The following is a 57,671-nucleotide window of genomic DNA, read 5'->3' as shown; positions in this document are numbered from 1 at the left end:
GCGTTTCCCCAACGCGATGCACTATGTGGTCGAGAAGCTCGACACCCCGATTGGCGCCTTGAGCGCCGAGTTTGGCAGCAACGAAATTCGCGTTTTGTACCTGGCGTTCATTCCGGCGGCCCGCGGCAAGGGCTATGGCCGTACGGTGCTGCAAGGCGTGCAAAAAGCCGCCGAACAGGTGCGCTGCCCGGTGAGCACGGTGGTCTGGGCGAGCAACCCCCATGCGCGCCAGCATTATCTGGCGCTGGGGTTTCAGGTCGAGGAGCAAAGTGTCGCGGCCGAACGCCTGGTCTGGTATCCCGGCCAGCCGCAGATTCTGGTCAGTTGAAGGTGATGTAGAAATACGCCCGGCTTGCGTCGCGCCCCAGGGCCAGGGTGCGCGATACGAATATGCCTTCGATGCGGCCCAGCTCAGGCAAGTCGATCGCACAGAGTCCATCGACGAACGAAGTGAGGTCCGGGCTGCTCAAGGTCACGCCAAAAGGCATTCGGCTGCCCTCTGACAAGCGTGCCCTTGGTACGTCCTCTACCCATTCGATGATCACGGACAGTTCGCTGCCATCCTCCAGGTACAGCTTGGTGGGTGTTTCCAATAGCTGTCGAAAGTGATCGCTGTTGATCTGTTGCTGCATGGCCTGGCTCCAGAAAAGTGAAGAGCCGGGGCCTTGGGCCCCGGCGGCATGTTCAGTTGCGAGACGGGAAAAGACCGTTGAGGCACATGCTGAAGTTCAGCACCAGGAACGGGTTCATCGTGTCCATGGGAACGCCACCGCCGATGGGCGCCACGGAGACGGCGACGTTGACGGTGCCGCCAACGCTGGTACTGACACCTTGCAGCGGCACGGGCGCAGTGCCCTGTGCGGTGGAGTAAATATTGGCCGTACCCGGGCCGCCGCTGGAGGCACCGATAAAGGCATTGGTCGCTGAGGGCACGCTCGCGGGGGTGGCAGCGACACTGGCCAGGTTGACGGTGGTGGTGGCGGTCAGGTTCGGGGTGCCGACGGCGGTTGCGGTAGGTGTGTGGATGGGCAGGTTGCTCACCGTGGCGGCGGTTTTTTCGGCGCCGGAGGCGGTGCCGATCACCCGTGGAGTGAGGTTCAGGCCCAACCCCTGACACAGGGGCAGGCGACCACGCAGGTCCGGCAGCATGAAGTTTGTCGTGCCGTTGCCGCCGTAATTGGTGCCGAGCAAGGCGAACAGCGCCTGGAACTGGCCGACTTGCATGGTCTGCCCGTTGCACAACGCCCAGCCGCTGGGTGGATAGTTGAAAGCGAAGGTCTGGATGGTTCCGGTAAACACTTCCATGGTTGTTATCCCTGTGTTTTTTGGAGGAGGCCGGCGTGTCCACCGACCACCGATCAGCGTAGCCGCAAAGACGAATGCCGCTACATTGCGTGCGTGCAGGGAATGGGGCAGCATCCACACCCAATTCGAGGTCCAAGCCTTATAGGGCCTTATCAATCACCCAGGGGGACAGATGGAATACCGAAGAGAAACAGAGCTTGCCGGCAAGCCTGATGCGTGTGCTGCGCGCACTCGGCTGACGGCCTCGGCGCGTCTGTTTCAATGGCTGACCGATTACGGGATCTGGCCAATTTTGCTGTTGGCGGCGTTCGTGCGGTTTTACGACCTGACAGCCGCAGCGATTTGGGGCGATGAAGGCTCCAGCCTGCTGATGAGCCAGTACGATCTGGCCGGGATCTGGTTTCACGCGGCCCGTGATGTGCATCCACCGCTCTACTTCATGGTGCTGCACGGCTGGATCGAACTGTTTGGCGACAGCATGCTCTCGATTCGCGGCCTCAGCGCGCTGCCGGGGATCGCCACGGTGGCAATGGGCGTCTGGTTGGTACGGTTGATCGCCAACCCGCGGGTGGCGTTGCTGGCCGGGTTGTTGCTGGCGCTATTCCCCTCGGCGGTGCGTTACAGCCAGGAAGTGCGGATGTATTCGCTGCTCGGCGTGTTGCTGATCGGCGCGACGATTGCACTGGTGTATTGGGTCAAACAGCCCCAGCGCACACGGTATCTGGTGATCTATGCAGTGCTGATGGCTGCCGCGTTTTACACCCACTACTTCACGGCCCTGTGCGTGATTGCCCATTGGTTGTACCTGCTGGTGCTGCGGGTACAGCCAGGCGAGCGGTTGCGGCACATCAACCGCCCGGGCTGGTGGCTGACGAATGCGGCGATCGTGCTGCTGTTTCTGCCGTGGGTCCCGCAGTTGCTGAGCCTGGTTCAGCACATGCCGGAACTCAAGGCCAGCGGCGATGTGGGCTGGGAAGATCCGGTCACCCTCAGTTCCCTGCCGTCCATGGTCTGGACCTTCATGATCCAGAGCGATGATGACTTCCTGCCCAGGTCGGTGTTTTTCGCACTGCCGGTGCTGTTGCTGGGTGTGATCGTGCTGACGGTACTGCGTGATCGTAGCGTCTACCGCTGGAGTGCCTTGCTGGCGATTTACGCGGTGGTACCGCTGGTGCTGGTTTTCCTGGTGTCGTTCATTTCGCCGGTGTTTATCGAGCGCTACGTGACGGCCTACGCGCTGGGGCTGCCATTGATCATGGCCCTGAGCGTCGATGGCCTGAAAAAACGGGCTCGGGTGCTGGCCCTGGCATTTCTCGTGCTGTTTATCGGCATTGAAGGGGTGGGTCTGAAAAACAACGCGACGGTCGATCCGAATGACCAGCTCAATGTAACGGTCGAGTTCATCAATCAGCATTATGAGCTGGGTGATCAGGTCGTCATCAGCGATCTGCTCTGGTACATGCCGTACGTCTACTACGATCGCACCGTCGTCCAGCCGCGGCTCTTTACTCCGCCCTTGGCCAACGGCACGTCCAGTCGCCCGAATGCCTACGGTTTCGGTACGCTGGTAGAGGAAGCCGCCGACAAGATTTACCTCGATCGGCTCACCGATCTGCCGCCCGAAACGCACCGTGTGTGGTTGTTCAGCACCGCTGACCAACCTGATGAGTTCGCACCATTGCCCGCCGATTGGCAGAAGATCAGCGAAAAAGTCGCCGGAAATGCGCGGGCGCGGTTGTTTGTCATCAATAACCCAAAAAAATAACGGGTAGTACGGCGAAGAACGTCAGTTTTCCGCAAATCGAAAGATCGCAGCCTTCGGCAGCTCCTACGCCTAAACCGTGTAGGAGCTGCCGTAGGTTGTGATTTTTTGCCGTTCAAGGCATCAGATGAAGGCATCTATCAGCTTAAACGTTTCACTCTGTCCATTTTCGTTACAACCACACCTTCTGCAAGGTTTTAGTTCCAATTTGATATCAAAAGCCCACTAGTCGGATCCAAAATCGTAGGCTACGCTTTGTCCTACAAATGGACTTCCGACTACGGTGAAGGGATGCAGCGGTTCCACTTTATTTCCGGCTTGCCGCGCTCAGGCTCGACCCTGCTTTCTGCAATTCTTTTGCAGAACCCGCGTTTTCATGCCGGTATGACCAGCCCCGTCGGATCGCTGTTCACCAGTGTCCTGGAGCAATGCAGCGCCGGCAGCGAATTTGGCGCGGTGATCGATACCCCGCTGCGCCGTCGTCTATTGCGCGGTCTGTTCGACTCCTTCTATGCCGATCAGGCAGATACCCCCGTTATCTTCGATACCAATCGCCAATGGTGCTCGCGTCAGCCTGCGCTACGGGAACTGTTTCCCAAGGCCAAAACCATTGCCTGCGTGCGCAATGTCGCCTGGGTGATGGACAGCCTCGAACGTCTGTACCGCGCCAATCCGTTCGAGAACACCAAGCTGTTCAATGACGAAATCGAGCGCAATACCGTTTACAGCCGTTGTGAAACCCTGGCCCAGCGCAATCGTCTGGTGGGCTTTGCCTGGACTGCGCTGAAAGAGGCCTATTACGGCGAAAACGCCGACTCGCTGTTGATCGTCGATTACGACCTGTTGAGCCAGGCCCCTGACCGGGTCATGCGGTTGATCTACGACTTCATCGGTGAACCCTGGTTCGAGCACGATTTCAAAAACCTCGCCTACGATGCGCCGGAATTCGACCAGGCACTCGGGGTGTCGGGGCTGCACAAGGTCAAGCGCACGGTCACACTGGAACCCCGGCGCACGATCCTGCCACCGGACCTGTTCGACAAATACGCAGAGTTGTCCTTTTGGCACGATGGCTCAGCCAGTGCTGCCAATGTCATTCGTATGAAAGCCGACGCCGCGATCAGTTGATCGCGGCGTTTTTTATTTGCGCAGTCATAAAAGTTCGAGTCCAGGTGAGCAGCATGTGGTGGAGCAAAGGCAAGTCGCAGGTCACGGAGGGCGCACGCGTCCTGGCATCGCCAATGATCATGTCCCTGGAACCGCGAATGCTGTTCGACGGCGCAGTGGCGGCCACCGTTGCCGATACTGCCGCCCAAGCCGACACCCACGCCACTGCGGACGCTGCCAAGGCACCGGCTGCCGACCACCCGGTGGCCAGCAAGGACACCCACGGCCAGGCGGACAACACGTCAGCGGCTACGCCCGCGCCCGCTGCGACGCCTACCGCCGTGCCCGGTCAGAGCGTGGTGTTCGTCGATTCACGTATCAAGGACGCCGATAGCCTGCTCAAAGGCGTGGCGCCTGGCACCCAGGTGGTCCAGCTCGACCCGACCAAGGATGGCTTGCAGCAGATCGCCGATTATCTGGATACCCACCACGGCGTGAGTACTGTGGAAATCATCGCTCACGGCAATAGCGGCGACTTGTGGCTGGGCGACACTTACCTGTCGGCCGATAACGTGGCGGCTCGCAGCGCGGTGCTGGCCGAGATCGGCAAGGACATGAACGTCGGCGGCGACATTCTGATCTACGCCTGTAACACCGCCGCAGGTGACAAGGGCATCAGCTTTGTCGATTCGCTGGCGCAACTGACCGGGCGCGATATCGCCGCGTCGAACAACCGTACCGGTGTGAGCGGTGACTGGGATCTGGAAATCGCCACCGGCACCATCGAGAGCCATAACGTGCTGTCGGCCCAGTCCATGGCCGCGTATCAGTACAGCCTGGCGACCCTGACGGTCACCAACAACGGCGACAGTGGGGTCGGCTCACTGCGTCAGGCGCTGAGCGATGCCGTGGGGGGGGACACGGTGACGTTCAGCACCACCATGACGGTCAATCTGAACGCGCAGCTGACCATTACCAAGAACGTCACGGTGGAAGGTGACCTGAACCACGACGGCATTGCCGATGTGACCCTCAACGGTCAGTACAAGACCCGGGTGGTTCAGGTCGCTTCCGGGGTCACTGCGACTTTCGACGGGCTGATCATCAAGCAAGGCCTGGTGGCCGGCAATGGTGCTGCCGCCGGTACGGACGGCACGGCGTCCATGGGCGGCGGTATTTTCAACGCCGGCAACCTGACCCTCAAGAACGTCACCGTGACCAGCAACGCCGCTTCGGGCGGCGGTGGCGGTGGCGGGGTTACCTCACCTTACGTCGGTGGCGCGGTCGGTGGCGGTGGCGGCGGTGGTGGTGCCTTGGGCGGGCAAGCCGGCGGTCATGGCGGCACCTCCGGCTTCGGCACGGGTGTGTACGGCGGTACGAGTGGTAGTGCCAACACGGGCGGTAACGGTGGCGGCTACAACCCCAACTACATGGGCGGTCGCGGCGGTAGCAGCAGCGGTGGCGCGGGCGGCGTAGGGGCTGCCAACTACAGCAACGGTGGYGCGGGCGGTACGGCGAACAACGGCACGATTTCCATCGGCGGTGGCGGTGGCGGCTCCGGTTGGGACAAGCCCGGCAGGGCCGGGGCATCGGCTGCCGGTGGTATTTACAACGCCAGTAGCGGCACCCTGACGGTCATTGGCACCTCGGTGATTTCCGGCAACATCGCCGCCGGTGGTGGCGGTGGCGGCGGTGGTGGCCTGGGCGGTTCCGCCGACTCCGGTGGTGCGGCCGGTAAAGGCGTCGGTGCGATCTGGAACAAAGGTACGGTACTGATGACCGCCGCCAACTTCGCGGCGCTGTCCGGTAACGTCGGTGGCAGTGGCTCCGGCGGTCCGGCGCTGGGCGGCGGTAGTACCGGTGCCAGCGTGGCGGCCGTGAACAATATATTCAACGACGGCGGCACCGTGAACACCGCCTATGCACCGGCACCGAGCGCTACCATCGTGGTGGCGAACAGCGCCCTGCACATCGGCCAGACTTCGCTGGTGACCTTTACCTTCACTGAGGCGGTGACCGGTTTCACCAACGCCGACCTGACGATTGCCAACGGCACGTTGAGCGCGGTGAGCAGCAGTGATGGCGGGGTGACCTGGACGGCGACGCTCACCCCGGCCAGCGCCATTACTGACACCACTAACCTGATCACCCTGGATAACACCGGGGTCCAGGGTGTGTCGCTGGGCACAGTCGGGGTTGGCACCAGCACGTCCAACAATTACACCATCGACACCGTACGGCCGACGGCGACCATCGTGTTCACCGATACCGCGCTGAAAATCGGCGACACCTCACTGGTCACCTTCACGTTCTCTGAAGCGGTGAGCGGTTTCACCAACGCCGACCTGACGATTGCCAACGGCACGCTGACGGCGGTCAGCAGCAGTGATGGCGGCACCACCTGGACCGGGACCTTCACCCCGACCGCGAGCATCACCGACACCACCAACCTGATCACCCTGGACAACACCGGAATCGCCGATCTGGCCGGTAATGCGGGCAGCGGCACCACCGATTCGAACAACTATGCCATCGACACCGTGCGCCCGACCGCAACCATCGTGGTGGCTGACACTACCCTCACGGCCGGCGAAACATCGCTGGTAACCATCACCTTCTCCGAAGCAGTGAGCGGCTTCACCAATGCCGACCTGAGCATCGCCAATGGCACCTTGAGCGCGGTGAGCAGCAGCGACGGCGGGATCACCTGGACCGCGACCTTCACCCCGACTGACGGGGTGTCGGATGCCACCAACCTGATCACCCTGACGAACGCTGGTGTCAGTGACCTGGCAGGCAACGCTGGCAGTGGCACCACCGATTCGGGCAATTACGTGATCAACACCGCGCACCCGACCGCGACTATTGTGGTCGCGGACAACGTTTTGGCAATTGGTGAAACCTCGCTGGTGACCATCACCTTCAGCGAGGCGGTGACCGGCTTCACCAACGCCGACCTGGCGATTGCCAACGGTACGCTGACCGCGGTCAGCAGCAGCGATGGCGGCATCACCTGGACGGCGACTTTTACCCCGACCAACGCCATTACCGACGCCACCAACCTGATCACCCTGGACAATACCGGCGTGCAAAACGCGGTGGGCAACGTTGGCCTGGGCACCACCGATTCCAACAACTACGCCATCGACACCGTGCGGCCGACGGCGACTATCGTGGTCGCAGACAACGCCCTGAAAATCGGTGAAACCTCGCTGGTGACCATCACCTTCAGCGAGGCGGTGAGCGGTTTCACCAACGCCGACCTGACGATTGCCAACGGTACGCTGACCGCCGTCAGCAGCAGCGATGGCGGCATCACCTGGACGGCGACGTTCACCCCGAGCGCCAGCATCACCGATACGACCAACCTGATCACCCTGGACAACACCGGGATCGCCGATCTGGCCGGCAACGCCGGTAGCGGGACCACCGACTCGAACAACTATGCGATCGACACCGTGCGCCCGACCGCGACCATCGTGGTCGCGGACAGCGCGTTGAAAATCGGCGACACCTCGCTGGTGACCATCACCTTCAGCGAGGCGGTGACCGGCTTCACCAACGCTGACCTGACCATTACCAACGGCACGCTGAGCGCAGTCAGCAGCAGTGATGGCGGGATCACCTGGACCGCGACCTTTACGCCGAGCGCCAGCACCACCGACGCGACCAACCTGATCACCCTGGCCAATACCGGAATCGCCGATCTGTCGGGTAATGCGGGCACAGGTACGACAGATTCGAACAACTATGCCATCGACACCGCGCGCCCGACCGCGACCATCGTGGTGGCCGACAACGCGCTGAAGATTGGCGACACCTCGCTGGTGACCATCACCTTCAGCGAGGCGGTGACTGGATTCACCAACGCTGACCTGACCATTACCAACGGCACGCTGACCGCCGTGAGCAGCAGTGATGGCGGGATCACCTGGACGGCGACCTTTACCCCGACCGCCAGCACCACCGACGCGACCAACCTGATCACCCTGGACAATACCGGGATCGCCGATCTGGCCGGTAATGCGGGTAGCGGCACCACCGACTCGAACAACTACGCTATCGACACCCAACGTCCGACGGCAACCATCGTGGTGACAGACACCGCGCTGGGAATCGGTCAAACCTCGTTGGTGACCATCACCTTCTCCGAAGCGGTGACCGGTTTTACCAACGCCGACCTGACAATTGACAACGGTACGCTGAGCGCGGTGAGCAGCAGCGATGGCGGCGTGACCTGGACCGCCACGCTGACGCCGGTGAACGGCGTCACTCACAGCGGCAACGTGATCACCCTGGACAACACCGGGATTGCCGATCTGGCCGGTAATGCCGGTACCGCGACCACCGATTCCAATACTTACGCTATCGACAGCCAGCGCCCGACCGCGACCATTGTGCTGGCCGACCCGACGCTGGCCGCTGGTGAAACCTCGCTGGTGACCATCACCTTCTCCGAGGCAGTGACCGGTTTCGACAACAGTGACCTCAGCGTGCCCAACGGCACCCTGACCAGCGTCAGTTCCAGTGATGGCGGGATCACCTGGACCGCGACCTTCACCCCGACCGCGGGCATAAAAGACACCACTAACCTGATTACCCTGGCCAACACTGGTGTGGCTGACCTGGCCGGTAACGCCGGTAGCGGCACCACCGACTCCGGCAACTTCACCATCGACACCGTGCGTCCAACGGCGACTATTGTGGTGGCCGACAACGCCTTGAATATCGGTGAAACGTCACTGGTGACCATCACCTTCTCCGAGGCGGTCACCGGCTTCACCAACGCTGACCTGACCATTACCAACGGCACGCTGACCGCCGTCAGCAGCAGTGATGGCGGGATCACCTGGACGGCGACCTTTACCCCGAATGCCAGCACCACCGACGCCACCAACCTGATCACCCTGGACAATACTGGCGTGCAGAACGGCTCCGGTAACGTCGGCAGCGGCACCACCGATTCGAACAACTACGCCATCGACACCCAGCGTCCGACGGCAACCATCGTGGTGACGGACACCGCGCTGGGAATCGGTCAGACTTCGTTGGTGACCATCACCTTCAGTGAAGCGGTGACCGGTTTCACCAACGCCGACCTGACGATCGACAACGGTACGCTGAGTGCGGTGAGCAGCAGTGATGGCGGTATCACCTGGACCGCCACGCTGACGCCGGTGAACGGCGTCACCCACAGCGGCAACGTGATCACCCTGGACAACACCGGGATTGCCGACCTGGCCGGTAATGCCGGTGCCGCGACCACCGATTCCAATACTTACGCGATCGATAGTCAGCGCCCGACCGCGACCATCGTGGTCGCCTCGCCAACGCTGGCAGCCGGGCAGACGTCGCTGGTGACCATCACCTTCTCCGAGGCAGTGACCGGTTTCGACAACAGTGACCTCAGCGTGCCCAACGGCACCCTGACCAGCGTCAGTTCCAGTGATGGCGGGATCACCTGGACCGCCACCTTCACCCCGACTGCCGGCATAAAAGACACCACCAACCTGATTACCTTGGCCAACACCGGCGTGGCCGACCTGGCCGGTAACGCCGGTAGCGGCACCACCGATTCCGCCAACTTCACCATCGACACCGTGCGTCCGACGGCGACCATCGTGGTCGCGGACAACGCCTTGAATATCGGTGAAACGTCACTGGTGACCATCACCTTCAGCGAGGCGGTGACCGGCTTCACCAACGCCGACCTGACGATTGCCAACGGCACGCTGAGCGCCGTCAGCAGCAGCGATGGCGGCATCACCTGGACCGCGACCTTTACCCCGACCGCGAGCATCACTGACACCACCAATCTGATCACCCTGGACAATACCGGTGTGCAGAATGGCTCTGGTAACGTTGGCAGCGGCACCACCGATTCCAACAACTACGCGATCGATACCCAGCGTCCGACGGCGACCATCGTGGTCGCGGACAATGCCTTGAAAATCGGTGACACCTCGTTGGTGACCATCACCTTCTCCGAGGCGGTGACCGGCTTCACCAACGCCGACCTGACGATTGCCAACGGTACGCTGAGTGCGGTGAGCAGCAGCGATGGCGGGATCACCTGGACCGCGACCTTTACCCCGAGCGCCAGCACCACCGACGCGACCAACCTGATCACCCTGGACAACACCGGGATCGCCGATCTGGCCGGCAACGCCGGTAGCGGGACCACCGACTCGAACAACTACGTGATCGACACCGTGCGCCCGACCGCGACCATCGTTGTAGCTGACGGTACTCTCACGGCTGGTGAAACGTCGTTGGTGACCATCACCTTCAGCGAAGCGGTGACGGGGTTCGACAACAGCGACCTGAGCGTGCCCAACGGCACCCTGACCAACGTCAGCAGCAGCGACGGCGGCATCACCTGGACCGCCACCTTCACCCCGACCACCGGCATAAAAGACACGACCAACCTGATTACCCTGGCCAACACCGGCGTGGCTGACTTGGCCGGTAATGCGGGCAGCGGCACCACCGACTCGGGCAACTTCACCATCGATACCCAGCGGCCGACCGCGACCATCGTGGTGGCTGACAACGCCTTGAATATCGGTGAAACGTCACTGGTGACCATCACCTTCTCCGAGGCGGTCACCGGCTTCACCAACGCCGACCTGACGATTGCCAACGGTACGTTGAGCGCGGTCAGTTCAAGCGATGGCGGTATTACCTGGACGGCCACATTCACCCCGGCCGCGAATATCACCGACACCACCAACCTGATCACCCTGGACAACACGGGGGTGCAGAACGCCTCTGGCAACGTTGGTGTGGGCACCACCGACTCGAACAACTACGCCATCGACACGCAACGTCCAACGGCAAGCATTGTGGTGGCCAATCCGCTGCTGGGCATTGGCCAGACCTCACAGGTGACCATCACCTTCAGTGAGACGGTCACTGGTTTCGATCTGTCCGACCTCAGCGTGGCCAATGGCACATTGTCCAATTTGCTGAGCAGCGACGGCGGCAAGACCTGGACGGCGACCCTGACGCCGACCGCCGCGGTCAACGATGCCACCAACCAGATCGTGCTCGACACCGCCAATGTGCAGGACAGCGCCGGTAACGCGGGCAGCACCGTAAGCCTGTCCAATAACTACGTGCTCGATGCCGACCGGCCTACCGGGACCATCGTCGTTGCCAAACCGCTGCTGGGCATCGGCCAGACCTCGGGGGTGACCATCACCTTCAGCGAAGCGGTGACCGGTTTCGACCTGTCCGATCTGAGCGTGACCAACGGTACGCTGTCCAACCTGGCCAGCAGTGACGGAGGCAAGACCTGGACCGCGACGTTCACGCCGACGGCGAACGTGACCGACGCGACCAACCTGATTGTGCTCGACAACAGTAACGTCAATGACGCTGCGGGCAATGCCGGGACGGGACTGGCCATCTCCAACAACTACGCCCTGGACAGTGATCGCCCCACCGCGACCATCGTCGTCGCCAACCCGAACCTGGGCGTTGGCCAGACCTCGCAAGTGACCTTCAGCTTCAGCGAGGCGGTGAAGCATTTCGATTTGTCCGACCTCAGCGTGGCCAATGGCACCCTCACCAACCTGATCAGCAGCAACGGCGGCAAGACCTGGACCGCCACCCTGACCCCGGCGGCCAACATCAACGATGCGACCAATTTCATCGGGCTGGACACCCGCAACGTGACCGACCGCGCCGGGAACGCGGGCGCCAGTGTCGCGATCTCCAACAATTTCACCATCAACACGGTGCCGGCCGTCGTGGTCTCGGTCAGCGACCCGGCACTGCCGCAAAGTCCTCCGAACGTGCCGTTGCAGCCGATTGTCTTCACACCGCCGACCGGTAATCTCGGCTCGCCGCTGACCTTTGCGCCGCTGTTCGAACAGCGGGTATTGGGCGATGGCATCCGTCCACTGGGGGATATTTTCATCAATCGTGGCGCACTGAGCCCCAGCTATATCGCTCAGGTGTTCACCAGCAGCGACAGCGGCGGGAATGGTTCCGCTCACGGTTTCCTGGGTTTTGGCGGGGGTGATGGCGGGGTGTTTGGCAGCAGCACGCTGTCGAGTCTGTTCAGCCATGAGTCGGGCAATGGCGACAGTTCGTTCAATGCGTTCGGCGACAAGTCGATCCAGCACAGCGGCAATGCCGCTCAAGGCCTGCACGGTGGCTATGGTGCACTGACCTTGGGCGAGCAACTTCAACAACTTGAAAACGCCGAGAAGCAGCAGGTCCAGGCGTTGGCTGCAGCGTTGCAACAGGTCGGCATCAGCGAAATGCAGGCCTGATTAAAAACCTGAAATTGTGCGGTACCTAGGGGCGGTCCAAGGATGAAGAAAAGTCAGAAACTATTCGGCGCCAGCTTGCTGGCGCTGGCAATCAGCGGATGTGCGGTAACCAGTGAGCCGATTGAACGCAGTGTCAGCGAGCAGCGCGCCAGAAGCGATCTGGCGAGCATGTACAAGGATCAGGAGCCCCTTAGCGGCCCACTGACGCTGCATCAAGCCATGGCCCGTGCCGTGAAGTACAACCTTGAAGGCCGGTTGAAGATCATGGAAGAGGCGTTGGCCAAGCGCCAACTCGACCTCGCCAGCTTCGACATGCTGCCGCGCATGGCCCTGGACGCCGGTTACGTCGGGCGCAACAACACCAGCGGCTCCAGCAGCCAGAGCGTGCGCACCGGCACCCAGTCCCTCGAACCCTCGACCTCCCAGGACCGCGATCGCAGGGTCGCCGACCTGACCATGGTCTGGAACGTCCTCGACTTCGGCGTCAGCTACATCAATGCCAAGCAGCAGGGCGATCAACGGCTGATCGTTCAGGAACGCCGGCGCAAGGTCATCAACACCATCGTTCAGGACGTGCGCTCGGCTTATTGGCGAGCGGTGGCTGCTGAACGCCTGCTCAAGCAGATCGACAGCCTGATGGCCCGGGTCGATGCCGCGCGCAACAACAGCCAGAGCATGAGCGAGCAGCGCATCGGCGACCCGGTGCAGGCCTTGGGGTATCAGCGTTCGTTGATCGAAGCCACGCGCCAGCTTGAAGAACAGCGGCGGGCACTGTCGCTGGCGAAAACCGAACTGGCGACCCTGATCAACCTGCCGATGGGCACCGAGTTGACGTTGGCGACACCGGAGGATTATCCGATTCCGGAGCTCAAGGTCGGCATGGCCAGCCTTGAGCAAGAGGCCCTGGCCAGCCGTCCGGAACTGCGCGAGCAGGATTATCAGACGCGCATCAGCACCGCCGAAACCCGTAAAGCCATGCTGCGGCTGCTGCCGGGGCTGGAACTCTCGGCTGGCGGGCATTACGACAGCAACTCGTTTCTGGTCAACGACAAGTGGGCCGACTACGGGGTAAAAATCACCTGGAACCTGTTCAACGTGATTTCCGCCCCGGCGGCCATCGACGTGGCCAAGGCCGGTGAAGAAGTGGCCAAGGCACGCCGTCAGGCAATGTCGATCGCGGTGCTGGCGCAGCTCTACGTGGCCAACGCCAACTACCGCGAAGCGCTACGCCAGTTCGAGACCAACCAGCAGCTGTCGAACATCGACGGGCAGATTCTTGGCCAGTTGCGTAACCGTCATCAGGCCGCGGGCATCGGCGAACTGGAGCTGATCCAGGGCGAACTGAACACCCTGCAAGCCGACCTGCGTCGCGACCTGTCGTACGCCGATTTGCGTAACGCTTACGGGCAGATCTTCGCCAGCGCCGGGCTCGATCCGTTGCCGGATCAGGTGCAATCGACCCAGGTGCAGTCGATCGCCACCGCACTGGCCAGCCGCGAGGATGCGTGGGCCGCCGGCAACATCAGCGTGCCGCCAGCCCATGTCCAGCCCAAGTAATCTGCTGGCGCCCACAGCCAGCATCAGCCGGGCGCAACGCGAAGAGCGCCAGGGCCATCGCGGAGCGGCGATCCTGCTGACCGGTTTACCGGCGGCAGGCAAGTCGACCCTGGCCCAGGCGCTGCACGCCGCGTTGTTCGAACGCGGCGTGCACAGCCTGGTGCTCGATGGCGATGGACTGCGGGTCGGGCTCAATCGCGACCTCGGGTTTGCCGACAAGGATCGTCAGGAAAACATTCGCCGCGCCAGCGAGGTCGCAGCGTTGCTGGTGGAGAATGGGCAGATCGTTATTTTGGCGATGATTGCGCCGTTGGTTGAACTGCGAGAAGTCTTCGCCCAGCGCTTGGGTGAGGACTACCGCGAAGTCTGGTGCAGTGCTTCGCTCAACGTGTGCGAGCAGCGTGATCCGAAAGGTCATTACGCCCGTGCGCGCAGCGGTGAACTGCCGGGCTTCACCGGTATCTCCGCACCTTACGAGCCACCTGCGTCGGCGGCATTGGTGCTCGACACCGGCGTGCTGTCGGTGGACGCCTGCCTCGACCGCTTACTGACCTGGCTCGGCGAATCCGCGGTGCTTGCGAACCGATGACTCGGCCGGCGTTTTCCCGCCTGCCGGTGACGGTGTCTCTGTCGTTGCTGTTGCAGGCATTGGCGCAAATCAAAGACAGCGATTGGCATAGCCATTTCAACAGCCACTATTTCAGCGGCGACTGGAGCGGTGTGGCGCTGATCAGCGCGGTTGACGCGCTGACGGAGTTATCCCCTGGCCATGGAAAACCGGTGTTGCGAGCGCCGTGGCTGCTCGATGGTCGATGGCAGCGTGCATTGCAGGAATTATCGTTGGACATCGTCTCGGCAAGATTGCTGAAGCTGGGGCCCGGTAGTCGGATTCACGAGCACCGCGACTACGATCTTGAGGGGCCAGAGGCCGATCTGCGGTTGCATATTCCGTTGCTCAGCCCACCGAACGTCGACTTTCTGCTCGACGGTTTGCGTATGCCGATGGAGGCCGGCGAATGCTGGTTTCTCGACTTGTCGCGGCCCCACAGCGTCGACAATCGCGACCGCCGCGAGCGGGTGCATCTGGTGATCGATTGCAGGCCCAACCCTTGGTTGGAACAGGCGATTGTCGAGGGCGTTTCAACCACGCCGGCGCCTGGTGTCGGTCATGCAGCGCAAGCGCTGGCACAGTTTCGACGGCTGCTGGAAAGCGATCCGCAGCTTTGCCGGATCTTGCAAGGCGTGACCGACAGCGAAGTCTTTATCGCCACCACCCTGAAGCTGGCTGCCGAGCGCGGCCTGGCGTTTTCCCGTGAAGAGCTGCGTGCGGCGATGCGCAATGGCCGTCGCCAATGGAACGAACAATGGAGCGCCTGAACCTCGACGGCTGGTTGCCGATCCGGGTCTGGCAGCAGGCCGGGGAGTGGTGGGTCGATTGGTGCTGGTTTGGTGATCAGCCGTTGCGACAGCCGTTTTTCCGCGATGCGGTGGAGGAGGCGCTGCGCCTGCCATTCAACCAGGCCTTCCGCCGTCAAACGCCGCTGAGCGTGCTGAGTGATTGGCAGACGATCAGCCCGGGGCTGGCGCCGAGCGCATTCATTTTTCACGCCTCGCGCTGTGGCTCGACGCTGATCAGCCAGATGTTGGCGCAACTCGATAACCACATCGTCATTTCCGAACCACCGCCACTGGATACCCTGCTGCGCAGCGCACTGCCGCCTGCGGAACGCGACGCGGCGATTCGCGGTTTGCTCTCGGCCTATGGCCAGCCGCGCCGAGGTGTGGAACAACGCCTGGTGATCAAACTGGACGCCTGGAACATCGGTGAGCTGAAGCGGTTGCGCGAGTGCTTTCCTGAAACGCCCTGGCTGTTTGTCTACCGCGATCCGCTGGAAATCGCCGTTTCCCACCTGCGCCGCCCGGGCCTGCACATGGTGCCAGGGCTAATCGGCGCCAGCGCATTGGACGATGGGGCCGCATTCGAGGGGCGAGAAGACTTCATCGCTCGACGCTTGGGCAAACTGCTGCAACTGGGCGCTGAACATTGCCACGAATTTGCCGGGCTGGCGGTCAACTATCGTGAGTTGCCGGGCGCCATGGAGGGGCGTTTGGCCAGGTTTTTTGCGCTGAATGCCGAGCAGCGAACCCAAGTGTTCAGCGCCGTGAGTCAGCACGCCAAACAACCGGCCGAAACGTTTGTGGCCGACAGCGAAGGCAAACAACAAGAAGCCTCGGCGCAGCTCATAGCGGGCGTAGAGCGTTGGGCGCGAGGGCCTTACGAGACGCTTGAGAAATCAAGGCTCGCCGCCTATCCCCTGTAGCAGCTGCCGCAGGCTGCGTTCGAGTGCGCAGCGCTCGTAATCCGATTCACTCGGTCTACCTGAAGGAATGTTTACGACCGCTGCACGGCCGAACGCAGCCTGCGGCAGCTGCTACAGGGAGGAGCGTCATTTTCCTTCAGCATCATTCGCTCAGCTCTTCGACGACAAATCCGCCATGCCCTTGAGCAATTCGATCGGTAGCGGGAAGACAATGGTCGAACTCTTGTCGCCGGCAATCAAGCTCAGGGTCTGCATGTAACGCAACTGCATGGCGCCGGGCTGGCGACCGAGCATTTCGGCGGCTTGCATGAGTTTTTCCGAGGCCTGCAACTCACCTTCGGCGTGGATCACTTTCGCCCGCCGTTCACGTTCGGCTTCGGCCTGTTTGGCGATCGCGCGGATCATCGATTCGTTAAGGTCGACGTGCTTGATCTCGACGTTGGCGACCTTGATTCCCCAGGCATCCGTCTGGGCATCCAGCACTTGCTGGACGTCGAAGTTCAAGCGTTCGCGCTCGGCCAGTAATTCGTCCAGTTCATGTTTACCGAGCACTGCCCGCAAAGTGGTTTGCGCCAGTTGGCTGGTGGCCATGAGGAAGTCTTCGACCTGGATGATCGCTTTCTGCGAGTCAAGCACACGGAAGTACAACACGGCATTGACCTTCACCGAGACGTTGTCGCGGGTGATCACGTCTTGCGGCGGTACGTCGAGCACCACGGTCCGCAGATCGACCCGAACCATTTGCTGCACCACCGGAATCAACAGGATCAGCCCCGGGCCCTTGACCTGCCAGAAGCGTCCAAGCTGGAACACCACCCCACGCTCGTATTCGCGCAAGATGCGAAAGGTCGACCCTGCCAGTGCAATCAGCAGCACCAACAGCGCGGCAAAACCCAGTTGCAGACCCATGATCATTCTCCTTGCGGCGCCGCGTCAGCCGCGGCCACTTCCAGCAGCGTTCCCTTGCGTGCCACCACTCGCACCCGTTGCCCGGAATGCAAGGGTGTCTTGCAGTGCACCTGCCAGCGTTCACCTTGCAAATGCACCCAGCCCTTATGCGTATTGTGACCCTGCAACGCAGTCACCTGCGTGACGCTGCCAAGCAGCCCGGCATCGCCACTGACAATATGGCGCGGTCGGGTTTTCAGCGCGTGGAACAGCAGGGCGATCAACAGCAGGGCGCTGATCAGTCCAAGACCGATGATCAGTGGCGCAGGGACATCGGCATTGCTCACCATCACCGCGCCGATCACGAACATGGTGATGCCGCCCAGCCCGACCACACCGTAATTGGGCAGCACCACCTCCGCCACGAGCAGCGCAATACCCACCATCATCAGCCAGACGCCGAGCGGGTTGGGGACGACCACCACAACCGTATCTGTCGCGAAAGCCGATCCGCTCAAACCCAACAACAATGCAACCACATACCACCAGCGAGTGTTCACTTGACCCTCCAGGAGAGTCATCCGTCCGCGAGCCACACGGTGGCCCTGCTTATAGTCTAGTTGAGCCTTTGGCTGGATGATTCTTGATCAATTTTTGCGAGTTTCCAGTGGGCAGATTTATCAACGGGTACCGGCAGCAGGCCTAGACTTTAGAGGAGACGCCAACCTGTTTAATCATCGTCCGCCCGCCTTGCGACGGACACCGAGGTGCATCATGCGTATGGCAAGAACCGTGCAGCGCAGCCTGGAAGAGGCGCACTGCGAATTCGACGTAGTCTCTCACCCGCATTCGGCCAGCAGCCTGGAAACCGCCAGGGTGGCGGGCATTCCCGCTGAGCGCGTGGCGAAATCGGTGATCCTCGACGACCATCACGGCCACTACCTGATGGCCGTGTTGCCCGCCAGCCGACATCTGGACCTGACCAAAGTGCGTGGCAGCGGTGAATGGCAAGTCACCCGCGAAAGCACCCTGGCCCACCTGTTCAACGACTGTGAACGCGGCGCTGTTCCGGCCCTGGGCGAATCCTATGGCCTGGACATGGTCATCGACCCGATGCTGACCCGTCAGAAAGAGATCTACGTCGAAGCCGGCAACCACAACAACCTCGTGCACTTGAGCATGGACCAGTACCTGAAAATGGTGCCTCATGCCGAGGTGTGCGAACTGAGTCAGTAGCCATTATTGGCGGTGAATGCACCGCCGCCATCGCGGGCACCAGGCTCCCACAGGAACCGCCGTGTGTGGGAGCGTGGCTTGCCCGCGATGGACTGCGCAGCACTCCCCCGACCCTCTAAAAACCCAGGAGCCAATTCCCATGGAATCACCTACCCACAGCCTCCCCAACCTGTTCAAACAACTCGGCCTGCCCGACGACGCCGAAAGCATCGACAAATTCATCGCCACCCACTCACCGCTCAAACCCGAGTTGCACCTGGCCGATGCGTTTTTCTGGACCAAGAGCCAGGCGGATTTCCTGCGCGAGGACATCCTCGACGATGCCGACTGGGCGGAAGTGGTGGATCAGCTGGATGTGTTGTTGAGGAAGGGGCGGGGGGTGTAAAAAAATCTGACAGTTCGCAGAATGCCTGAATCCTTTGCACTCAAGGCTATCCAGGCTTTCGGCGTACGAATGGGCTAATAGGCCTGAAGAAAATTCCGAAGCTCGTCCGCTCGGTTGCGAACACCGAAACGCCCCCCCTATAGTTCGACCTGTCGCCGCGCATCGGCACCGATCTGCTGGAAACCCTCACCTCGATCACCCTTCGCGATCTCAATGACAAAGACTTCTACCGCTTGATCAACGCCGCGTACGTGTCATTGCGCGATGGGCTGGAAAGGTGGTCCTGAGGGCAAGTGCAAAACCTGTGGTTGCCCGCAATCCATGTGGGAGCGAGCCTGCTCGCGATGACGACACTCCATTCAACATCAACGTTGACTGACACACCGCTATCGCGAGCAGGCTCGCTCCCACAGGTGTCATGTGCGGCACCAATTTGTTTCAAAACTTGACTGAATTTCCCCTCCAATGCGATATTGATAGTTAGCAAACTAACAGTGTGCGAATTCTCCTGTGTCCCAGACCCTCGACGCCCTTCAGATGAACATCAGCAGTGCCATGGTGGTGGCCGCGCGGCATTGGCGGAAAATCTGCCAGACCACGCTGGTCAACTACGGCATTTCCGAAGCCTGCGCGGTCCCGTTGTTGATGATCGGGCGGCTGGGCGAGGGTGTGCGGCAGGTGACGGTGGCGCAGGCGGCGGGGATGGAGAGCCCGTCGCTGGTGCGTTTGCTCGATCAGTTGTGCCAGTCCGGGTATGTCTGCCGCACTGAAGATCCTCTTGATCGTCGCGCCAAGTGCCTGAGTCTGACCGAGACCGGCCGTGAGTTGGTGCAAGCGGTGGAAGCCGAGTTGGTGCGCTTGCGCCGTGTGGTGCTTGAAGGCATCGATCCAGCGGATCTTGAAGCCGCGCTGCGGGTGATTCGCGCATTCGAGACGGCAGAGCAGCAGTTACCGGTGACCCCCTCTTGAACGGATTTTTTAGCGGTATACCGCCGGCCCGCGACTGGTTTTACGGCGTGCGCACCTTCGCCGCGTCGATGATCGCGCTGTACATCGCCATGCTCATGCAAATGCCGCGTCCGTATTGGGCGATGGCCACGGTGTACATCGTTTCCAGCCCGTTCGTCGGGCCGACCAGTTCCAAGGCCCTGTACCGCGCCATCGGCACCTTGACCGGGGCAGCAGCGGCGTTGCTGTTTGTGCCGATGTTCGTCCAGAGCCCGTATGTGCTGGTGCTGGTCATCGCGCTGTGGACCGGCACCCTGCTGTTTCTGTCGATGCATTTGCGCACCGCCAATAACTACGCGCTGATGCTCGCCGGCTACACCTTGCCGCTGATCGCCCTGCCGGTGGTGGATAACCCGTTGGCGATATGGGATGTGGCGGAAGCGCGGACCGAAGAGATCTTCCTCGGCATCGTCTGCGCAGCGGTGGTTGGCAGTATGTTCTGGCCCCGGCGACTGGCGCCGGTGTTCGATGATGCGGTGAGCAAGTGGTTCAGCGAGGCGGTGACCTACAGCCAGCGCTTCCTGACCCGCAATGTGCAGCCCGAAGAAGTCAGCACCCTGCGCGCCTCGATGGTCGCCACGTTCAACTCCCTGGAGTTGATGATCGGCCAGTTACCCCACGAAGGTGCGCGGCCGCAAACCGTGCGCAACATCAAAGAACTGCGCGGACGGATGATTCACCTGCTGCCGGTGGTGGATGCGCTGGACGATGCGCTGTACGCCTTGCAGCGGCGCACACCTGAACTTGTGGACAAGTTCGCGCCGCTGCTGGCCGCGACTGTTGAGTGGCTCGACCGCACAGACGCTTCGGTCGAGCACTGGCAAGCCCTGCGCGCTCAACTTGAAGCCCTGCAACCGAGTGCCGAAGCGCTGGATGATCGCAAGCAATTGCTGTTTTCCAACGCGCTGTATCGCCTCGGCGAATGGATCGATTTGTGGCAAGACCTGCGCAGCCTGCAAGAAGCGATTCGCTGCGACAGCCAGGACAACTGGCGTGCGGTCTACCGTCATTGGCGGCTGGGCCGGCTGACACCTTTTCTCGACCGTGGGCTGATGCTCTATTCGGCGGCATCGACCGTGCTGGCGATCATCGTCGCCTCGGTGCTGTGGATTCTGCTTGGCTGGACCGACGGTGGCAGCGCGGTGATTCTGGCGGCAGTGGCGTGCAGCTTTTTTGCGGCGATGGACGACCCGGCACCGCAGATTTACCGATTCTTTTTCTGGACCGCGATGTCGGTGCTGTTCGCCAGCCTCTACCTGTTTTTGATCCTGCCAAACCTGCATGACTTTCCGATGCTGGTGCTGGCGTTCGCCGTGCCGTTTATCTGCGTCGGCACCCTGACCGTACAGCCGCGCTTCTACCTCGGCATGCTGCTGACCATCGTCAACACCTCGTCGTTTATCAGCATTCAGGGCGCCTACGACGCGGACTTTTTGAGCTTCGCCAACTCCAACCTCGCCGGGCCCATGGGCTTGTTGTTTGCCTTTATCTGGACCCTGGTGGCGCGGCCCTTCGGTTCGGAGCTGGCGGCCAAGCGTCTGACCCGTTTCAGCTGGCGCGACATTGTCGGCATGACCGAGCCGGCGAACCTCGCTGAACACCGGCACTTGGGTGTGCAGATGCTCGATCGGCTGATGCAGCATTTGCCGCGCCTGGCGATGACCGGTCAGGACACCGGCGTGGCGCTGCGCGAAGTGCGCGTGGCGCTGAACCTGCTGGACTTGCTGGCGTACGCGCCACGGGTGCAAGGGGGACCGAACGTCTTGCTGCGGCAGGTGGTGGCCGAGGTCGGTGAGTACTTCAAGGCCTGTCTCAAGGCTGGTGAACGCTTGCCGGCGCCAGCGCCGTTGCTGATGACGCTGGATCGCACCCGGCGCGCCCTCAATGGCCAAGGCCTGGAAGGTGACGGCGAAACCCGCCTGCACCTGCTGCACGCCCTCGCTGGTCTGCGTCTGGCGCTGTTGCCGGGCGTGGAGTTCATCGGTAACGAGACCGATGAACCGTTTCCCCAAGGTATCGATGGAGCGCCTTTATGATCGGTGATCTGGACATCAGCGGGGTGTTCCTGCCCACGTTGCTGGTGCTGATGGGTATTACGTACGTGCTGTACCTGGTGGTGCACGGGTTGCTGACGCGCCTGCACTTTTATCGTCTGGTCTGGCACCGGGCATTGTTCAACGTTGGTCTTTACGCCTTGCTGCTCGGCGCCGTGGACTCACTCAGTCGATACCTGATGACATGAAAAAACCTATTTTGACCCTTGGCCGTGTGGTGTTGACCCTGTTGGTGGTGACCTTTGCGGTCGTCGTGGTCTGGCGCATGGTGATGTATTACATGTTCGCTCCGTGGACCCGCGACGGGCACATTCGTGCGGATATCGTGCAGATCGCCCCGGACGTTTCCGGGCTGATCCAGCAAGTGGAAGTGCGTGACAACCAACCGGTGAAGCGCGGCCAGGTGCTGTTCAGCATCGACCAGGACCGTTTCAAACTGGCGCTGCGCCAGGCTAAGGCCGCGGTCGCCGACCGTCAGGAAACCCTGGCTCAGGCGCAACGTGAAGCCAAGCGCAACCGTGGCCTGGGCAATCTGGTGCCGGGCGAGCAACTGGAAGAAAGCCAGTCCCGCGTGGCCCGCGCCGAGGTGGCGTTGTCCGAGGCCCAGGTGTCGGTGGACAGCGCCCAGCTCAACCTCGACCGCTCGGTAATCCGCAGCCCGGTGGACGGTTACGTCAACGACCGCGCACCGCGTACTCAGGAGTTCGTTACCGCCGGGCGTCCGGTGTTGTCGGTGGTGGACAGCAATTCCTTCCACATCGACGGCTATTTCGAAGAAACCAAACTCGACGGCATTCACGTCGGCCAAGGTGTCGATATCCGCGTGATTGGCGACCGTGCACGGCTGCGCGGGCACGTCGAAAGTATCGTCGCCGGCATTGAAGACCGTGACCGCAGCAGCGGTTCGAACCTGCTGCCCAACGTTAATCCGGCGTTCAGCTGGGTGCGGTTGGCACAGCGGATTCCAGTGCGGATTGCCTTCGATGATGTGCCGGCAGATTTCCGCATGATTGCCGGGCGTACTGCGACCGTATCGATCATCGGCGACAAGCCTGAGCAGGAGCCGGAGCAATGAAAGCGGCCACCTGTTTAGCGACGGCCGGTCTCGGCTTGCTGCTGTCGGCCTGTCAGGTGGTGGGCCCGGATTACCATTTGCCTGAAGAGGCAGCGGTGCACCGCGCGGACTTTCAGGGCGATCTGACTGCGCATGGAAAAAATGTGGTCTCGGCGCCGGTGCCGGGCGACTGGTGGCGGTTGTACCAGGACCCGCGTCTGGATGAGCTGGTGCGCCAGGCCATGGCCACCAACACCGATTTGCGGGTGGCGGCAGCCAACCTGTCACGCGCCCGTGCCCGGGTCGAACAAGCCGAGTCGGCGGGCGGCTGGAGCGGTGGCGTGAAGGTGGGTGCCCAGCGCTTGCAGGAGTCTGGCGAGGCGTTTCTGATACCGGAAAAGGTTCCAGTGGCCAATGTCGGTGACATCGGCCTCACCACGTCTTATCAATTCGATCTGTTTGGCACGTTGCAGCGCGGCATCGAAGCGGCGAAGGCCAATGCCGATGCGACGCAAGCCGCAGCGGACACCGCACGCATCACCCTGGTCGCCGACGTCGTGCGCGCGTATACCCAAGTCTGCGCGGCCAACGAAGAGCGTGATATCGCCGAGCACTCACTGGACCTGCAAGGCCAGAGCACCGCGCTGACTCAGCGGCTGCGCGATGCCGGGCGCGGCGACGAAACCCAGGTCACCCGTTCGCAAACCCAGTTCAAATCCCTGCGCGCCGACATGCCGCGCTATGAAGCCGCCCGTCAGGCCGGGCTGTTCCGTTTGTCGATGCTGTTGGCCAAACCGGTGGATCAATTACCCGCGGGGACCAGCAGTTGTCACGAGCTGCCAAAGATTGCGCAATTGTTGCCGGTCGGTGACGGTGCCACCTTGCTCAAACGGCGACCGGATGTGCGCCAGGCCGAACGTCAGCTGGCGGCCGCGACGGCGGACATCGGCGTTGCGACCGGTGCGCTTTACCCGGATATCAGCATCGGCGCGACCGTCGGCACCGTGGGTATTCTCGATCACCTTGGCCAACCGCAAACCAATCGCTGGGGTTTCGGCCCGTTGCTGACCTGGACAGTGCCGTCCAACGGCTCCCGGGCACGGGTGCGTGAGGCTGAAGCGGCGACCCAAGGCGCGCTGGCGCACTTTGACGGGGTGGTGTTGAACGCGATCCGCGAAACCCAGACCAGTCTGGCGCAGTATTCCGCGCTGTTGCAGCGCCGCGATGCCTTGGTCGATGCCGAGCAATCGGCGCAGCTGGCGGCGGACCAGACGCACCGCTTCTTCCAGGCCGGTCGAGCGTCGTTCCTCGCCGATTTACAGGCGACCCGCACCTACACCGATGTGCGTGCGCAGGTGGCGACCGCCAATACTCAGGTCGCCATGAGCCAGATCGATTTGTTCCTGGCGCTGGGCGGCGGTTGGGAAAGCGGACGAACGCAAGGTTCACAGCCAACGAAACCCTGAGGCCGTTGCTATGCTTTTAGATGTCGGGTCTGCACAGGCGGGTCCGGCAGTCAAAGCTCGCATTGGTCATGGGGATTCCAATAATGAAAAACCCTTATGCTCCCGGCTTCTGGTGCGCAATTGTCGCGCTGGTGCTGCTTTCGGCTACGTATTTTTATGGCGTGATGCTGACGCACCAGATTGATAAGGCTTTGATCTTTCTCGACAGTGCCAGTGCGCTGATCGGGGTGATGTCGATCGCAGTCGCCGCCTGGGCTTTGCTGCAAACCCGGCGGATCAAGAAAAAACAACTCGAGCAAGGCAAAACCCTGGTGCTGATCTGGGACACCAAGGTGGCGTTGCGCCGGGTTGAAACGGTATTCGACCGGTATTTCTGGGGCAGTTACTGGCAACCGGGACGTACCTTTCAGGAAGTCATGGGCGAACTTACCGGAACCCCGCTGGAAAAAAGCCTCGAAGCACTCAAGACCCAATGCCTGGCCCTCGACAAACAGGTCACCGATGAAGGCTGGCACTGGCTGAACAACGCCCGCGAACTGTCTGACGTGGCCAACGCCATGGCCCGCGAACGCTATCAACTGGATTTTTGCGACCCGCGCGCGGATTCACCGAATGGCGCGGTAATCAATCGGGATTTTGAAGTGCTGGTCTATACATGGACGGCACGGCTGAAAAGCTTTGATCATCAGCTGGATGAGATAGAGGTGCAGTATTCCTGATTCGATGTTGGCAGGACTGCCGTCATCGCGAGCAGGCTCGCTCCCACATTGGAACTGTGATCAACGCAAATCCCCTGTGGGAGCGAGCTTGCTCGCGATGGCGATCGAGTAATCAACGAAAATCCCGCACCCGCGCTCCATAGACACTCTTTCACCTTTAATCATTGGGCCGCTCCGCGGTGCTAATGCTAATCTCATCGCACTTTTAGCGGAGTCGAGCCGCAACCCGTCGAGGGTTCAGGGAAGACGACCACATTTTCAACAACGGACATTGATCGGATCATTCATGAATAAATCAGCAGGCGTGCTTCTGGGAATTGTTGTCGCCATCGGTGCAATCAGCGCCGGCGGCGCCTGGTACACCGGTACGAAGCTGGAAGGGGTGCTGCAAACCTCAATCGCTGACGCCAACAAAGAGCTGCAAACGGCGATGGTCGGTTCCAAAGGCACCGCGACCCTGGAACTGGTGTCGCTGGATCGCCAATTGTTCAGCAGCACCGCGCACTACCGCCTCAAGGGCCAGGGCGAAATGTTCGGCGAGAACCCCGAAGGCGTAGAGCTGCTGTTCGTTGACCACATCGAACACGGCCCGCTGCCATTCTCGCGCCTGGTGTCGCTGAAATGGCTGCCGGTCATGGCGACGAGTCACTACTCGCTGGAAAAGACCCCAACCACCGAAAAGTGGTTCGCTGCCACCAAGGACCTGTCCCCGCTCAAGGGGGTGGTCAACATCGGCTATGACCGTGCCACCAGCGGCAACCTTGAACTGCTGCCCGTCGAAACGGCACTGGACGACAAGTCCACGTTGAAGTTTTCCGGGCTGAACCTCGACGTGTCGGCCAGCGCCCAGGCCCAGAAGGTCAAGGCTGACGGATACATGGACAGCCTCACGCTGACCAGCATTGCCGAAGACCAGTCCCCGGTGAAAATCGAATTGAATGGCCTGACCCTGGCCAGCAACCTCAGCAAAAGCAGCTATGGCTACTACCTGGGGGAAAACGTCGTCGAGCTGACCAGCACCAGGACTACCTTTGGCGACAAACAGTCGGTGATGACCTTCAAGAACGCTGAAATGAAGAGTTCCACCACCGAGTCCGGGACCAACGCGGCAGGGCGTGCCGATTACAAGATTGGCGAAATCGCCCTCAATGACAAGCCCCTCGGCTCCGCGAAAATGGCCTGGAGCATGAAAAACCTCGATATCCCGTCGACGCTGTCGCTGGTGCAGATCTACCAGAACAAACTGCAGCCCTACGAAGCGGCCGCCGCTGCCGCTGCCGCAGCGGGTGAGCCGGCGCCCGAGCTGAACCTGACCGACGCCGAACAGGCACAGGTCAAGGCGAGTCTGGAGACACTGCTGGCCGCCCAGCCACAGGTCGCGCTGGAGAACTTTTCGTTCACCACCCCGAACGGTGAAAGCCGTGCCAGCCTGGTGATTGACCTGACCAAGCCGACATCGCTGGACCTGCCACCCGACCAGTTGGGCAAGCAAATGATTGCCCTGCTGGACTTCAATCTGAAGATCTCCAAGCCGATGATCACCGATCTGGTGACGGTGCAGGCGCAGGTGGAAGGCCAGACCGACATCAAGGTCGTTGCCGATCAAGCCACTGCGACCAGCGACATGGTCAGCAGCATGGCTGTCGGTACGCAACTGGCAACGCTGGACGGCAACAACATCGTTTCCAAACTGCACTACGCCAATAATCAGGTGGACTTCAACGGCCAGAAGATGACCGTCGAACAGTTCGTCGGTTTCGTGATGAGCAAGCTCAACACTGCTGGCGTACCCCAGTAAACGACCCACCGCTGGACTTGAACGAACGCTCTAGACCGCAGGTTACAAGCTAGCGCCCGGCCCTCCGAACTTGCGGATTGGCTGGGCGTTTTGCTGTCTGGTGCCCGTAAATCAAGGCTGTAGGGCGCACGGGGGTTAAGCCGTTGTACTGAATCTGAATAAATGTTGTGTTCCTGATAGTGGTCTAACCTTGCGTGAAATACTGCGTTTGCAAAACCTTGTCGGGTGATTGCCCGACTTCCCGTTTCAAACCAGGCAAGGGGGGTATGAGACTCCGGCTCGCCATGTAAGGATGCTGACGAATGCCACGTATTACTCGTCCTTTTATTGTTCTTGGCTTGCGCCCTCTGATTCGCGTGGCCTTGTGCAGCCAACTGCTTTGGCCGAGTCTGGCGTTCGCGGATACCGCCTACGACCAAATGATTCGCGATGCGCGTACTGGTAACTACGCACCGGTGTTGACGCTGTTACGCAACGTGCCTGCTAACCAGGTGACCACCGGCCAGGTCAGCGACCATTTGCAGATCGCCAGTTGGGCGGGTCTCGACGCCGAAGTGGTTCAGGTCTATGAAACCCAGGGGCGCAACCGGGTGCTGCCGATTCAGGCGCTGACCGCCACCGCTCGTGCCTACCGTAATCTCAAGCGCTGGGACTCTGCCACCGAGCTCTACCGCAAGGCACTGGCGCTCGAACCTGCGAATGCTGACCTGCAACTCGGCCTGGCCATGACCCAGGCTGATTCTGGAAACCCCGTCGAGGCTGTCAACCGTGCCAAGGCTCTCGTCGCGGCCAAACCTGACGATCCGGCCCGGCGCCTGGCGCTGGGCTACGCCTTGACCCGTTCCGGTGCGACCTATGACGCGTTGTTCGAATACGACCAGGCGTTCATCCGCGCCGGGAGCAAACCTGACGTCGCCCGCGAATACGTTTTCGCCCTGCAACGCGCACGGCTGCCAGAGCCGGCTTTGCGTCTGGCCCGTCAACGTCCGGGATTGATCGATCCGGTGACGCAGCGCCGCCTCGAAGGTGATGTGGCGGCAGAGCGCGTGCGGCTGGCGGAATTTGCCACGCGCAGTGAAAAAGAACGTTACGACATCGCCGATCGTGCCTTGAGCGACTACGACCAGTTGCTGGCGACCTGGACCCCGGATGCACAGGCTCACGACGACGTGGTTCGTTGGCGCATCGACCGCATGGGCGCACTCAAGGCCCGCGCGCGCACGGCTGAGGTCATCGGCGAATACCAGAAACTGCTCGCTGAAAACGTGAAAATTCCAACCTACGCCATGCGCTGGGTGGCGGCTTCCTATCTGGATCAACGTCAACCGGACGTCGCGACAGACTTGTATCGCCAAGTGCTGGTCGCACCGGACGCCGACCCGGCTGACCGGGTAGAAGACACCACGGCGCTGTTCTACGCCTTGATGGAAAGCGATAAACCGCAGGAAGCACGCACCGTCGCCGAAAACCTGGCCAAGACTCAGCGCTCGCGGGTGGAGCTCAAAGGTTTGCCGATCGGCAATCCCAACGATTCATGGATGGACGCGCAACAACTGGCCGCCCAGGCGGGCATCTATAGCGGTAACTTGCCCGCTAGCCAGCAAGGCCTGGATGCCTTGGTCGAACAAGCGCCGGGCAACGTCGGTTTGCGTCTGGCGCAGGCGAATGTCTACCTGGCGCGTGCCTGGCCACGCCGTGCAGAAAATCTGCTCAAGGAAACCGAGAGCATGGCGCCGCGAGATATCGGTCTGGAAGTCGCGCAAGGGCATACCGCGCAGGATTTGCAGGAGTGGCGCCAGCTCGATGCGTTGACCGATGACGTCGCTGCGCGATTCCCGGACAACCGTGCAGTGCAGCGTTTGGAGCGTCAGCGTGAGGTGCACGACATGGCCGAACTGCGCGTGTCGACCTATGGCGGCAAGAGTTATGGCGGTGGCAGCAACGGTGCCGGTGCAGTCGCTGGCAGCAAGGACTTTGGCATTGAGACCACGCTTTACAGTCCACCGATCGATGAGGACTGGCGTGTGTTTGCAGGTGCCGGTTATGCCACTGGTGACTTCCAGGAAGGCACCGGTCGTGACCGTGTCGAACGGCTTGGTGTCGAGCGCCGAACCCGCGATATGACACTGGAAGCGCAAGTCTCCAATCACAACTTCGGCTATGGCAACAAACAGGGCGCGCGCCTGTCGATTGCCCGCGACATCAATGATGCCTGGCAGTATGGCGGCAGCCTCGACTACCTCTCGGCCAATACGCCGCTGCGGGCACTGAACAGTGACGTCACCGCCAACGGCGGCAGCGGTTTCCTGCGCTGGCGCGCCAACGAAAGCCGCGAGTGGAAACTGGCGGTCAGCCCGTCGCACTTCAGCGATGGCAACAATCGTCTCGAAGCATTGCTGACCGGACGCGAAGGCGTGTACAGCGCGCCGGGGGTGCAGGTCGACCTCGGTCTGGAGGTCGGCACCAGCCACAACAGCAAGAATGAGGACGTTCCCTACTTCAACCCTAAGTCGGACTTCAGCGTCCTGCCGACGGTCAGCGTCAATCACGTGCTCTATCACCGCTACGAAACTTCGTGGAGTCAGCAGTTCCAGGTCGGTGCCGGTACATACAGCCAGCGTGATTACTCCACTGGCGGTGTAGGCCTGCTCAGCTACGGCCAGCGCTTGAGCTGGAATGATGTGTTCGAGGTCGGTGCCGCGCTGAGCGCGATCAACCGGCCCTTCGACGGCGATCGAGAAACCGATCTGCGTCTGCTCGTCGACCTTACCTACCGTTTCTAGAAGAGTTTGAAGATGCCTCTGATGACCCGTTGCATCCTTCTGCTAGGCGTTTTGCTGATCAGCGCCTGCGCCCGGCAAGCCCCGACCTTTGTGCCACCGGCACAGCGACCGCTGCCGGCCAATGAAACGCCATGGCCGAAAAACCATGTGTTGGGAATTGCCTATCACGATGTCGAAGATCGCGACCCTGATCAGGCGGTCGTTGCGGTGCGCACCGAGCGGATGATCGAGCAGCTCGCGTGGCTGCGTGAGAACGGCTACAAACCCGTCACCGTCGATCAGATCATCGCCGCGCGCAAGGGGGGGGCCGAACTGCCGGCCAAAGCCATTCTGTTGAGTTTCGACGATGGTTATTCGAGCTTCTACACCCGTGTGCTACCGGTGCTGCGGGCCTATAACTGGCATGCCTTGCTGGCGCCCGTCGGTACCTGGATCGATACACCACCGGATAAGCTCGTGGACTTCGCAGGCGATATGCGACCGCGTTCGGAGTTTTTGACCTGGGCGCAGATCACTGAAATTTCCAGGTCCGGGCTGGTGGAAATCGCCGCTCACACCGACGCCAGCCACAAAGGCATCCTGGCCAATCCGCAAGGCAACCTGCAGCCGGCGGCGGCGACTCGTCGTTATGACGCTGCGACCGGTCGCTATGAGTCGGAAGCGGATTTCCAGGCTCGTCTGCGCAAGGACGTGGTCACCATTACCGAAAAAATCCGCAAGGCTACCGGTTATAACCCGCGTGTATGGGTCTGGCCGTACGGCACGGCCGATGGCACCGCATTGCAGGTGATCGATTCCCAGGGTTACCAGATGGYCCTGACCCTGGATGACGGGCTCGATGCACTCGACAACCTGATGAGCAGCCCGCGTTTCCTGGTGGCCTCGGACCCGGATGGCGAACACTTTGCCAACAGCATCGTCGCGGTGCAGTCCAGCTCACCGATGCGCGTGGTGCATGTCGACCTGGACAACGTTTATGACCCGGACCCGGCCCAGCAGGAAGTCAATCTGGGCAAGCTGATCCAGCGCATGGCCGACATGGGCGCCAACACCGTGTTCCTGCAAGCCTTCGCCGATCCACAGGGCGACGGTCTGGTGCACTCGTTGTACTTCCCGAACCGCCACCTTCCGGTTCGCGCCGACATCTTCGACCGGGTGGCCTGGCAGTTGCGTACTCGCGCCCACGTCAAGGTTTTTGCCTGGATGCCGGTGCTCAGCTTTGCCCTCGATCCAAAACTGCCCCGGGTCACCCGTTGGGACCCGGCCACAGGCCAGACCTCGGTTGACCCGGGACAGTATCGACGGCTGTCGCCGTTCGACCCGACCGTGCGGCGCATCATCGGTGAAATCTACGAGGACGTGGCGCGTCTGACCTCGGTCGACGGCATCCTCTACCACGACGATGCAGTGCTGTCGGACTTCGAGGACGCCAGTCCCGAAGCCTTGCGCACCTATGCGGCCAACGGTTTGCCGGGGTCAATGGCGGCCCTGCGCGATGATCCGGCGATGATGCAGCGCTGGACTCGGTTCAAGAGTCGCTACCTGATCGACTTCACCAAAGAGCTCACCGCCAAGGTTCGCGCCATTCGTGGGCCACAGGTGCTGACGGCGCGCAACATCTTCGCCGAACCGATGCTCAATCCGCCCAGTGAGGCTTGGTTCGCGCAGAACCTCGACGACTTCCTCGGCACCTATGACTGGACCGCACCGATGGCAATGCCGTTGATGGAAGGTAAACCCCTCAAGCAATCGGGTGAATGGCTCGAAGAGTTGGTGGCCACGGTCAAGGTCCGGCCGAGAGCACTGGAGCGCACGGTGTTCGAATTGCAGGCCCGGGACTGGACGAAGAAAAGCGGCGCCGACATCGATGGCGGGCAACTGACTGACTGGATGGGTCGCCTCAAACGCCAGGGAGCGACCAGTTTCGGTTACTACCCGGACAACTTCCTTGAGAACCAGCCGGACCTGAAAACCGTGCGTCCCGCGCTCTCCGACAAGTGGAATCCATAACATGCTGGATAGACTTCTAGCTCTGCTGGTCCTGGCGATCGTCCTGGGGATTCCCCTGGGGCTGATCTTTCTGGTCACCGGGCAATTCTTGATGGACTTCGTGTTTTTCTATCCGCTGTTCATGTCCGGACTGTGGATCGCCGGTGGCCTGTATTTCTGGCTGCACTGGGAGCGCCACTGGCCGTGGACGGACGACACGCTGCCGCCGCCGCTGGCGGGTGAGCCGCTGATTTCGATCCTGATCCCTTGCTACAACGAGGGCGATAACGCGGCCGATACCATTCATGCCGCGCTGGGTCAGCATTACCCGAACATCGAAGTGATCGCGATCAACGACGGCTCCAAGGACAACACCGCCGCTGTGCTCGATGCCCTCGCTGCCGAAGACCCACGCTTGCGGGTGCTGCACCTGGCGGAAAACCAGGGTAAAGCGGTGGCCTTGCGCATGGGCGCGATTGCCGCGCGCAGTGAGTACCTGGTGTGTATTGACGGCGATGCCTTGCTCGCACCGAACACGGCGGCCTATCTGGTGGCGCCGATGCTCGACAACGCGCGACTCGGCGCGGTGACCGGCAACCCACGGATTCGAACCCGTTCGACGCTGGTCGGGCGTGTTCAGGTCGGCGAGTTTTCTTCGATCATCGGTTTGATCAAGCGCACCCAACGGGTCTTCGGGCGGATTTTTACCGTGTCCGGGGTGATCGTGGCGTTCCGTCGTTCGGCGTTGCATCGGGTCGGCTATTGGAGCCCGGACATGATCACCGAAGACATCGACATCAGCTGGAAGCTGCAACTGGATCACTGGAGCATCTTCTACGAGCCGCGCGCGCTGTGCTGGATTCTGATGCCGGAAACCCTGTCCGGGTTGTGGAAGCAGCGTTTGCGCTGGGCCCAGGGCGGCGCCGAGGTGCTGTTCAAAAACATCCGCGGCATCTGGCAGTACCGCCATCGCTACCTCTGGCCGCTGCTGTTCGAGTACTGCCTGTCCACCGGCTGGGCCTTCACCTTTTTTCTGTCGGTGATTTTCTGGGGCGTGGGCAAGTTCGTCGACATGCCGGCCGCCATTGCCGTGCACCACTTGCTGCCGCCGGCTTTCACCGGGCTGTTGCTGGCGATGGTCTGCTTGCTGCAGTTCGCGGTCAGCATCCTGATCGACCGTCGCTACGAGCGCGGGCTGTGGAAAACCATGTTCTGGGTGGTCTGGTACCCGCTGGTGTTCTGGTTCATCAGTTTGCTCACCACCCTGGTCAGCTTCCCCAAAGTGCTGTTTGGCCAACATCAGAAGCGTGCGCGCTGGGTCAGTCCCGACCGTGGCATCAAGCCGCTGAATGAGGATGACGATGACGAGGAGTTCAGCAAATGAAAATCATCAGAACCCGTCAACGACCATTTCTGGTCGTCATTGATGCCTTTTTCACGGTATTGGCCTGGGTCGGCTTGCTGTACCTGCTGGTAAGCGGCCTCTGGCCATTGTTTGATACCCACGAAGGGTTGCGTATCGAATCGACAATGCTCGACGGCCTTGGCACGCTGCAAATCTACTTGTGGGTGGCGCTGTTCAACGCGGTGGTCCTGATCTCCTGGGCGCGTTACCAGCACCGCAAGAGCAAAAGCTTCGCCCAGCGTCGTCTACCGGCACCGGTGATCGATGACAAAGGCTTGAGCATAAGCTTCAACCTGACCGAAGAGCATCTGGCTCAGCTGCGCGATCTGGGAACCATGGTGATCCACAACAACGAAGACGGCGACGTCAGCCACGTTGTCCCACGCTTCTTTCGCATCGATCCCGAGCTCCAGAAGCAGTTGCACCCGCCGGCCTCACTGGTGCAGCAGAAGGCGTTGGTGTTGGCGGCAAATGACGATCAGATGCCTGTGACGTGAGCTGCGGTAAGGTTTGACTGAAAGTTTTACAGGGCTATTGCGGTCCGGGTGTTCAGGGCATTGGCGTCGTTCGTTGAAAGCGAGCACTATCAAGCCAATTACTGGTGCGTTGGAGGCCAGCTGTGACACAACGAATTGACCGCATTGCCCAATTGCTCAACTGCCCGATCAAGGGCGAAGACATGCGCCGGGCGATCACTGAAGCGCGCAAGGACTTTCTGCTCGACGACGATGAAGAGGATGACGACGAGGAGGAACCTGCCGAGGTGGACGTCGTGGATGAGCAGTCATCCAAGGCATGACTACCACCAGCTGCGGTTGCTCTCCAACTCGCCCCTGCATTGCCGGAGTTGCCAGCCATAATCTTTTGCCTGTTGCTCGACCTTGCGCGCGACCTGCATCAGCCAGGGTTTCTGTAGATAGGTCTGGCGACTGAACCCGCCACGTCCTTCGTGGTAGGCAAGGTACTGGCTGTAGGCATCCCACTTGGAAACCCCCAACTGACGCTGAGTGCCGGCGACGTACCAGCCGACGAACATGATCGCGTCGTCAAAGTTGTCACGCGAACCGCCATTGCCGGTCGCACTCTTGTACTCGCTCCACACCGGATCCTGCGCCTGGGCATAGCCATACGCCGAGCTGACCCGTCCCCAGGGAATAACCCACAAAAAGTAGTAGCGAGGGGGCAGGGCATCGTGCACAAAGCTGCTTTCCTGCTTGATGATCGCCATCGCCACATGCGGCGGCAGGCCCCAGGCCTTCTCCATCTTCAGCGAATCTTCGTACCAGGCCGGGTATTGGCGGTAGATGCTGCAAAGGTTGCTTTGCTCTCTTGGCGGTGTCGTCGAGCAACCCGCCAACAAGCCCAAGGCGATGAGTACGACTAAAAAACGTCCGTGCAAAAATCACTCACTTGGCGATTGGCCAATCCTTATCGGTTCAAAACAGGGTGGGGAATACAGCGCGATCGTTGTTTGCTAACAAGCCAGCCGCCAAACCACAGACTACCCAAGAAACCACTCAAGAAACTACCCAGGAAATCAGCCTGGAAACGACACGAGGGCAGGTCGTGGCTGTGTTGTGTCATCAGCCAGCGACCACTCGGTGTGATCCGGCATGTTGGCCAAATGAAAAGTGGACACTGGGAAGTACTCAAAGATCGTGTTGCCGCACTCGCTTTGGCGAACGAACCAGCGGCCAGAACAACTCCTGCTGCCACGTCACCGGATGCAGATCCTCTATGCCATAGGTTGAGGGGCGACGCCGAGTGATCTTGGCCGTACCGAACAGCACGTCCCAGAAAAACAACAGGTTACCGAAGTTTCCCTTGTAGTGGGTTACGCCGTCATTGGCGTTCAAACCATGATGGGCCGCATGGGTGGCGGGGGTCGAAATGGTTCGTTCGAGGACCCACATCAGCGGACGCAAGGCCGGAATGCGGTAGAGTTTTTCATCCCAGGCGACGCAACTGTGCGCGGCGAAGATGACCGTCATCTTGACGATCAGGTAACCGTAGTAAACCGGTGCCAGACCCAGGTAGATGAGGGCGCCGGACAGCCAGATACCTGGCATCAGCAGGTAGTAAAAGCTGTTGTTTCGATAAACGATGCGAATGCTCATGTAGGGCGCCGAATGGTGAGCGCGATGCAGGGCATAGAGAAACGGCAGCCGATGGGTCAGGCGATGCCACCAGTACTGGGTCAAGTCATCGAACAGCAGAAACAGCCCGAGGCCGGCCACCCAGTGAATATTGGCCAGGCTGTTCTTGAGTTGAGGAGCCAGACTGCCGAGCAGCAGGTTGCTGAGGAACATCACCAATGGAAAGGTGACACCCAGCAGGAGCGACGAACCGATGACCTCGATCAGCGTATCGCGGCGCTGACCTTTGGGTTGGCGGAAACAGGCGCACGCGATTTCCAGCAGGATGAAACCCAGAAAAATCCCGGCGACGACCAGAATTGGATTGTTGGCGAGCATTATTGTATTCATGGCAATCTCGAGTCAGGCCCGACTTGGGCATTGCCTGAGCAATAAGAAACCATGAGCCTTCCGGACAACATGTGCGAAATGGACAAAATCACTCGAGAAGAGGCCAATCAGCCAGCCCGTCGCTTTCATCGAGGGCAGCTCGGACAGGTTCTGGAACGTGTACTGCACAAGCAGACACGCAGTAACCGAGGCGATTACAGCCTGCTTGAGCTTGAGCAATTGTGGACGGCGGCGGCACAACAAGATCCTGCCATTGGCCTGCACCTGTTCGCCGGGTTCACGCCGCAGGACTGCCACGAGCTGACGTACATCTGCATGTATTGCCCGGACGTCAGCGCAGCTATCCAGTGCTGGTGTGACTATGCGGGGCTGGCGTCGGACATGGACAGCGTCAAGCTGATCAATGATGCCCATGGCCTGGGCGTAGAGCTGCGTATCGACGCACCCGCCAAACTGGCCCGCTACGTGGTGGAACATTACTGCGTGATGGCCGTCACCCAACTGCGCAAAGCCACGGGCGAACCGGTCCGGCCGGTGCTGGCTCACTTCGCCCATCCGCGACCAACCTACCACGCCGAATACACCCGATGGTTCGGGGATAACATCGTGTTCGAGTGCGCGCATAACTGCCTGTATTACGACCCGAGCGTCTTGCGGTTACCTCTGCTGACGCGACACGACGGGATGGCGGAGTTGTTGCGCAGTGAGATGGACCGACGGATTGCCCGGCATCTCCAACTCAACGGCTGGACCGGGAAAATCGCGGCCGGCATGCGACAAAGCCTGGCGCGCGGCGTGGTACCCAGCCTGGAAAATCAGGCAGAGGCGCTGCACCAGAGCCCGCGTACCCTGCGCCGGCGCATGGAAGAGCAAGGCATGACGTTCCGCCTGCTGCTGGACCTGGTGAGGGCCGAGCTGGAACAGCATCTTGAATTTCTGGGTGAGAACCGCGCGCAAATTGCCAGTCAGCTGGGTTATGGGGACCTGGCTGCGTATCTGCATGCGCGTAAACGATGGCGGCGTGAGCCATTTGACGATCGCATTCGCAATGTCGAGGCGGGTAGGTAGCGCAGAGAAAGTGAACTGGTGTGGGCGGAAGCTCGGTTCACAGCGAGCAGCGCTTAGCTCTTGGGGGCTGCGCCTGTAATGCATTGATCATCACCAAAACGGCAGCAATCGGCCTACGGCAGTCAGCCTGCTTCAATCGAAGGCAGGCGCCCCTTTTTACATCGCTTTGGCCAAGGCGCTGGTGGATGATGCCGAGCCAGGGATGATGCACTTCAGCCAACCTCCACAAACCGCCGCCTGGTCACGAACAGCCCCGCGCCCACCGGCACGGCAAGGACCGACATCAATCCCAGGTCAAAGCCCAGCAACCGGGCCTGGCTCACTGCAACGCAGCCAATTGCGCCAGCCACCACCAGCGTCACCCCTAGCCACTTGCGCAGCGGGTACGGCTTAAGAAACCGATCAAGTAGAAAGGCCTGCGCCACGACGATGACCGTCTGGGTAATTTCGGACATGTGCAGCCCCACTCAGGTCTTGATGATCAGGGATTCGGAAGAGCGCTGTGGGCCAATCGCATCTCGTCGTACACCTCTACGACCTTGCAGTTGGCCTGATAGTGAGCGTTTTTCGCTTCGCCAAAATGAAGCTCGCGCAGGCGGCCGCGCTCGCTGTCGGTGAGGGTGATCTGCGAGACGTTGAAGACGATCCCGTGCGGGGTCATGTATTGGAAAGTCCCTTCGGCTTCATTGCACGCATCCTTTCGAGCAGAAAGGGGATTCTCTACATACTGCACCCAAGATGCAAACCACCACTTTGCTGGCAGGTCGCGACCTGATGGAAGAAAACCCGCAATTGATCTGGGCCTCGCACTATCTGAATGCTGGATCGCCCCGGCTTTCCTGGACACCTTGGTACGTCTGCGATTGGTGGCAGACTCAACCGGTAACCGTGACGAGCGACCGCGGAGACGTAACGATCAATGAGTTGATGAAAGGCGGTGCGTTCAGCCTCGACACAAGAGACAAAGATACCCCGGTCGATTTCGCTTTCGATCATTCGCGCCCAGGCTTGGGCATCGGATTTGGTTTCGAAGGTTTTTCTTTGGGCTGGATAGCCCTTGCGGTGGATTTGCGCTTCCCACTGATACTCGCCGCGATTCCTGATTGTTGCCGTTTCGACCATTCCCGCCACCGTGAGTGCGGCAGGTTTGTGGCAAAACGACGTTCAGGACCAGGACAGGTTTTTGTCAGGAGCGCTATTCCCTTGTCATACAAGGGAAGGAAGATGGTGCACCAGGCGGGATTCGAACCCACGACCCCTGCCTTCGGAGGGCAGTACTCTATCCAGCTGAGCTACTGGTGCAATGCGGGCGCCATGATACTCATATGCGCTGCGGGCGTCCATGCTGCTGAATAGCCTGATGTTTCGCGCCCGTCGAGCGGGTGTTTACTACGTTGATCAGAAAAATAAGGCAAATGCGGCGTTTTCGTTCTTTTTTTCGAACAGCCTATTGTCCTTTACCCCCTTTGATCCTAGGATTCGTTTGAGATTTCAAACGCTCTTGTCTGGGTGCTGAACCGCACGAGCTTCAATAGTGCGCTATTTATGTGCTTCAGCCCGGTGAATGATTTCCCTGACGGCAGCCTTCAAGGCGCCTTTCTACAATCATAATTTGCTCCGCGCGTGCGCGGTGCTGTTAAGGAAAGCCGACATGCAGCTTAAAGACACCCTGTTGTTCCGCCAGCAAGCCTTCATTGATGGCGCCTGGGTCGATGCGGACAATGGTCAGACGATCAACGTCACCAACCCGGCAACGGGCGAAATTCTGGGCTCCGTGCCGAAAATGGGCGCTGCCGAAACCCGCCGTGCAATCGAAGCCGCTGACAAAGCGCTGCCGGCCTGGCGTGCACTGACCGCCAAAGAGCGCGCGAACAAGCTGCGTCGCTGGTTCGAACTGATCATTGAGAACCAGGACGACCTGGCTCGCCTGATGACTCTGGAGCAGGGCAAGCCATTGGCTGAAGCCAAGGGCGAAATCGTTTACGCCGCGTCCTTCATCGAATGGTTCGCCGAAGAAGCCAAGCGCATCTACGGTGACGTGATTCCGGGCCACCAGCCAGACAAGCGCCTGATCGTGATCAAGCAGCCGATCGGCGTGACCGCTGCGATCACTCCGTGGAACTTCCCGGCTGCCATGATCACCCGTAAAGCTGGCCCGGCCCTGGCCGCCGGCTGCACCATGGTGCTCAAGCCCGCTTCGCAAACGCCTTACTCGGCCTTCGCCCTGGCTGAGCTGGCCCAACGTGCCGGTATCCCGAAAGGCGTGCTGAGCGTTGTCACCGGTAGCGCCGGCGACATCGGCAGCGAGCTGACCAGCAACCCGATCGTGCGCAAGCTGTCCTTCACCGGCTCGACCGAAATCGGTCGTCAGCTGATGGCTGAATGCGCCAAGGACATCAAGAAAGTCTCCCTCGAGCTGGGCGGCAACGCTCCGTTCATCGTGTTCGACGACGCGGACCTGGATAAGGCCGTCGAAGGCGCGATCATTTCCAAATACCGCAACAACGGCCAGACCTGCGTCTGCGCCAACCGTCTGTACATTCAGGATTCGGTGTACGACGCGTTCGCTGAAAAACTCAAAGTGGCCGTGGCCAAACTCAAGATCGGCAACGGTCTGGAAGAAGGCACCACCACTGGCCCGTTGATCGACGGCAAAGCCGTGGCCAAGGTTCAGGAGCACATTGCTGATGCCCTGAGCAAAGGCGCGACCCTGCTGGCTGGTGGCAAGGTCATGGAAGGCAACTTCTTCGAGCCGACCATCCTGACCAACGTGCCGAAAAGCGCTGCTGTGGCCAAGGAAGAAACCTTCGGTCCATTGGCGCCACTGTTCCGCTTCAAAGACGAAGCCGAAGTGATCGCGATGTCGAACGACACCGAGTTCGGCCTGGCCTCGTACTTCTATGCGCGTGACCTGGGCCGTGTGTTCCGTGTGGCTGAGGCCCTGGAATACGGCATGGTCGGCGTCAACACCGGGTTGATCTCCAACGAAGTCGCGCCGTTCGGCGGCATCAAGGCCTCGGGCCTGGGCCGTGAAGGCTCCAAGTACGGCATCGAAGATTATCTGGAAATCAAATACCTCTGCCTGGGCATCTGATCAGGTAAGGAATTAAACGCAAAGGGCACGAGAGCGCTGTCCCTTTGCGGGCTTCAAACGTTATTTCTCGGTGGCCGGGAAAGCTGTGGCAGTCGATCATCGCATGCTGCCGTAGTTGCCTCCCCGCCACGTATTCCTTGGACCACGCCGCCCGATGAGCGGTGAATGAGGACTTTATGAGCAAGACCAACGCATCCCTGATGAAACGCCGTGAAGCCGCTGTACCACGCGGTGTTGGCCAGATTCACCCGATCTTCGCCGACCATGCGAAGAACGCCACCGTGACCGACGTTGAAGGTCGCGAGTTCATCGACTTCGCCGGCGGTATTGCCGTGCTGAACACCGGTCACCTGCACCCGAAAGTCATCGCGGCCGTGACCGAGCAGATGAACAAGCTGACTCACACCTGCTTCCAGGTGCTGGCTTACGAACCGTACGTAGAACTGTGCGAAAAAATCAACGCCAAGGTTCCAGGTGATTTCGCCAAGAAAACCCTGCTGGTGACCACCGGTTCCGAAGCCGTGGAAAACTCCATCAAGATCGCTCGTGCTGCCACTGGCCGTGCCGGCGTGATCGCCTTCACCGGCGCTTACCACGGTCGCACCATGATGACCCTGGGCCTGACCGGTAAAGTCGTGCCTTACTCGGCCGGCATGGGCCTGATGCCAGGCGGCATCTTCCGCGCGCTGTACCCGAACGAACTGCATGGCGTGAGCATCGACGATTCGATCGCCAGCATCGAGCGCATCTTCAAGAACGACGCCGAGCCGCGTGACATCGCTGCCATCATCATCGAGCCGGTTCAGGGCGAAGGTGGTTTCTACGTTGCGCCGAAAGAGTTCATGAAGCGTCTGCGTGCCCTGTGCGACCAGCACGGCATTCTGTTGATCGCGGACGAAGTACAAACCGGCGCTGGTCGTACCGGCACCTTCTTCGCCATGGAACAGATGGGCGTCGCTGCCGACCTGACCACCTTTGCCAAGTCCATCGCTGGCGGCTTCCCGCTGGCCGGTGTGTGCGGCAAGGCTGAATACATGGACGCTATCGCTCCAGGCGGCCTGGGCGGCACTTACGCCGGTAGCCCGATCGCTTGCGCCGCTGCGCTGGCGGTGATGGAAGTGTTCGAAGAAGAGCACCTGCTGGATCGCTGCAAGGCAGTCGGCGAGCGTCTGGTCACTGGCCTCAAAGCCATCCAGGCCAAGTACCCGGTGATCGGCGACGTGCGTGCCCTGGGCGCGATGATCGCGGTTGAACTGTTCGAAAACGGCGACAGCCACAAGCCTAACGCCGCCGCCGTCGCCAAAGTCGTGGCCAAGGCGCGCGACAAGGGGCTGATCCTGCTGTCGTGCGGTACTTACGGCAACGTGTTGCGTGTACTGGTGCCGTTGACTGCACCAGACGAGCAACTGGATAAAGGTCTGGCGATCATGGAAGAGTGCTTCGCCGAGCTCTGATTGCCCAGTGTGACCTGATCGACAAAAAACCCGCTTCGGCGGGTTTTTTTGTCACTTGAAACACATCGGCGGCTTTTGCGCTGTATCGAATGGCCAGCATTGTCTAAGGTGCAGGTATTGCCTCGGAGTGAACTGATGACCGCTGTTGATTTACCGGCTGTACCGCGAGTGCTGATCGCTGAGTCTGACCCTTGGTCTCGAGACCTGCTCAAGCAGGTGTTGCTGCACGTGCGCTGCGATGCGCGACTGGATCTGTGCAGCGATGGCCAGCAGGCGCTGGAGCTGCTGAGTGAAAATCCTTATGACCTGGTGATCGCCGATTGGGAGCTTTCCGGCGTCGATGGCCTGGGTTTGCTGCGCAGCGTGCGTCAGCGGCGGCGTAACCCGGTGTTGCCGTTCATTTTGATGAGCAACCGTAACGACAGCGCCAGCGTGCGCGAGGTATTGCCGCTGGCCCCGACGGCCTATCTGACCAAGCCCCTGAACATGGAAGGTCTGACTCAGCGCCTGCAGGACTTGCTCCTGAGTGCCGGCCAGACGGTTTCCTGTGACGTTCCGACGCTGGCGCCCGGCATGACCTTGTCGACCTTCCTTGAGCGTCGGCGTGAGTTGGCGGACGGCGCGCCGTTGCTCACGGACGTGCAACTGGCGGTCAAGCGCAGCCTGAATCCCGATGGCCTCGATCTGAAGCTGCTGGAAGAAGAAGTGCGCACAGACCCGCAGATCACTGCGGTGCTGATCGCCGCCGCCAACAGCGCCTCGCAGCACCTTGGCGATACCGTGCAGACCGTGTCCCAGGCCTTGAACCGCCTGGGCACCGGACAAAGCATGAACCTGATCGTTGGCCTGGCCCTCAAGCGCAGTGCGAAGCTGAGTGATCCGTGCCTGGCCGATTACGCCGAGCGCTACTGGGAGCTGTCACTGCACACCGCAGAATACGGACGGAGCCTGGCGCGCTTGCTTGATCTCGATCAGGAGCGTTGCTATTGCGCCGGCATGCTCCATCGTCTCGGCGATCTGGCGCTGTTGCGTTGCTTGCAGGAGTGGAAACAGGCGGGGGGCGAACTGGACGAACTGGAAGAAGTCGGCGACGCACTGGCTGAATTTGGCGCGGCCTATGGTTCGGCGTTGCGTACTCGCTGGCGGCTTCCGTTGGAGTTGCGAGAGCTGATTGCGGCGGTCTATCAGCTCGGTGGCGGGGTGTATTCCCGTGAAGCGCTGGTGATGAACCTGGCGGCGCAACTCGCTCGCCTGACCGAGCATGAAGGCGTTGAAGAACTGGCCAAAAGCCGAACGGCGCGTCTGCTCAAAATCGGCCTGCCGGAATTGATGCGCCTGCGCAAAAAGTAAACCTGACACAAACCCTGTGGGAGCGGGCTTGCTCGCGAAGAGGACTTCAAGACCGCCAAAAGCTTCGCGAGCAAGCGAACGTCGCCCGGCCCTTCCCACATTAGTTCTGTGTTGACTCTGGATTTTGCTTCAGCCGGAGACTATTCGGTTCTTGCCCTGGCGTTTGGCTCGATACATCGCGGCATCGGCGCGGGCGTACAGGCTGTCGACGGTCGCATCTTCAGCCGTGAGGCTGGTCAGGCCCTGGCTGATGGTGATGCCAAACGTCTGCCCGTCATGGCTGAAACTCAAACGCTGGATTTCCCGTTGCAGGCGCTCGGCGACCTGTCTCGCCATCTCTGGCGCGCAGCCGGGGAATACCGCTGCAAACTCTTCACCGCCAATGCGCCCGAACAGGTCACCACGGCGCAATGCCGCGCGCCCGCATTCAGCGAGCTGTTGCAGCACCTGGTCGCCTTGCTGATGGCCGTACGTGTCGTTGATGAGTTTGAAGTCATCGATATCCAGCAACAGAAACGCCAGCGGTGAACCTTGCAGGCGGGCCTGTTCAAACTCGCGGCTGGCGCATTCGAAGAAGTGTCGGCGGTTGCTGCTTTGGGTCAGCACATCGGTGGTGGCGAGGCGTTGCAGCTCGGTTTCCAACTGCTTCTTTTCGGTAATGTCCTCGGCGAAGCCGACCACGATCAGCGGTTGCCCGGGTTCGGCCTGACGATTGATGAAGCACTTGTCGCTGAGCCAGCGCATCTGGCCGTCGGCAGCGATGATTCGATACTCGCGGTCTTCAACGGCACCTTTTTCGAGCACCTGGGCCAGGCTGCGTTCGGCATAGTCCAGATCGTCCGGGTAAACGCTGTCGCGCCATTGGTGATAGTCAGCCAGCAACAGGCCGGCGGAGCGACCGAAAATACGTTCATAGGCCGGGCTGACATACAGCACCTGACGTGTTTCCCAGTTGAACGCCCAGAGCACGGCATTGACGCTGACCAGCAGCGAACTGAACAACTGCTCACGTTCGCTCAGACGCGCGACCTCGCCCTGGGCATGCATCAAGGCCATCAGGGTTTGCGCGGCCTCGGGCCACTGTGGGAGGGACAGGTCTTCTGGATTCTTATTGACCATCGGCACAAATCTCAAAGGGCGTGCCGCGAGTTCGACAGCGGCCACAACAAAGCCCGCCTGGGTGGCGAAGTGCTCTTTGAGATAGGGGATTTGAAGCTTAGTTCCCGTTTTTTGTGGCGAGGGAGCTTGCTCCCGCTGGGCGGTATACCGCCCCAATCTGGCGACTGCGTTTTGTCAGTTAAAACGTGTCGCCAGGATTGCGAATGCTCTGCATTCGAGCGCGAGCAAGCTCGCTCGCCACAGGGTCAGGCGGGGCGTAGGGAGTAGGTTTTCAACTGGTGGGCGAAGTCGCGCAGCGATTGAATACCGCTGGCTTCGGCTTCGTGGACCCAGTCCTTGATGGCCGCCAGCATGTCGTGGCCATTTGAGCTGGTCTTGATCCAGATCTGCTGCAAGGCCAGGCGTTTCTCGTAAATTACCTTCAGTGCGTGGCTGTGCTCGAGCATGGTCTGGATGCGCACATGGTGCTTGTCATCCAGCAGGCTGGTTTCTCGCGAGAGCAGGCGCTTGGCGCGATGGAATTGGTGGCGAACCGAATGGTCGACCTTTGCCAGCTCTTGCTTGACCAGCGGACCGATCACCAGCTTGCGGTACTGGGCCATGATCTGGAAGCGGTTGTTGAGGATCGCCATGGCGGTGTCCATGTCCAGGCTGCCTTTGCCTTCGACACGGTGGGCGATCGGCGCAACCCGCTGAACCTTGGCCAGGCGCAGGAAGCTGAAGACCTGGATCCACGCCCAGCCAAGGTCGAATTCCCATTTCTTCACCGACAGTTTTGCCGAGTTAGGGTAGGTGTGATGGTTGTTATGCAGTTCTTCACCGCCGATCAGAATGCCCCAGGGCACCAGATTGGTCGCCGCATCACGGCATTCGAAGTTGCGGTAGCCAACGGCATGGCCCAGGCCATTGACCACGCCAGCGGCCCAGACCGGGATCCACATCATCTGGATGGCCCAGACGGTGATGCCGATAGTGCCGAACAGCAGCAGGTCGATGACGGCCATGATCGCCACACCCAGCAGCGGATAACGGCTGTAGAGGTTGCGTTCGATCCAGTCTTCAGGGCAGTTCTTGCCGTAAATGCGCAGGGTTTCGGGGTTCTCCGCTTCGGCGCGGTACAGCTCGGCACCTTTGCGCAAGACCGTGGACAGGCCTTTGATCACCGGGCTGTGCGGGTCGTCGACGGTTTCGCATTTGGCGTGATGCTTGCGGTGGATGGCAGTCCACTCGCGGGTGTTCTGCGCCGTGGTCAGCCACAGCCAGAAACGGAAAAAGTGTTTAAGACCCGCATTGAGCTCAAGGGAGCGATGGGCTGAATAACGATGCAGATAAACCGTGACGCCCACGATGGTGATGTGGGTCATTAACAGGGTGACTGCCACCAGTTGCCAGGGCGACAAGCCGAGTAAACCTTCGTACCACATAGGCTGTATGGCCCTCGATAAAGAAAAAAACAGCTGGCGCATTATCACTCAGCACACAGATAAAACCAGTCGCGCTTTCAGATATGAGTGGCGGGATGTTTCTTTAATCTATAATTCCAACCTTTTTTGTAAGGCCATGGACGACCGAATGTCTGCTTCTTATCGCGATGCCTTGCGTGCAGCGCTGCTCTACCTGGTGTTTTCTGTCGTTTGGCTGAAATTCACTGGTTATTTATTAACCAATTTATTCGATGAATCTGCTGATCTTCAGCGATGGCAACTGATCAACGGTTATGTCTGGGTGGTGCTTAGCGCGGGATTTGTCTTCATTGCCCGAGCGCATTTGCTGTGTTTTCTCGGGATCGGCGCCAAATTGCGCCACCGTCACGAAGATCGCACTCGATTGCGCCAGGCGCAGGCGGTGTTCGATTGCACCCGTGAAGGGGTGTTGGTCACTGATCGCCAGAGGGTGATCGTCCATGTCAATCGGGCCTTTATGGACATCACCGGTTATCAGGCCGAAGAGGTGTTGGGCCAGAGTCCCAGCCTGTTCAAGTCCGGCCATCATCCGCCGGATTTCTATCAAGCAATGTTCGAGAGTCTGAAACGCACCCGTGAATGGAGCGGCGAGATCTGGAACCGGCGCAAAAGCGGTGAAATTTATCCGCAATGGCAGACCATCCGGGTCATTCACGATGACCACGGTCAGCCCAGCCACTATGTGGCGGTGTTTTCCGATATCAGCGCGATCAAGAATTCCGAGCACGAACTCGCGCATCTGGCGCACCACGACCCGCTGACCGACCTGCCCAATCGCCTGCTGTTCAGCGACCGCGTCGAGCAGGCGCTGGCGTCGGCACAGATCCACAAGCGTGGGTGTGCGTTGCTGATGATCGATCTGGACCATTTCAAGATGATCAACGACAGCCTCGGGCATAACGTTGGCGATCAATTGCTCAAAGCGGTGGCGGTGCGCCTGCAAGGCCTGTTTGGCCCCGGTTTTACGCTGGCGCGTTTGGGCGGCGACGAGTTTGCCGTGCTGGCCGAGCACTGTCCGCAAGTGGTGCAGGCGGCCGCGTTGGCACAGCGGATCATTGAGGGTCTGAAAGAGCCGTTTGTCATCGCTGCTCACCCGTTGTTCATCAACGCCAGTGTCGGTATCAGCCTGTTCCCCAGCGACGCGCTGAGCGCCGAACAATTGCTGCGCAATGCCGATTCGGCGTTGTTCAAGGCCAAGAACTCGGGTCGCGACGGTTATGCCTTGTACACCGAGGAGTTGACCGCCCACGCCCAGCACCGGGTCGAGATGGCCTTCGAATTGCGTCGCGCGCTGGAGCAGCAGGAATTGCGGGTGTACTACCAGCCGGTGCACGACCTCAAAACCAGCCAGTTGATCGGTGTTGAAGCGCTGGTTCGCTGGCAACATCCGCAGCGCGGGTTGGTGCCGCCGGGTGAGTTCATTCCGATTGCCGAACGCACCGGGTTGATCGCCGAGATTGACGCCTGGGTGATGCAAGAAGCCTGTCAGCAGATGTGTGCCTGGCAGAACGCCGGGGTGGTGTTGTCATTTATTGCGGTGAACGTTTCTACCCGCCTGTTTGCCCGGCGTGAACTGTTTGAGCGGGTTGCCCAGGTGCTGCACGACACGGGACTGGACCCGGCGTGCCTGGAACTGGAAGTGACCGAAAGCGCGGTGATGGAGGATCCGGAAGTCGCGCTGGAACAAATGCATCGTCTGCGTGAACTGGGCGTGCGGCTGGCCATTGATGACTTTGGTACCGGTTATTCGTCGCTGCTGCGACTCAAGCGTCTGCCAGTGCAGAAACTCAAGATCGACCAGGGATTTGTCGCCGGCTTGCCGTTAGATGAGGACGATGCGGCGATTGCTCGAGTGATCATCGCCCTTGCACAAAGCATGGGCATGCAGGTGCACGCCGAAGGCATCGAGCAGGTCGAGCAGGCGGCGTTTTTGCTCGAGCAGGGTTGTGATCTGGGCCAGGGTTACTGGTTTGGCCGACCGATGCCGGCGCACGAACTGGACTGGGCACGGGCGCCCGTCATTCGTTAAACATCAAAAGATCGCAGGCTGCGATCTTTTGATCTTCGGCGCTCAACCTCCGCGCAACCCCTTGCTACGTCAAATAATGTCTTTAGGTTATATAAACATTCTTAAATAGTATTTTTAAGAATATCTGCGCCTATCTACTATTGCCCTCACGCCGTAAGCAGTGCCGCCACTGCCAGGCACATCTCATTGAAGGAGCAGCACCATGAGCGCATCTCTACGTAGCGTTGACGGCCAGGACGAAGCCACCATTTTGCGCGAGATCCAGAGCGCATTGCGCGATCTGCGCTTTGGGGCAGTGGAGATCACCGTGCACAACGCGCAGGTGGTTCAGATCGAACGCAAAGAGAAATTCCGTTTGCAGAATCCGGGCAACAAGCCGAGCTAAAGCACAGATCAAAAGATCGCAGGCTCCGCCAGCTCCTACGGGGGGATTGGTGTAGGCGCTGGCGAAGGCTGCGATCTTTGAACCGGCAACCCGATTCCGGAAAACCATAAGAACAGCCAACACAAAAGAATTCAGGAGCTGCACCATGTCGTCGATTCGCCGTTACGCTTTGGCCGCTCTGGCCAGCGCCATTTTTGCCGGTTCCGCGGTTGCCAAGGATTATGAACTGCTCAACGTGTCGTACGACCCGACCCGTGAGCTGTATCAGGACTACAACGCCGAGTTCATCAACTTCTGGAAGAAAGACCACGCTGGCGACAACGTGAAGATCCAGCAATCTCACGGTGGTTCGGGCAAACAGGGCCGGGCGGTGATTGATGGTCTGCGGGCCGATGTGGTGACCCTGGCCCTGGCCGGTGACATCGACGAAATTGCCAAACTCGGCAAGACCCTGCCGGCCGACTGGCAAAAACGCCTGCCGGACGCCAGCACGCCGTATACCTCGACCATCGTGTTCCTGGTGCGCAAGGGCAATCCCAAAGGCATCAAGGACTGGGGCGACCTGACAAAAAACGGTGTTGAAGTCATCACCCCGAACCCGAAAACTTCCGGCGGTGCGCGCTGGAATTTCCTCGCCGCCTGGGCCTATGGCCTGAAAGCCAACGGCGGTAACGAAACCAAGGCCAAAGAGTACGTGCAGACCCTGTTCAAGCACGTCCCGGTACTCGACACTGGTGCTCGCGGTTCGACCATTACCTTCGTCAACAACGGCCAGGGTGATGTGTTGCTGGCCTGGGAAAACGAAGCCTTCCTGGCGCTGAAAGAACAGGGCGGCGCTGACAAGTTCGACATCGTCGTGCCTTCGCTGTCGATCCTCGCCGAACCGCCGGTCGCAGTCGTCGACAAGAACGCCGAGAAGAAGGGCAACGAGCAAATCGCCGAAGCCTACCTCAAGCACTTGTACAGCCCGGCGGGTCAGGAAATTGCTGCGAAAAACTTCTACCGCCCGCGTGACAAGGACGTGGCTGCCAAGTACGCCAAACAGTTCCCGACCCTGGAGCTGGTGACCATCGACAAGGATTTCGGTGGCTGGAAATCCGCCCAACCGAAATTCTTCAATGACGGTGGCGTGTTCGACCAGATCTATCAGGCGCAGTAACCTGACTCACCACTAGCCTGATGCTCAGGCACATATCTGTGGGAGCGAGCCTGCTCGCGAAGAGGGGGATATCAGTCAACATTCATGTCGTCTGATACTCCGCTTTCGCGAGCAGGCTCGCTCCCACATTGATGCGTTCTCAACCAGGGACTTTTATGTCGCGTCGTATCTCCCCCGTCATACCCGGCTTCGGGCTGACGCTGGGCTACACCTTGGTGTACCTCAGTCTGATTGTGCTCATACCTTTGGCGGCGATGTTCGTGCATGCCGCTCAACTCACCTGGGATCAGTTCTGGGCAATCATCTCGGCGCCACGGGTGCTGGCGGCATTGAAGCTCAGTTTCGGCACCGCGCTGTATGCCGCGATCATCAATGGCATCATCGGCACGTTGCTGGCCTGGGTGCTGGTGCGTTACACCTTCCCGGGACGCAAGATCATCGACGCGATGATCGATCTGCCGTTTGCATTGCCGACGGCCGTGGCCGGTATTGCACTGACCGCGCTGTACACGCCGACCGGTCTGGTCGGGCAGTTCGCGGCGGACCTGGGGTTCAAGATCGCCTACACACCGCTCGGCATCACGCTGGCGCTGACCTTCGTCACGCTGCCGTTCGTGGTGCGTACGGTGCAGCCGGTACTGGCCGACATCCCGCGAGAAATCGAGGAGGCCGCCGCGTGCCTGGGCGCCAAGCCATTGCAGGTGTTTCGCTACATTCTGGTGCCGGCGTTGCTGCCTGCCTGGCTGACCGGTTTTGCCCTGGCGTTTGCCCGTGGCGTCGGTGAGTACGGTTCGGTGATTTTCATCGCCGGCAACATGCCGATGAAAACCGAAATCCTGCCGCTGCTGATCATGGTCAAGCTCGACCAATACGATTACACCGGCGCTACCTCCATTGGCGTGCTGATGCTGGTGGTTTCCTTCGTCCTGTTGCTGCTGATCAACTTGTTGCAGCGGCGCATCGAAACCCCATAAGGAGGCGCGAAAAATGTCCCAATCGTCTATTGCCGCCGCGTCTTCGGCCAACGCAGCCCGTCGTGGCAGCGCCGTTTCTCGGCGGATTCTGATCGGTCTCGGCTGGCTGATTTTTGTGCTGTTCCTGTTGCTGCCGCTGTTCATCGTGGTGTCCCAGGGCCTGAAGCTTGGTCTTGGTGCGTTCTTCACCGCGATCTTTGAACCGGATGCTCTGTCGGCCCTGAAACTGACCGTCATTGCGGTGTTGATTTCGGTGCCGTTGAACCTGGTGTTCGGCGTCAGCGCGGCCTGGTGCGTGAGCAAATACTCGTTCCGTGGCAAGAGCATGCTGGTGACCCTGATCGACTTGCCGTTCTCGGTGTCGCCGGTGATCGCCGGTCTGGTTTACGTGCTGATGTTCGGTGCCCAAGGGATTTTTGGCCCATGGCTGCAGGACCACGATATCCAGATCGTCTTCGCCCTGCCGGGCATCGTGCTGGCGACGATTTTCGTCACCGTGCCGTTTGTTGCGCGTGAGCTGATCCCGCTGATGCAGGAGCAGGGCACGCAAGAAGAGGAAGCCGCGCGGCTGCTGGGTGCCAACGGTTGGCAGATGTTCTGGCACGTGACGGTGCCGAACATCAAGTGGGGCCTGATCTATGGCGTGGTGCTGTGTACCGCGCGGGCGATGGGTGAATTTGGTGCGGTGTCAGTGGTATCCGGGCACATTCGCGGGGTGACCAACACCCTGCCGCTGCACGTCGAGATCCTCTACAACGAATACAACCATGTCGCCGCGTTTGCCGTTGCGAGCCTGTTGCTGATCCTGGCGCTCTTCATCCTGCTGCTCAAGCAGTGGAGCGAAAACCGTATTAACCGCCTGCGCGCCAGCGCCGCGGAGGAATAACTCATGTCGATCGAAGTCCGTAACGTCAGCAAGAACTTCAACGCGTTCAAGGCGCTGAACAGTATCAACCTGGACATCCAGAGCGGCGAGCTGGTGGCCTTGCTCGGCCCGTCCGGCTGCGGCAAAACCACTTTGCTGCGGATCATCGCCGGCCTGGAAACCCCGGACGCCGGTAGCATCGTGTTCCATGGCGAAGACGTCTCCGGCCACGACGTGCGTGATCGCAACGTCGGTTTCGTGTTTCAACACTACGCCTTGTTTCGCCACATGACGGTGTTCGACAACGTTGCGTTCGGCCTGCGCATGAAACCGAAAAACCAGCGTCCGAGCGAAAGCCAGATCGCGGTCAAAGTCCATGAGCTGCTGAACATGGTGCAACTGGATTGGCTGTCGGATCGCTACCCGGAACAACTCTCTGGTGGTCAGCGTCAGCGCATCGCCTTGGCCCGTGCCTTGGCGGTCGAGCCGAAAGTCTTGCTGCTCGACGAACCCTTTGGCGCGCTGGATGCCAAGGTCCGTAAAGAACTGCGACGCTGGCTGGCGCGGTTGCACGAAGACATCAACCTGACCTCGGTGTTCGTGACCCACGACCAGGAAGAGGCGATGGAAGTGGCCGACCGCATCGTGGTGATGAACAAGGGGGTGATCGAGCAGATCGGTTCACCGGGCGACGTCTACGAAAACCCGGCCAGCGATTTCGTCTACCACTTCCTCGGTGATTCGAACCGTCTGCACCTGGGCGACGACAATCACGTGCTGTTCCGCCCTCATGAAGTGTCGCTGTCGCGCACCGAGCTTGCGGATCACCACGCGGCGCAAGTACGTGATATCCGCCCGCTGGGTGCGACCACCCGCATCACCTTGAAGGTCGAAGGTCAGAGCGAACTGATCGAAGCGGAAGTGGTGAAGGATCACGACAGCCTGACCGGGCTGGCCAAGGGCGAGACGCTGTTCTTCAAGCCCAAGGTCTGGCAGAAAGTCGCCAACCTCTAAAAGCATCGTCGGAACGCCGCCCGGAGCAGGCTCGCTCCCACAATGGACCGGTGCTGACCACAAATCCTGTGGTCAACCGAAAACCCTGTGGGAGCGAGCCTGCTCGTGATGGCGTCCTACGCCGCAGCACGTTTCCGATTGATCCGCACTCCACCAGCCCGCGCCTCGATCTGCTCTTTCAGCTCACGCCGCAACCCCAGCAAAAACGCCAATTCCGCCACCACAAACAACGGCCCGACGATCAATCCCGTCACATCATCGACAAACGCCGGCTTGCGTCCTTCGTAGTGATGGCCGACAAACTGGATCGCCCAGCCGACCACAAACATCGCGATGCCACTGCTCAACCAGAGCAAGGTGCTGTGCGCCGCGAGAATCTGGCCTAGCCAAACGGACAGGCCCAGCAGCACCGTCATCACCACGCCAAGGCGTACTTCAAGGCGCAAATAGAACCACGCCGACGCCAGCGCCAATAGCACCGCAGGAGACAGCCAGAGCCCGGCCACCGGCCATCCTGGCCGTGACAGCAACACCGCGACGGCGACCACGATCAGCGGAATGCCAATGAAGTGGCTGGCGATGTTGCGCGGGTCACGGTGGTACGCGGCGTATTGACTGAGGTGGTCAACGAGGCTTTTCATTGTTATTCCTCCTGTAGGGATCTCGATCATGCCCTGCGGTCCGTCGTTGCTCTGTCAGCCAGACGACAATCATCTTGGAGTTTTCATGGATATGCAGGCCTGGCGGTCACGCCTGATGAAGGGGCAATGGTTCAGCCATTTGCCGCCCTTGTTACAGGATAGTCTGCTGTCCCTGGCCCGCGTGCGGCGGTTGTCGCCGGGGCAACGGCTGTTCAAGCGCGGCGATCCGCCGTGTGGTCTGTACGCGGTGCTCGAAGGTGCGATGCGCGTGGGCGCCGTGAGCGAGCAGGGCAAGGAAGCGTTGTTGAGCCTGATCGAGCCGCCGCACTGGTTCGGTGAAATCAGTCTGTTCGATGGCCAGCCACGCACCCACGACGCCTATGGCGTGGGCCACTGCATTCTGTTGCACATACCGCAGGCAGCGCTGCTCGGTATGCTCGAAGAACAGCCACACTATTGGCGACAGCTGGCCTTGCTGATGAGCCATAAATTGCGCCTGACGTTCATCAATCTCGAACAGCTTACCTTGCTGCCGGCCCCGGCCCGCGTGGCGCACCGCTTGCTGATGATCGCCGACGGCTACGGTGAAATCGAACCGGCACGGCGTACCTTGCAGCTGCCGCAGGAGCAGTTGGCGTTGTTGCTTTCGCTGTCGCGTCAGACCACCAACCAGATCCTCAAGGACCTGGAGGGCCAGGGCATTCTCAGCCTGAGTTATGGCGAAATCGAGATCCTCGATGCAGGGCGGTTGCGGGCGATGGCGAGCGTCTGAGTCGGCCGTCTCATCCGAAATAACCGTTAGTGATGGGCTTTGTGCACCAAGGCGCCTAGCCTGTGGTGATGATTATTCGAGGTGTGCCATGCGTTTGCTGTTAGTGGAAGACGAACCCGAGACCGCGAAGCTTCTGGCCCGGGGCCTGAGCGAAGCCGGTTATGCGGTGGATGTGGCGGACAACGGCATGGCCGGGCGACGCTTCATCGAAGCGGGTGAGTACGATCTGATCATTCTTGATGTGATGTTGCCCGGCCTCAACGGCTGGCAGCTGTTGCAACAGATCCGCCAGCTCGGTGCAACGCCGGTGCTGTTCCTGACCACCACGGATGGCATTGAAGACCGGCTGCGCGGGTTGGAGCTGCATGAGGATGACTACCTGCTCAAACCGTTCGCCGTGCGTGAGTTGGTGGCGCGGGTGCGCAAGTTGCTGCGTCGTGATCGGGGGCGCTGAGAGAGCGATGGTTTTCTAGTGCCTGTTCAATTGCTATCGCGAGCAGGCTCGCTCCCACAAAGTTGACGCTATTCCTGTGGGAGCGAGCCTGCTCGCGATGAGGCCGGCAAAAGCGGCGCAAGTCCCGACGCTTTACCGCAGCCCATCGCGAAACTGCCCCGGCGTCATTCCGGTCCAGCGTTTGAAGGCGCGGCTGAAGCTGCTGGTATCGGCGAATCCGAGCAGGTAGCTGATTTCGCTCAGCGAACATTGCGGGTCTCGCAAGTGCAGCAGCGCCAGATTTTCACGACACTCATTGAGCAACGTATCGAACCGGCAGCCTTCGTCCGCCAGGTGCCGTTGCAAGCTGCGCAAACTCAAGTGCAAGGTCTCGGCGATACGTTCGGCGCTGGGTTCGCCTTCCGGCAGCTGTGCTTCGATGGCATCGAGCACCTTGCGCTCCCAGGTCAGCAGGCGCAGTTGCGTCAGTGCGCGCTTGAGTACGGTTTCGTTGTGTTCGGCGAGTTCCGGGTTGGCGTCATCCAGATGGCTTTCGAAGTCTTCGATGGAAAACTCCAGCCGGTCTTCATCAGCCGCAAAGAAGATCGGCGCGCGGAACACCGCGTGCCATTGTTTCGGGTCGGCCGGTTCCGGGCGACGCAGGTACACCGCCAGCGGCGCGTAGTCCCGACCCAGACGGTTGCGACAGGTGCGCACGTAGATCGCGGCGAAGGCGTCGATCGCTTCCCGTGCTGGCGCCGGGCTGCCTTCGGGCACCTTGAGGGTGAAGCAATAACGATCTTCACCACGGGTCAGTTCGAGGTCCAAGGCGTCGCTGATCACCTGGTGATACCGCACGATGCGCTCGAACACCTCACGCAGACTGCCGCTGGCCACCAACGCATAACCCAGCGCGTGGAAGGTGGTCGGACTGACGAATCGCGACACCCGCAAACCAATCGCCGGGTCGCCGCTGACTTCGACCGCCAGTTCCCACAGTCGGGTCGTGGCCGATAACGGATAGCGGGCGTTCGGGTCGTCCATCAGCTGCGGGTCGAGCCCGGCTTGCAGGCACAGCGCGTTGCTGTCGAGGCCGAGGGCGTCGAGTTGCTTGCGCAAAGCGCGGGTCCAGCTGGCGAGGGAGGTGGGTTCAATCATGATGATTGGCGCTTCCGGTCAACAGGTTGGCGTTCACAGCTAACGCCCGAAGCAATCGCACAGGGCAGGATGTGAACATCAATAACTAAAGGATGGAAGCATGTACGGTACTTCTGCAAGTCCTCAACGCCTGAATGCACAACAACGATCTGCACACATTCGTGAAGTGGTGCTCGCCCGCGGTGTCGAACTGCGCAAGCGCTATCCGATTCTCGATCATCAGGACGCCTTGGGCGTGGGCATTCTGGCCTTCGCCCTGGCCGGGATGATCGGCTCGGCGGCGCTCTACATGACCGGACACATGGCCTGGTGGGCGTGTTTGCTGCTGAACGCGTTTTTTGCCTCGCTGACCCATGAGCTGGAACACGACCTGATCCACAGCATGTATTTCCGCAAGCAACGCCTGCCGCACAACCTGATGATGGGCCTGGTCTGGCTGGCGCGGCCAAGCACCATCAACCCGTGGATCCGCCGTCATCTGCACCTCAACCACCACAAGGTGTCCGGCAGCGAAGCCGACATGGAAGAGCGTGCGATCACCAATGGCGAGCCGTGGGGTATCGCGCGTTTGCTGATGGTCGGCGACAACGTAATGTCGGCGTTTATCCGCATGCTGCGGGCCAAGACCTGGGCGCATAAATTCAGCATCATCAAACGCTCTTTGAAAGTTTACGCGCCACTGGCGCTGGTGCACTGGAGCGCGTGGTACCTGTTTCTCGGTTTCCACGCGGCCAACGGCATTGCGTCTTTGCTGGGCTCCTCGGTGGAGTGGTCGGCGACCACGCTGTCGGTGATGCAGGTGATCGATATCGCCGCCGTGGTGATCATCGGCCCGAACGTGCTGCGCACCTTTTGCCTGCACTTCGTCAGCTCGAACATGCACTACTACGRCGACATCGAGCCGGGTAACGTGATCCAGCAGACCCAGGTGCTGAATCCCTGGTGGATGTGGCCGTTGCAGGCGTTCTGCTTCAACTTCGGCAGCAGCCACGGCATCCATCACTTTGTGGTCAAAGAGCCATTTTATATCCGCCAACTGACCGTGCCGGTGGCGCATAAGGTGATGCGTGAGATGGGTGTGCGCTTCAATGATTTCGGCACGTTTGGACGGGCGAACCGGTTTGTGCACAAGGAGCAGCAGTCAACCGAGACGGTGCGGGAAGCCCAAGCGTAGATTGGTCGTTATGACGTTTAATGGACGTTTTAAAGTTTAATTGCTTAGCGCGAACGGCAATAAGCGGACGTGTTCGAAGAATAAGTTATGAATAGTTTGTGCAGTGACTATAGCGTTTTCGTTCTAACACGGGCTGATTTCGCGTGGACAATAAATGAATATCCGGCCATGCTCTTTTTCGTGAGTTTTCAGGAGAGAACTTGCACTCATTGGATGAAGCTTATTTCACGGCAAAGGAAATCTATCATGTCGAGTATTAACGGAACTTATGTAAATGCCAACGCTGGCGCCAAACTGGTTATTACTGATGGCAATGATTCGAATGGATCCTTCAGTGGTAAATTGAGCCAGAACGGTGTGAATTATGATATCAGTTTTGGGCACTACCACTTCCAGAACAGCACAGGCCAGCCAACCATCATCACGATCGCAGCCCTTAACGATGGCACTGGTTATCAGGCGTGGACACTCTTCTCGCCCGATCATAATTACTCAAAACTCAAGGCTTTTGGTTCTCGCAATAACTTCGACGGTGATGTAGTAGGCTTGGCTGGCGAGTTCGTCAAACAATAAACTTCACGATCAATGCTTCCCGGCTGCCCGCCTGTAAAAAGTGCGGGCGGCTTGTTTGTGTTTTTTGATTTTTAATCAGTCGACGTTTATAGGTTTTGGCTGTTTTAGTCGGCGTGGTTTCCTGGCTTTTATGTTTGATCCTGCCGCTTGGATAGTCGCAACGCTCCTGTTCTCTCTCGAAAAATCATGCGTTCTCCGAGTAGTTTCAGTGCCTGCAAAAGCGTGGCATTCACTGTATTGCTCTGTAGCCCTTTGATTCCAGGGTTAGTAGGAGATACAGACTTTGTTAGTCTGTATTGATCTATGCAAAGCATAAAATATCACTTTCGGAAATAAGCCATTGAAGCAATGATTCATCCATCGAAGCTGTCGTGGGGGGGGCAGGCGCAGGCAGATCGATTCATTGAACCGCAACCTGTCCGTGTTAAACATTTGAGAGTGCCGAGCTGTCGGCGATTACCGCGGGTTAACAGATTTTCGATTTCCGGGGCCGTCTCCTTGGCAGGGTGCGGCCCCTTTTTTTTCTGAAAGCAAAACACAATCCCTGTGGGAGCGAGCCTGCTCGCGATAGCGGAGTGTCAGCGGGCATCAATGTTGACTGGCACGGCCCCATCGCGAGCAGGCTCGCTCCCACAGGAATATCAGTTTTATATTCGATATAGATCTTAATAAATAGCTTCTTATTCCTTAACGAATATAAATCCCCTCCCTATACTCGACCAGGAACAGACACGCACAGGAGAGCTCCCCATGCGCAACGAGTCAATTCGCTACCTGATTGTGCCGGGCTGGCAAGGATCGCCAGAGGATCATTGGCAAAGCCATTGGCAGAACAGCCTGCCGAACAGCGCGCGGGTGGAGCAGGCCGACTGGCTGACGCCGCGTCGCGAGGATTGGGTCGCGGCGCTGGCCGAAGCGATCGATGCCGACAGCACGCCGGTGATCCTGATTGCCCACAGCCTGGGTTGCATCACCGTGGCCCATTGGGCGGCTACTGCGCCGTTGCAGGCGTTGCGTCAGGTTCGCGGGGCCTTGCTGGTGGCGCCTGCCGATGTCGAGCGCCCGGCCTGCGTGCCTGCGTTGCGTAACTTTGCACCGATTCCGACGCACCTGCTGCCGTTCCCGAGCCAGGTGGTGAGTTCCGACAACGATGCCGCTGTCAGCGCTCCACGGGCGCTTGAATTGGCACGAAACTGGGGCGCCGAAGCGGGGATTCTGGCGGGTGCCGGGCACATCAACGTGAAGTCCGGTCACCATCGTTGGGAGCAGGGTTTTGCCTACCTGTATCGCCTGCAAAACCGCATGGAACATCACGCCCTGCGCCGCGCTTGAACCTCTTTA

The 57,671-nt window shown here is 60.2% G+C and carries 50 protein-coding genes and 1 tRNA gene (1 of these 51 only partly in view); 37 read left to right on the top strand and 14 right to left on the bottom strand.

Annotated features, from left to right (window positions below; genetic code table 11):
* On the top strand, positions 1-328 hold the 3' portion of the coding sequence (locus AC1DHT_RS15055) for a GNAT family N-acetyltransferase (RefSeq protein WP_427545075.1). The gene continues 188 nt to the left of window position 1, outside the view; 328 of the gene's 516 nt are visible here — the last part of the coding sequence; the start codon falls outside the window, past its left edge; its stop codon occupies positions 326-328.
* Here the strand turns inward: AC1DHT_RS15055 and AC1DHT_RS15050 are convergent.
* Positions 321-632 (bottom strand): DUF6916 family protein, encoded by a 312-nt coding sequence (locus AC1DHT_RS15050; RefSeq protein ID WP_427545073.1) that lies wholly within the window; start codon positions 630-632, stop codon positions 321-323. The genes AC1DHT_RS15055 and AC1DHT_RS15050 overlap by 8 nt on opposite strands.
* 52 nt (positions 633-684) lie before the next feature.
* Entirely contained in the window at positions 685-1,305 is a 621-nt protein-coding gene (locus AC1DHT_RS15045; protein WP_427545071.1) for a phage tail protein, read from the bottom strand.
* Between the two features lie 172 nt (positions 1,306-1,477).
* Here AC1DHT_RS15045 and AC1DHT_RS15040 point away from each other — a divergent pair, with 172 nt between their 5' ends.
* From AC1DHT_RS15040 to AC1DHT_RS15010, 7 genes are all read left to right on the top strand, one after another.
* Positions 1,478-3,070 (top strand): glycosyltransferase family 39 protein, encoded by a 1,593-nt coding sequence (locus tag AC1DHT_RS15040; RefSeq protein WP_427545069.1) that lies wholly within the window; start codon positions 1,478-1,480, stop codon positions 3,068-3,070.
* A 288-nt stretch (positions 3,071-3,358) separates the two neighbouring features.
* Positions 3,359-4,195 (top strand): sulfotransferase family protein, encoded by an 837-nt coding sequence (locus AC1DHT_RS15035; protein ID WP_427545067.1) that lies wholly within the window; start codon positions 3,359-3,361, stop codon positions 4,193-4,195.
* Between the two features lie 53 nt (positions 4,196-4,248).
* Positions 4,249-12,456, top strand: a complete 8,208-nt coding sequence (locus AC1DHT_RS15030) for an Ig-like domain-containing protein (RefSeq protein WP_427545065.1) — start codon at positions 4,249-4,251, stop codon at positions 12,454-12,456.
* A gap of 42 nt (positions 12,457-12,498) precedes the next feature.
* Positions 12,499-14,013 (top strand): TolC family protein, encoded by a 1,515-nt coding sequence (locus AC1DHT_RS15025; RefSeq protein ID WP_427545063.1) that lies wholly within the window; start codon positions 12,499-12,501, stop codon positions 14,011-14,013.
* Positions 13,997-14,602, top strand: a complete 606-nt coding sequence (gene cysC / locus AC1DHT_RS15020) for an adenylyl-sulfate kinase (protein ID WP_427545061.1) — start codon at positions 13,997-13,999, stop codon at positions 14,600-14,602. Before AC1DHT_RS15025 ends, cysC begins: the two co-directional genes overlap by 17 nt.
* Entirely contained in the window at positions 14,599-15,390 is a 792-nt protein-coding gene (locus AC1DHT_RS15015) for an aspartyl/asparaginyl beta-hydroxylase domain-containing protein (protein ID WP_427545059.1), read from the top strand. The genes cysC and AC1DHT_RS15015 overlap by 4 nt, the downstream gene beginning before the upstream one ends.
* Positions 15,378-16,334, top strand: coding sequence for a sulfotransferase family protein (locus AC1DHT_RS15010; RefSeq protein WP_427545057.1), 957 nt, complete (start codon positions 15,378-15,380; stop codon positions 16,332-16,334). Before AC1DHT_RS15015 ends, AC1DHT_RS15010 begins: the two co-directional genes overlap by 13 nt.
* A 150-nt stretch (positions 16,335-16,484) precedes the next feature.
* Here AC1DHT_RS15010 and AC1DHT_RS15005 read toward each other — a convergent pair whose 3' ends face one another.
* A complete protein-coding gene (locus AC1DHT_RS15005; protein WP_427545055.1) occupies positions 16,485-17,243 on the bottom strand; it encodes a slipin family protein in 759 nt (252 codons plus the stop codon).
* Positions 17,244-17,245: 2 nt separating this feature from the next.
* Positions 17,246-17,782: an NfeD family protein gene (locus AC1DHT_RS15000; RefSeq protein ID WP_054595017.1), complete on the bottom strand. Its 537-nt coding sequence runs from the start codon at positions 17,780-17,782 to the stop codon at positions 17,246-17,248.
* A 214-nt stretch (positions 17,783-17,996) separates the two neighbouring features.
* Here AC1DHT_RS15000 and AC1DHT_RS14995 point away from each other — a divergent pair, with 214 nt between their 5' ends.
* The 14 genes from AC1DHT_RS14995 (at position 17,997) to AC1DHT_RS14930 (ending at position 33,918) form a co-directional block, all read left to right on the top strand.
* On the top strand, positions 17,997-18,458 hold the full coding sequence (locus AC1DHT_RS14995) for an aminoacyl-tRNA deacylase (protein ID WP_054595018.1): 462 nt from the start codon (positions 17,997-17,999) through the stop codon (positions 18,456-18,458).
* A gap of 139 nt (positions 18,459-18,597) precedes the next feature.
* Positions 18,598-18,843 carry a DUF2789 domain-containing protein gene (locus AC1DHT_RS14990; protein WP_427545053.1) on the top strand — a complete coding sequence of 82 codons (246 nt, stop codon included), beginning with the start codon at positions 18,598-18,600 and terminating at the stop codon, positions 18,841-18,843.
* A 537-nt stretch (positions 18,844-19,380) separates the two neighbouring features.
* Positions 19,381-19,812, top strand: coding sequence for a MarR family winged helix-turn-helix transcriptional regulator (locus AC1DHT_RS14985; RefSeq protein WP_427531309.1), 432 nt, complete (start codon positions 19,381-19,383; stop codon positions 19,810-19,812).
* The gene (locus AC1DHT_RS14980; protein ID WP_427545051.1) at positions 19,809-21,887 is read left to right on the top strand and encodes an FUSC family protein; all 2,079 of its coding nucleotides are present in this window, start codon (positions 19,809-19,811) and stop codon (positions 21,885-21,887) included. Before AC1DHT_RS14985 ends, AC1DHT_RS14980 begins: the two co-directional genes overlap by 4 nt.
* Positions 21,884-22,093 carry a DUF1656 domain-containing protein gene (locus AC1DHT_RS14975; RefSeq protein WP_017478036.1) on the top strand — a complete coding sequence of 70 codons (210 nt, stop codon included), beginning with the start codon at positions 21,884-21,886 and terminating at the stop codon, positions 22,091-22,093. The genes AC1DHT_RS14980 and AC1DHT_RS14975 overlap by 4 nt, the downstream gene beginning before the upstream one ends.
* On the top strand, positions 22,090-22,980 hold the full coding sequence (locus AC1DHT_RS14970; RefSeq protein ID WP_145022418.1) for an efflux RND transporter periplasmic adaptor subunit: 891 nt from the start codon (positions 22,090-22,092) through the stop codon (positions 22,978-22,980). Before AC1DHT_RS14975 ends, AC1DHT_RS14970 begins: the two co-directional genes overlap by 4 nt.
* Positions 22,977-24,425, top strand: a complete 1,449-nt coding sequence (locus AC1DHT_RS14965) for an efflux transporter outer membrane subunit (RefSeq protein WP_427545048.1) — start codon at positions 22,977-22,979, stop codon at positions 24,423-24,425. Before AC1DHT_RS14970 ends, AC1DHT_RS14965 begins: the two co-directional genes overlap by 4 nt.
* A gap of 83 nt (positions 24,426-24,508) precedes the next feature.
* Entirely contained in the window at positions 24,509-25,144 is a 636-nt protein-coding gene (locus AC1DHT_RS14960; RefSeq protein ID WP_054595023.1) for a hypothetical protein, read from the top strand.
* A gap of 286 nt (positions 25,145-25,430) precedes the next feature.
* Positions 25,431-26,942 (top strand): YdgA family protein, encoded by a 1,512-nt coding sequence (locus tag AC1DHT_RS14955; RefSeq protein ID WP_427545046.1) that lies wholly within the window; start codon positions 25,431-25,433, stop codon positions 26,940-26,942.
* A gap of 302 nt (positions 26,943-27,244) precedes the next feature.
* Positions 27,245-29,725 carry a poly-beta-1,6 N-acetyl-D-glucosamine export porin PgaA gene (gene pgaA, locus AC1DHT_RS14950; protein ID WP_427545044.1) on the top strand — a complete coding sequence of 827 codons (2,481 nt, stop codon included), beginning with the start codon at positions 27,245-27,247 and terminating at the stop codon, positions 29,723-29,725.
* 12 nt (positions 29,726-29,737) lie between these two features.
* Positions 29,738-31,735 (top strand): poly-beta-1,6-N-acetyl-D-glucosamine N-deacetylase PgaB, encoded by a 1,998-nt coding sequence (gene pgaB / locus AC1DHT_RS14945; RefSeq protein WP_477761385.1) that lies wholly within the window; start codon positions 29,738-29,740, stop codon positions 31,733-31,735.
* 1 nt (position 31,736) lies between these two features.
* Entirely contained in the window at positions 31,737-33,098 is a 1,362-nt protein-coding gene (gene pgaC / locus AC1DHT_RS14940) for a poly-beta-1,6-N-acetyl-D-glucosamine synthase (RefSeq protein WP_427545040.1), read from the top strand.
* The gene (gene pgaD, locus AC1DHT_RS14935) at positions 33,095-33,616 is read left to right on the top strand and encodes a poly-beta-1,6-N-acetyl-D-glucosamine biosynthesis protein PgaD (protein WP_427545038.1); all 522 of its coding nucleotides are present in this window, start codon (positions 33,095-33,097) and stop codon (positions 33,614-33,616) included. The genes pgaC and pgaD overlap by 4 nt, the downstream gene beginning before the upstream one ends.
* A 122-nt stretch (positions 33,617-33,738) precedes the next feature.
* On the top strand, positions 33,739-33,918 hold the full coding sequence (locus AC1DHT_RS14930; RefSeq protein WP_427545036.1) for a hypothetical protein: 180 nt from the start codon (positions 33,739-33,741) through the stop codon (positions 33,916-33,918).
* Here AC1DHT_RS14930 and AC1DHT_RS14925 read toward each other — a convergent pair whose 3' ends face one another.
* Both AC1DHT_RS14925 and AC1DHT_RS14920 read right to left on the bottom strand, forming a co-directional pair.
* The gene (locus AC1DHT_RS14925; RefSeq protein ID WP_256585307.1) at positions 33,919-34,518 is read right to left on the bottom strand and encodes a transglycosylase SLT domain-containing protein; all 600 of its coding nucleotides are present in this window, start codon (positions 34,516-34,518) and stop codon (positions 33,919-33,921) included.
* 250 nt (positions 34,519-34,768) lie between these two features.
* Entirely contained in the window at positions 34,769-35,605 is an 837-nt protein-coding gene (locus AC1DHT_RS14920; RefSeq protein ID WP_427545034.1) for a sterol desaturase family protein, read from the bottom strand.
* Positions 35,606-35,674: 69 nt separating this feature from the next.
* On the opposite strand from AC1DHT_RS14920, the gene AC1DHT_RS14915 reads away from it, so the two are divergent.
* The gene (locus AC1DHT_RS14915; protein WP_427545095.1) at positions 35,675-36,673 is read left to right on the top strand and encodes an AraC family transcriptional regulator ligand-binding domain-containing protein; all 999 of its coding nucleotides are present in this window, start codon (positions 35,675-35,677) and stop codon (positions 36,671-36,673) included.
* A gap of 212 nt (positions 36,674-36,885) precedes the next feature.
* On the opposite strand, the gene AC1DHT_RS14910 is transcribed toward AC1DHT_RS14915, so the two are convergent.
* The 4 genes from AC1DHT_RS14910 to AC1DHT_RS14895 form a co-directional block, all read right to left on the bottom strand.
* A complete protein-coding gene (locus AC1DHT_RS14910) occupies positions 36,886-37,128 on the bottom strand; it encodes a hypothetical protein (RefSeq protein WP_427545032.1) in 243 nt (80 codons plus the stop codon).
* Between the two features lie 26 nt (positions 37,129-37,154).
* Positions 37,155-37,334 carry a hypothetical protein gene (locus AC1DHT_RS14905; RefSeq protein WP_427545030.1) on the bottom strand — a complete coding sequence of 60 codons (180 nt, stop codon included), beginning with the start codon at positions 37,332-37,334 and terminating at the stop codon, positions 37,155-37,157.
* 59 nt (positions 37,335-37,393) lie between these two features.
* Entirely contained in the window at positions 37,394-37,795 is a 402-nt protein-coding gene (locus tag AC1DHT_RS14900; RefSeq protein WP_427545028.1) for a hypothetical protein, read from the bottom strand.
* A 103-nt stretch (positions 37,796-37,898) separates the two neighbouring features.
* Positions 37,899-37,975, bottom strand: a tRNA-Arg gene (locus AC1DHT_RS14895).
* 349 nt (positions 37,976-38,324) lie between these two features.
* On the opposite strand from AC1DHT_RS14895, the gene gabD reads away from it, so the two are divergent.
* The 3 genes from gabD (at position 38,325) to AC1DHT_RS14880 (ending at position 42,571) form a co-directional block, all read left to right on the top strand.
* Complete coding sequence (gene gabD, locus AC1DHT_RS14890; RefSeq protein ID WP_442114523.1) at positions 38,325-39,767, top strand: NADP-dependent succinate-semialdehyde dehydrogenase; 1,443 nt, start codon at positions 38,325-38,327, stop codon at positions 39,765-39,767.
* 176 nt (positions 39,768-39,943) lie between these two features.
* Positions 39,944-41,221, top strand: coding sequence for a 4-aminobutyrate--2-oxoglutarate transaminase (gene gabT / locus AC1DHT_RS14885; RefSeq protein ID WP_477761384.1), 1,278 nt, complete (start codon positions 39,944-39,946; stop codon positions 41,219-41,221).
* A gap of 135 nt (positions 41,222-41,356) precedes the next feature.
* Positions 41,357-42,571 carry an HDOD domain-containing protein gene (locus AC1DHT_RS14880; RefSeq protein WP_427543478.1) on the top strand — a complete coding sequence of 405 codons (1,215 nt, stop codon included), beginning with the start codon at positions 41,357-41,359 and terminating at the stop codon, positions 42,569-42,571.
* Between the two features lie 129 nt (positions 42,572-42,700).
* Here AC1DHT_RS14880 and AC1DHT_RS14875 read toward each other — a convergent pair whose 3' ends face one another.
* Positions 42,701-43,690 (bottom strand): GGDEF domain-containing protein, encoded by a 990-nt coding sequence (locus AC1DHT_RS14875; RefSeq protein WP_427543475.1) that lies wholly within the window; start codon positions 43,688-43,690, stop codon positions 42,701-42,703.
* 245 nt (positions 43,691-43,935) lie between these two features.
* Complete coding sequence (gene desA / locus AC1DHT_RS14870) at positions 43,936-45,114, bottom strand: delta-9 fatty acid desaturase DesA (protein ID WP_427543472.1); 1,179 nt, start codon at positions 45,112-45,114, stop codon at positions 43,936-43,938.
* Positions 45,115-45,262: 148 nt separating this feature from the next.
* Here desA and dibA point away from each other — a divergent pair, with 148 nt between their 5' ends.
* The 6 genes from dibA to AC1DHT_RS14840 all read left to right on the top strand — a co-directional run bounded on the left by dibA (position 45,263) and on the right by AC1DHT_RS14840 (position 51,579).
* On the top strand, positions 45,263-47,182 hold the full coding sequence (gene dibA / locus AC1DHT_RS14865) for a phosphodiesterase DibA (RefSeq protein ID WP_427543469.1): 1,920 nt from the start codon (positions 45,263-45,265) through the stop codon (positions 47,180-47,182).
* A 202-nt stretch (positions 47,183-47,384) separates the two neighbouring features.
* Positions 47,385-47,567 (top strand): sulfur starvation response protein OscA, encoded by a 183-nt coding sequence (gene oscA, locus AC1DHT_RS14860; RefSeq protein ID WP_007941032.1) that lies wholly within the window; start codon positions 47,385-47,387, stop codon positions 47,565-47,567.
* Between the two features lie 145 nt (positions 47,568-47,712).
* Positions 47,713-48,726: a sulfate ABC transporter substrate-binding protein gene (locus AC1DHT_RS14855; protein WP_427543466.1), complete on the top strand. Its 1,014-nt coding sequence runs from the start codon at positions 47,713-47,715 to the stop codon at positions 48,724-48,726.
* Positions 48,727-48,881: 155 nt separating this feature from the next.
* Positions 48,882-49,700, top strand: a complete 819-nt coding sequence (cysT, locus tag AC1DHT_RS14850; protein ID WP_019691172.1) for a sulfate ABC transporter permease subunit CysT — start codon at positions 48,882-48,884, stop codon at positions 49,698-49,700.
* Positions 49,701-49,713: 13 nt separating this feature from the next.
* The gene (cysW, locus tag AC1DHT_RS14845; protein WP_427543463.1) at positions 49,714-50,586 is read left to right on the top strand and encodes a sulfate ABC transporter permease subunit CysW; all 873 of its coding nucleotides are present in this window, start codon (positions 49,714-49,716) and stop codon (positions 50,584-50,586) included.
* Between the two features lie 3 nt (positions 50,587-50,589).
* On the top strand, positions 50,590-51,579 hold the full coding sequence (locus AC1DHT_RS14840; protein ID WP_054595059.1) for a sulfate/molybdate ABC transporter ATP-binding protein: 990 nt from the start codon (positions 50,590-50,592) through the stop codon (positions 51,577-51,579).
* Positions 51,580-51,695: 116 nt separating this feature from the next.
* Here AC1DHT_RS14840 and AC1DHT_RS14835 read toward each other — a convergent pair whose 3' ends face one another.
* Positions 51,696-52,220 (bottom strand): Mpo1 family 2-hydroxy fatty acid dioxygenase, encoded by a 525-nt coding sequence (locus AC1DHT_RS14835; RefSeq protein ID WP_427543459.1) that lies wholly within the window; start codon positions 52,218-52,220, stop codon positions 51,696-51,698.
* Between the two features lie 85 nt (positions 52,221-52,305).
* Here AC1DHT_RS14835 and AC1DHT_RS14830 point away from each other — a divergent pair, with 85 nt between their 5' ends.
* Together AC1DHT_RS14830 and AC1DHT_RS14825 are read left to right on the top strand one after the other, a co-directional pair.
* Positions 52,306-52,992, top strand: a complete 687-nt coding sequence (locus AC1DHT_RS14830) for a Crp/Fnr family transcriptional regulator (protein ID WP_427543456.1) — start codon at positions 52,306-52,308, stop codon at positions 52,990-52,992.
* Between the two features lie 88 nt (positions 52,993-53,080).
* Positions 53,081-53,446: a response regulator gene (locus tag AC1DHT_RS14825; protein WP_427543453.1), complete on the top strand. Its 366-nt coding sequence runs from the start codon at positions 53,081-53,083 to the stop codon at positions 53,444-53,446.
* A gap of 132 nt (positions 53,447-53,578) precedes the next feature.
* Here the strand turns inward: AC1DHT_RS14825 and AC1DHT_RS14820 are convergent, their stop codons facing one another.
* On the bottom strand, positions 53,579-54,583 hold the full coding sequence (locus AC1DHT_RS14820) for an AraC family transcriptional regulator (protein WP_103319437.1): 1,005 nt from the start codon (positions 54,581-54,583) through the stop codon (positions 53,579-53,581).
* Positions 54,584-54,683: 100 nt separating this feature from the next.
* Between AC1DHT_RS14820 and AC1DHT_RS14815 the strand changes: the two genes are divergently transcribed.
* The 3 genes from AC1DHT_RS14815 to AC1DHT_RS14805 all read left to right on the top strand — a co-directional run bounded on the left by AC1DHT_RS14815 (position 54,684) and on the right by AC1DHT_RS14805 (position 57,662).
* The gene (locus AC1DHT_RS14815; RefSeq protein ID WP_477761383.1) at positions 54,684-55,757 is read left to right on the top strand and encodes a fatty acid desaturase; all 1,074 of its coding nucleotides are present in this window, start codon (positions 54,684-54,686) and stop codon (positions 55,755-55,757) included.
* Positions 55,758-56,003: 246 nt separating this feature from the next.
* A complete protein-coding gene (locus AC1DHT_RS14810; RefSeq protein WP_427543447.1) occupies positions 56,004-56,330 on the top strand; it encodes a hypothetical protein in 327 nt (108 codons plus the stop codon).
* 750 nt (positions 56,331-57,080) lie between these two features.
* Positions 57,081-57,662 (top strand): alpha/beta hydrolase, encoded by a 582-nt coding sequence (locus AC1DHT_RS14805; protein ID WP_103320512.1) that lies wholly within the window; start codon positions 57,081-57,083, stop codon positions 57,660-57,662.
* Positions 57,663-57,671 lie beyond the last annotated feature (9 nt).

Source organism: Pseudomonas sp. 05N432 (assembly GCF_056396945.1).
The sequence above is the reverse complement of the archived record's forward strand: the minus strand, read 5'-3'. Positions and strand labels throughout refer to the sequence as shown.

Excerpts from the sequence above, each read along its gene's own strand:
- AC1DHT_RS14900 (WP_427545028.1), bottom strand. The coding sequence starts at position 37,795 with ATGGTCGAAACGGCAACAATCAGGAATCGCGGCGAGTATCAGTGGGAA.
- AC1DHT_RS14805 (WP_103320512.1), top strand. The coding sequence starts at position 57,081 with ATGCGCAACGAGTCAATTCGCTACCTGATTGTGCCGGGCTGGCAAGGA.
- AC1DHT_RS14810 (WP_427543447.1), top strand. The coding sequence starts at position 56,004 with ATGTCGAGTATTAACGGAACTTATGTAAATGCCAACGCTGGCGCCAAA.
- AC1DHT_RS14875 (WP_427543475.1), bottom strand. The coding sequence starts at position 43,690 with ATGGTCAATAAGAATCCAGAAGACCTGTCCCTCCCACAGTGGCCCGAG.
- AC1DHT_RS15015 (WP_427545059.1), top strand. The coding sequence starts at position 14,599 with ATGACTCGGCCGGCGTTTTCCCGCCTGCCGGTGACGGTGTCTCTGTCG.
- oscA (WP_007941032.1), top strand. The coding sequence starts at position 47,385 with ATGAGCGCATCTCTACGTAGCGTTGACGGCCAGGACGAAGCCACCATT.
- AC1DHT_RS14830 (WP_427543456.1), top strand. The coding sequence starts at position 52,306 with ATGGATATGCAGGCCTGGCGGTCACGCCTGATGAAGGGGCAATGGTTC.
- pgaA (WP_427545044.1), top strand. The coding sequence starts at position 27,245 with ATGCCACGTATTACTCGTCCTTTTATTGTTCTTGGCTTGCGCCCTCTG.
- AC1DHT_RS14975 (WP_017478036.1), top strand. The coding sequence starts at position 21,884 with ATGATCGGTGATCTGGACATCAGCGGGGTGTTCCTGCCCACGTTGCTG.
- cysW (WP_427543463.1), top strand. The coding sequence starts at position 49,714 with ATGTCCCAATCGTCTATTGCCGCCGCGTCTTCGGCCAACGCAGCCCGT.
- AC1DHT_RS14990 (WP_427545053.1), top strand. The coding sequence starts at position 18,598 with ATGGAATCACCTACCCACAGCCTCCCCAACCTGTTCAAACAACTCGGC.
- desA (WP_427543472.1), bottom strand. The coding sequence starts at position 45,114 with ATGTGGTACGAAGGTTTACTCGGCTTGTCGCCCTGGCAACTGGTGGCA.
- cysT (WP_019691172.1), top strand. The coding sequence starts at position 48,882 with ATGTCGCGTCGTATCTCCCCCGTCATACCCGGCTTCGGGCTGACGCTG.
- AC1DHT_RS14960 (WP_054595023.1), top strand. The coding sequence starts at position 24,509 with ATGAAAAACCCTTATGCTCCCGGCTTCTGGTGCGCAATTGTCGCGCTG.
- AC1DHT_RS14995 (WP_054595018.1), top strand. The coding sequence starts at position 17,997 with ATGCGTATGGCAAGAACCGTGCAGCGCAGCCTGGAAGAGGCGCACTGC.
- AC1DHT_RS14880 (WP_427543478.1), top strand. The coding sequence starts at position 41,357 with ATGACCGCTGTTGATTTACCGGCTGTACCGCGAGTGCTGATCGCTGAG.
- AC1DHT_RS14970 (WP_145022418.1), top strand. The coding sequence starts at position 22,090 with ATGAAAAAACCTATTTTGACCCTTGGCCGTGTGGTGTTGACCCTGTTG.
- AC1DHT_RS15035 (WP_427545067.1), top strand. The coding sequence starts at position 3,359 with ATGCAGCGGTTCCACTTTATTTCCGGCTTGCCGCGCTCAGGCTCGACC.
- AC1DHT_RS15025 (WP_427545063.1), top strand. The coding sequence starts at position 12,499 with ATGAAGAAAAGTCAGAAACTATTCGGCGCCAGCTTGCTGGCGCTGGCA.
- AC1DHT_RS14835 (WP_427543459.1), bottom strand. The coding sequence starts at position 52,220 with ATGAAAAGCCTCGTTGACCACCTCAGTCAATACGCCGCGTACCACCGT.
- AC1DHT_RS14985 (WP_427531309.1), top strand. The coding sequence starts at position 19,381 with ATGAACATCAGCAGTGCCATGGTGGTGGCCGCGCGGCATTGGCGGAAA.
- AC1DHT_RS15050 (WP_427545073.1), bottom strand. The coding sequence starts at position 632 with ATGCAGCAACAGATCAACAGCGATCACTTTCGACAGCTATTGGAAACA.
- cysC (WP_427545061.1), top strand. The coding sequence starts at position 13,997 with ATGTCCAGCCCAAGTAATCTGCTGGCGCCCACAGCCAGCATCAGCCGG.
- AC1DHT_RS15010 (WP_427545057.1), top strand. The coding sequence starts at position 15,378 with ATGGAGCGCCTGAACCTCGACGGCTGGTTGCCGATCCGGGTCTGGCAG.
- AC1DHT_RS14915 (WP_427545095.1), top strand. The coding sequence starts at position 35,675 with ATGTGCGAAATGGACAAAATCACTCGAGAAGAGGCCAATCAGCCAGCC.
- pgaC (WP_427545040.1), top strand. The coding sequence starts at position 31,737 with ATGCTGGATAGACTTCTAGCTCTGCTGGTCCTGGCGATCGTCCTGGGG.
- gabT (WP_477761384.1), top strand. The coding sequence starts at position 39,944 with ATGAGCAAGACCAACGCATCCCTGATGAAACGCCGTGAAGCCGCTGTA.
- gabD (WP_442114523.1), top strand. The coding sequence starts at position 38,325 with ATGCAGCTTAAAGACACCCTGTTGTTCCGCCAGCAAGCCTTCATTGAT.
- AC1DHT_RS14920 (WP_427545034.1), bottom strand. The coding sequence starts at position 35,605 with ATGAATACAATAATGCTCGCCAACAATCCAATTCTGGTCGTCGCCGGG.
- AC1DHT_RS14855 (WP_427543466.1), top strand. The coding sequence starts at position 47,713 with ATGTCGTCGATTCGCCGTTACGCTTTGGCCGCTCTGGCCAGCGCCATT.
- dibA (WP_427543469.1), top strand. The coding sequence starts at position 45,263 with ATGTCTGCTTCTTATCGCGATGCCTTGCGTGCAGCGCTGCTCTACCTG.
- AC1DHT_RS14905 (WP_427545030.1), bottom strand. The coding sequence starts at position 37,334 with ATGACCCCGCACGGGATCGTCTTCAACGTCTCGCAGATCACCCTCACC.
- AC1DHT_RS15040 (WP_427545069.1), top strand. The coding sequence starts at position 1,478 with ATGGAATACCGAAGAGAAACAGAGCTTGCCGGCAAGCCTGATGCGTGT.
- AC1DHT_RS14820 (WP_103319437.1), bottom strand. The coding sequence starts at position 54,583 with ATGATTGAACCCACCTCCCTCGCCAGCTGGACCCGCGCTTTGCGCAAG.
- AC1DHT_RS14955 (WP_427545046.1), top strand. The coding sequence starts at position 25,431 with ATGAATAAATCAGCAGGCGTGCTTCTGGGAATTGTTGTCGCCATCGGT.
- AC1DHT_RS15005 (WP_427545055.1), bottom strand. The coding sequence starts at position 17,243 with ATGGGTCTGCAACTGGGTTTTGCCGCGCTGTTGGTGCTGCTGATTGCA.
- AC1DHT_RS14910 (WP_427545032.1), bottom strand. The coding sequence starts at position 37,128 with ATGTCCGAAATTACCCAGACGGTCATCGTCGTGGCGCAGGCCTTTCTA.
- AC1DHT_RS15045 (WP_427545071.1), bottom strand. The coding sequence starts at position 1,305 with ATGGAAGTGTTTACCGGAACCATCCAGACCTTCGCTTTCAACTATCCA.
- AC1DHT_RS14965 (WP_427545048.1), top strand. The coding sequence starts at position 22,977 with ATGAAAGCGGCCACCTGTTTAGCGACGGCCGGTCTCGGCTTGCTGCTG.
- AC1DHT_RS14825 (WP_427543453.1), top strand. The coding sequence starts at position 53,081 with ATGCGTTTGCTGTTAGTGGAAGACGAACCCGAGACCGCGAAGCTTCTG.
- AC1DHT_RS14840 (WP_054595059.1), top strand. The coding sequence starts at position 50,590 with ATGTCGATCGAAGTCCGTAACGTCAGCAAGAACTTCAACGCGTTCAAG.
- pgaD (WP_427545038.1), top strand. The coding sequence starts at position 33,095 with ATGAAAATCATCAGAACCCGTCAACGACCATTTCTGGTCGTCATTGAT.